At 59.7% G+C, this 52,746-nt stretch carries 65 protein-coding genes, 1 other RNA gene and 1 riboswitch (1 of these 67 only partly in view); of the genes, 23 read left to right on the plus strand and 43 right to left on the minus strand.

The features are described 5' to 3' along the window. From GQF02_RS06955 to GQF02_RS07135, 37 genes are all read right to left on the minus strand, one after another. Positions 1 to 680: the 5' end (the start) of a phage tail sheath subtilisin-like domain-containing protein gene (locus GQF02_RS06955; protein ID WP_160795875.1), read on the minus strand. The gene continues 739 nt to the left of window position 1, outside the view; 680 of the gene's 1,419 nt are visible here — the first part of the coding sequence; the start codon lies at positions 678 to 680; the stop codon falls past the left edge of the window. Beyond that, positions 680 to 862: a DUF2635 domain-containing protein gene (locus tag GQF02_RS06960; RefSeq protein WP_160795877.1), complete on the minus strand. Its 183-nt coding sequence runs from the start codon at positions 860 to 862 to the stop codon at positions 680 to 682. The genes GQF02_RS06955 and GQF02_RS06960 overlap by 1 nt, the downstream gene beginning before the upstream one ends. Then, on the minus strand, positions 859 to 1,524 hold the full coding sequence (locus GQF02_RS06965) for a DUF1834 family protein (protein WP_160795879.1): 666 nt from the start codon (positions 1,522 to 1,524) through the stop codon (positions 859 to 861). The genes GQF02_RS06960 and GQF02_RS06965 overlap by 4 nt, the downstream gene beginning before the upstream one ends. Continuing rightward, positions 1,524 to 1,943, minus strand: a complete 420-nt coding sequence (locus GQF02_RS06970) for a gp436 family protein (protein ID WP_160795881.1) — start codon at positions 1,941 to 1,943, stop codon at positions 1,524 to 1,526. Before GQF02_RS06970 ends, GQF02_RS06965 begins: the two co-directional genes overlap by 1 nt. Before the next feature lies 1 nt (position 1,944). Then, positions 1,945 to 2,190, minus strand: coding sequence for a hypothetical protein (locus GQF02_RS06975; RefSeq protein WP_160795883.1), 246 nt, complete (start codon positions 2,188 to 2,190; stop codon positions 1,945 to 1,947). A 16-nt stretch (positions 2,191 to 2,206) separates the two neighbouring features. Beyond that, complete coding sequence (locus GQF02_RS06980) at positions 2,207 to 3,115, minus strand: Mu-like prophage major head subunit gpT family protein (protein ID WP_160795885.1); 909 nt, start codon at positions 3,113 to 3,115, stop codon at positions 2,207 to 2,209. 12 nt (positions 3,116 to 3,127) lie between these two features. Further along, positions 3,128 to 3,532 (minus strand): hypothetical protein, encoded by a 405-nt coding sequence (locus tag GQF02_RS06985; protein ID WP_160795887.1) that lies wholly within the window; start codon positions 3,530 to 3,532, stop codon positions 3,128 to 3,130. Positions 3,533 to 3,535: 3 nt separating this feature from the next. Continuing rightward, positions 3,536 to 4,609 carry a phage protease gene (locus GQF02_RS06990; protein ID WP_160795889.1) on the minus strand — a complete coding sequence of 358 codons (1,074 nt, stop codon included), beginning with the start codon at positions 4,607 to 4,609 and terminating at the stop codon, positions 3,536 to 3,538. Positions 4,610 to 4,665: 56 nt separating this feature from the next. Next, complete coding sequence (locus tag GQF02_RS06995) at positions 4,666 to 5,283, minus strand: hypothetical protein (protein ID WP_160795891.1); 618 nt, start codon at positions 5,281 to 5,283, stop codon at positions 4,666 to 4,668. After that, a complete protein-coding gene (locus GQF02_RS07000) occupies positions 5,280 to 5,642 on the minus strand; it encodes a hypothetical protein (protein ID WP_160795893.1) in 363 nt (120 codons plus the stop codon). The genes GQF02_RS06995 and GQF02_RS07000 overlap by 4 nt, the downstream gene beginning before the upstream one ends. A 182-nt stretch (positions 5,643 to 5,824) precedes the next feature. After that, the gene (locus GQF02_RS07005) at positions 5,825 to 6,316 is read right to left on the minus strand and encodes a phage virion morphogenesis protein (protein ID WP_160795895.1); all 492 of its coding nucleotides are present in this window, start codon (positions 6,314 to 6,316) and stop codon (positions 5,825 to 5,827) included. A gap of 102 nt (positions 6,317 to 6,418) precedes the next feature. Then, a complete protein-coding gene (locus GQF02_RS07010) occupies positions 6,419 to 7,711 on the minus strand; it encodes a phage minor head protein (protein WP_160795897.1) in 1,293 nt (430 codons plus the stop codon). Next, entirely contained in the window at positions 7,698 to 9,293 is a 1,596-nt protein-coding gene (locus GQF02_RS07015; RefSeq protein ID WP_160795899.1) for a DUF935 domain-containing protein, read from the minus strand. Before GQF02_RS07015 ends, GQF02_RS07010 begins: the two co-directional genes overlap by 14 nt. Before the next feature lie 15 nt (positions 9,294 to 9,308). Next, entirely contained in the window at positions 9,309 to 10,865 is a 1,557-nt protein-coding gene (locus GQF02_RS07020; RefSeq protein WP_220789372.1) for a hypothetical protein, read from the minus strand. Then, positions 10,862 to 11,374 (minus strand): DUF3486 family protein, encoded by a 513-nt coding sequence (locus GQF02_RS07025; RefSeq protein ID WP_160795901.1) that lies wholly within the window; start codon positions 11,372 to 11,374, stop codon positions 10,862 to 10,864. The genes GQF02_RS07020 and GQF02_RS07025 overlap by 4 nt, the downstream gene beginning before the upstream one ends. A gap of 8 nt (positions 11,375 to 11,382) precedes the next feature. Next, positions 11,383 to 11,697, minus strand: coding sequence for a hypothetical protein (locus GQF02_RS07030; RefSeq protein ID WP_160795903.1), 315 nt, complete (start codon positions 11,695 to 11,697; stop codon positions 11,383 to 11,385). A gap of 1 nt (position 11,698) precedes the next feature. Beyond that, positions 11,699 to 12,037, minus strand: a complete 339-nt coding sequence (locus GQF02_RS07035) for a hypothetical protein (RefSeq protein ID WP_160795905.1) — start codon at positions 12,035 to 12,037, stop codon at positions 11,699 to 11,701. Then, the gene (locus tag GQF02_RS07040) at positions 12,034 to 12,243 is read right to left on the minus strand and encodes a TraR/DksA family transcriptional regulator (RefSeq protein WP_160795907.1); all 210 of its coding nucleotides are present in this window, start codon (positions 12,241 to 12,243) and stop codon (positions 12,034 to 12,036) included. Before GQF02_RS07040 ends, GQF02_RS07035 begins: the two co-directional genes overlap by 4 nt. Further along, positions 12,230 to 12,832, minus strand: a complete 603-nt coding sequence (locus tag GQF02_RS07045) for a hypothetical protein (protein WP_160795909.1) — start codon at positions 12,830 to 12,832, stop codon at positions 12,230 to 12,232. Before GQF02_RS07045 ends, GQF02_RS07040 begins: the two co-directional genes overlap by 14 nt. A gap of 140 nt (positions 12,833 to 12,972) precedes the next feature. After that, positions 12,973 to 13,209 carry a hypothetical protein gene (locus GQF02_RS07050; RefSeq protein ID WP_160795911.1) on the minus strand — a complete coding sequence of 79 codons (237 nt, stop codon included), beginning with the start codon at positions 13,207 to 13,209 and terminating at the stop codon, positions 12,973 to 12,975. 3 nt (positions 13,210 to 13,212) lie between these two features. After that, positions 13,213 to 13,734, minus strand: coding sequence for an N-acetylmuramoyl-L-alanine amidase (locus GQF02_RS07055; RefSeq protein WP_160795913.1), 522 nt, complete (start codon positions 13,732 to 13,734; stop codon positions 13,213 to 13,215). A gap of 106 nt (positions 13,735 to 13,840) precedes the next feature. Next, positions 13,841 to 14,272 carry a Mor transcription activator family protein gene (locus GQF02_RS07060; protein ID WP_160795915.1) on the minus strand — a complete coding sequence of 144 codons (432 nt, stop codon included), beginning with the start codon at positions 14,270 to 14,272 and terminating at the stop codon, positions 13,841 to 13,843. 91 nt (positions 14,273 to 14,363) lie between these two features. Then, the gene (locus tag GQF02_RS07065; RefSeq protein ID WP_220789373.1) at positions 14,364 to 14,765 is read right to left on the minus strand and encodes a gp16 family protein; all 402 of its coding nucleotides are present in this window, start codon (positions 14,763 to 14,765) and stop codon (positions 14,364 to 14,366) included. A 150-nt stretch (positions 14,766 to 14,915) separates the two neighbouring features. Continuing rightward, the gene (locus tag GQF02_RS07070) at positions 14,916 to 15,344 is read right to left on the minus strand and encodes a hypothetical protein (RefSeq protein ID WP_160795919.1); all 429 of its coding nucleotides are present in this window, start codon (positions 15,342 to 15,344) and stop codon (positions 14,916 to 14,918) included. A gap of 7 nt (positions 15,345 to 15,351) precedes the next feature. Next, an RNA gene (locus tag GQF02_RS07075) (hammerhead ribozyme type II) lies at positions 15,352 to 15,414 on the minus strand. Positions 15,415 to 15,420: 6 nt separating this feature from the next. After that, a complete protein-coding gene (locus GQF02_RS07080) occupies positions 15,421 to 15,804 on the minus strand; it encodes an HU family DNA-binding protein (protein WP_328698596.1) in 384 nt (127 codons plus the stop codon). Further along, on the minus strand, positions 15,801 to 16,055 hold the full coding sequence (locus tag GQF02_RS07085) for a hypothetical protein (RefSeq protein WP_160795921.1): 255 nt from the start codon (positions 16,053 to 16,055) through the stop codon (positions 15,801 to 15,803). Before GQF02_RS07085 ends, GQF02_RS07080 begins: the two co-directional genes overlap by 4 nt. A 1-nt stretch (position 16,056) precedes the next feature. Further along, positions 16,057 to 16,674, minus strand: coding sequence for a DUF3164 family protein (locus tag GQF02_RS07090; protein WP_160795923.1), 618 nt, complete (start codon positions 16,672 to 16,674; stop codon positions 16,057 to 16,059). A gap of 3 nt (positions 16,675 to 16,677) precedes the next feature. Next, positions 16,678 to 17,055 (minus strand): hypothetical protein, encoded by a 378-nt coding sequence (locus tag GQF02_RS07095; RefSeq protein WP_160795925.1) that lies wholly within the window; start codon positions 17,053 to 17,055, stop codon positions 16,678 to 16,680. After that, a complete protein-coding gene (locus tag GQF02_RS07100) occupies positions 17,048 to 17,530 on the minus strand; it encodes a hypothetical protein (protein ID WP_160795927.1) in 483 nt (160 codons plus the stop codon). The genes GQF02_RS07095 and GQF02_RS07100 overlap by 8 nt, the downstream gene beginning before the upstream one ends. Beyond that, positions 17,527 to 17,895: a hypothetical protein gene (locus tag GQF02_RS07105; protein WP_160795929.1), complete on the minus strand. Its 369-nt coding sequence runs from the start codon at positions 17,893 to 17,895 to the stop codon at positions 17,527 to 17,529. Before GQF02_RS07105 ends, GQF02_RS07100 begins: the two co-directional genes overlap by 4 nt. Next, positions 17,895 to 18,197 (minus strand): hypothetical protein, encoded by a 303-nt coding sequence (locus tag GQF02_RS07110; protein WP_160795931.1) that lies wholly within the window; start codon positions 18,195 to 18,197, stop codon positions 17,895 to 17,897. Before GQF02_RS07110 ends, GQF02_RS07105 begins: the two co-directional genes overlap by 1 nt. Next, entirely contained in the window at positions 18,194 to 18,523 is a 330-nt protein-coding gene (locus tag GQF02_RS07115) for a LacI family transcriptional regulator (RefSeq protein ID WP_160795933.1), read from the minus strand. Before GQF02_RS07115 ends, GQF02_RS07110 begins: the two co-directional genes overlap by 4 nt. After that, the gene (locus GQF02_RS07120) at positions 18,523 to 19,098 is read right to left on the minus strand and encodes a hypothetical protein (RefSeq protein WP_160795935.1); all 576 of its coding nucleotides are present in this window, start codon (positions 19,096 to 19,098) and stop codon (positions 18,523 to 18,525) included. The genes GQF02_RS07115 and GQF02_RS07120 overlap by 1 nt, the downstream gene beginning before the upstream one ends. Continuing rightward, on the minus strand, positions 19,098 to 19,874 hold the full coding sequence (locus GQF02_RS07125) for an AAA family ATPase (RefSeq protein WP_160795937.1): 777 nt from the start codon (positions 19,872 to 19,874) through the stop codon (positions 19,098 to 19,100). Before GQF02_RS07125 ends, GQF02_RS07120 begins: the two co-directional genes overlap by 1 nt. A gap of 193 nt (positions 19,875 to 20,067) precedes the next feature. Then, entirely contained in the window at positions 20,068 to 22,173 is a 2,106-nt protein-coding gene (locus GQF02_RS07130; protein WP_160795939.1) for a Mu transposase C-terminal domain-containing protein, read from the minus strand. A 248-nt stretch (positions 22,174 to 22,421) separates the two neighbouring features. After that, entirely contained in the window at positions 22,422 to 22,649 is a 228-nt protein-coding gene (locus tag GQF02_RS07135) for a helix-turn-helix domain-containing protein (protein ID WP_160795941.1), read from the minus strand. 113 nt (positions 22,650 to 22,762) lie between these two features. On the opposite strand from GQF02_RS07135, the gene GQF02_RS07140 reads away from it, so the two are divergent. The 4 genes from GQF02_RS07140 to GQF02_RS07155 all read left to right on the plus strand — a co-directional run bounded on the left by GQF02_RS07140 (position 22,763) and on the right by GQF02_RS07155 (position 26,748). Beyond that, on the plus strand, positions 22,763 to 23,503 hold the full coding sequence (locus GQF02_RS07140) for a helix-turn-helix domain-containing protein (RefSeq protein ID WP_160795943.1): 741 nt from the start codon (positions 22,763 to 22,765) through the stop codon (positions 23,501 to 23,503). A 286-nt stretch (positions 23,504 to 23,789) separates the two neighbouring features. Next, a complete protein-coding gene (locus GQF02_RS07145; RefSeq protein ID WP_160795945.1) occupies positions 23,790 to 24,701 on the plus strand; it encodes a LysR family transcriptional regulator in 912 nt (303 codons plus the stop codon). Positions 24,702 to 24,753: 52 nt separating this feature from the next. Next, the gene (locus GQF02_RS07150) at positions 24,754 to 26,223 is read left to right on the plus strand and encodes a protein adenylyltransferase SelO (RefSeq protein ID WP_160795947.1); all 1,470 of its coding nucleotides are present in this window, start codon (positions 24,754 to 24,756) and stop codon (positions 26,221 to 26,223) included. A 30-nt stretch (positions 26,224 to 26,253) separates the two neighbouring features. After that, positions 26,254 to 26,748 (plus strand): hypothetical protein, encoded by a 495-nt coding sequence (locus GQF02_RS07155; RefSeq protein ID WP_160795949.1) that lies wholly within the window; start codon positions 26,254 to 26,256, stop codon positions 26,746 to 26,748. 21 nt (positions 26,749 to 26,769) lie between these two features. On the opposite strand, the gene bluB is transcribed toward GQF02_RS07155, so the two are convergent. Beyond that, positions 26,770 to 27,426, minus strand: coding sequence for a 5,6-dimethylbenzimidazole synthase (gene bluB / locus GQF02_RS07160; protein ID WP_160795951.1), 657 nt, complete (start codon positions 27,424 to 27,426; stop codon positions 26,770 to 26,772). Between the two features lie 207 nt (positions 27,427 to 27,633). On the opposite strand from bluB, the gene GQF02_RS07165 reads away from it, so the two are divergent. The 4 genes from GQF02_RS07165 (at position 27,634) to GQF02_RS07180 (ending at position 32,614) form a co-directional block, all read left to right on the plus strand. Then, positions 27,634 to 29,244: a methyl-accepting chemotaxis protein gene (locus GQF02_RS07165; RefSeq protein ID WP_160795953.1), complete on the plus strand. Its 1,611-nt coding sequence runs from the start codon at positions 27,634 to 27,636 to the stop codon at positions 29,242 to 29,244. 405 nt (positions 29,245 to 29,649) lie between these two features. Then, positions 29,650 to 30,375: a dipeptidase PepE gene (gene pepE / locus GQF02_RS07170; RefSeq protein WP_124734420.1), complete on the plus strand. Its 726-nt coding sequence runs from the start codon at positions 29,650 to 29,652 to the stop codon at positions 30,373 to 30,375. Between the two features lie 102 nt (positions 30,376 to 30,477). Beyond that, the gene (locus GQF02_RS07175; RefSeq protein WP_124734419.1) at positions 30,478 to 31,152 is read left to right on the plus strand and encodes a DUF1345 domain-containing protein; all 675 of its coding nucleotides are present in this window, start codon (positions 30,478 to 30,480) and stop codon (positions 31,150 to 31,152) included. A gap of 76 nt (positions 31,153 to 31,228) precedes the next feature. After that, positions 31,229 to 32,614: an FAD-dependent oxidoreductase gene (locus GQF02_RS07180; protein WP_124734418.1), complete on the plus strand. Its 1,386-nt coding sequence runs from the start codon at positions 31,229 to 31,231 to the stop codon at positions 32,612 to 32,614. Between the two features lie 145 nt (positions 32,615 to 32,759). On the opposite strand, the gene GQF02_RS07185 is transcribed toward GQF02_RS07180, so the two are convergent. Then, entirely contained in the window at positions 32,760 to 33,560 is an 801-nt protein-coding gene (locus tag GQF02_RS07185; protein WP_160795955.1) for a hypothetical protein, read from the minus strand. A gap of 363 nt (positions 33,561 to 33,923) precedes the next feature. Here GQF02_RS07185 and GQF02_RS07190 point away from each other — a divergent pair, with 363 nt between their 5' ends. From GQF02_RS07190 to GQF02_RS07205, 4 genes are all read left to right on the plus strand, one after another. Then, complete coding sequence (locus GQF02_RS07190) at positions 33,924 to 34,451, plus strand: acyloxyacyl hydrolase (RefSeq protein WP_160795957.1); 528 nt, start codon at positions 33,924 to 33,926, stop codon at positions 34,449 to 34,451. Between the two features lie 80 nt (positions 34,452 to 34,531). Continuing rightward, positions 34,532 to 34,622, plus strand: a riboswitch (TPP riboswitch). 52 nt (positions 34,623 to 34,674) lie between these two features. After that, positions 34,675 to 35,688 (plus strand): thiamine ABC transporter substrate-binding protein, encoded by a 1,014-nt coding sequence (locus GQF02_RS07195; protein WP_160795959.1) that lies wholly within the window; start codon positions 34,675 to 34,677, stop codon positions 35,686 to 35,688. A 2-nt stretch (positions 35,689 to 35,690) separates the two neighbouring features. Next, the gene (locus tag GQF02_RS07200; protein ID WP_160795961.1) at positions 35,691 to 37,247 is read left to right on the plus strand and encodes an ABC transporter permease; all 1,557 of its coding nucleotides are present in this window, start codon (positions 35,691 to 35,693) and stop codon (positions 37,245 to 37,247) included. Then, positions 37,231 to 37,851, plus strand: a complete 621-nt coding sequence (locus GQF02_RS07205) for an ABC transporter ATP-binding protein (protein WP_160795963.1) — start codon at positions 37,231 to 37,233, stop codon at positions 37,849 to 37,851. Before GQF02_RS07200 ends, GQF02_RS07205 begins: the two co-directional genes overlap by 17 nt. Positions 37,852 to 37,990: 139 nt before the next feature. On the opposite strand, the gene GQF02_RS07210 is transcribed toward GQF02_RS07205, so the two are convergent. Beyond that, positions 37,991 to 38,479 (minus strand): YbaK/EbsC family protein, encoded by a 489-nt coding sequence (locus tag GQF02_RS07210; RefSeq protein WP_160795965.1) that lies wholly within the window; start codon positions 38,477 to 38,479, stop codon positions 37,991 to 37,993. A 130-nt stretch (positions 38,480 to 38,609) separates the two neighbouring features. Between GQF02_RS07210 and GQF02_RS07215 the strand changes: the two genes are divergently transcribed. The 6 genes from GQF02_RS07215 (at position 38,610) to GQF02_RS07240 (ending at position 46,059) form a co-directional block, all read left to right on the plus strand. Continuing rightward, positions 38,610 to 40,226, plus strand: coding sequence for a methyl-accepting chemotaxis protein (locus GQF02_RS07215; protein WP_160795967.1), 1,617 nt, complete (start codon positions 38,610 to 38,612; stop codon positions 40,224 to 40,226). Between the two features lie 299 nt (positions 40,227 to 40,525). Next, entirely contained in the window at positions 40,526 to 40,837 is a 312-nt protein-coding gene (locus tag GQF02_RS07220; protein WP_124734410.1) for a DUF485 domain-containing protein, read from the plus strand. Next, entirely contained in the window at positions 40,834 to 42,489 is a 1,656-nt protein-coding gene (locus GQF02_RS07225) for a cation acetate symporter (RefSeq protein WP_160795969.1), read from the plus strand. The genes GQF02_RS07220 and GQF02_RS07225 overlap by 4 nt, the downstream gene beginning before the upstream one ends. Before the next feature lie 108 nt (positions 42,490 to 42,597). Then, positions 42,598 to 44,265, plus strand: a complete 1,668-nt coding sequence (gene ettA, locus GQF02_RS07230) for an energy-dependent translational throttle protein EttA (RefSeq protein WP_124734408.1) — start codon at positions 42,598 to 42,600, stop codon at positions 44,263 to 44,265. Positions 44,266 to 44,374: 109 nt separating this feature from the next. After that, entirely contained in the window at positions 44,375 to 45,229 is an 855-nt protein-coding gene (pdxY, locus tag GQF02_RS07235) for a pyridoxal kinase PdxY (protein WP_160795971.1), read from the plus strand. Between the two features lie 11 nt (positions 45,230 to 45,240). Beyond that, the gene (locus GQF02_RS07240; protein ID WP_160795973.1) at positions 45,241 to 46,059 is read left to right on the plus strand and encodes a class I SAM-dependent methyltransferase; all 819 of its coding nucleotides are present in this window, start codon (positions 45,241 to 45,243) and stop codon (positions 46,057 to 46,059) included. 67 nt (positions 46,060 to 46,126) lie between these two features. On the opposite strand, the gene GQF02_RS07245 is transcribed toward GQF02_RS07240, so the two are convergent. Together GQF02_RS07245 and trxC are read right to left on the minus strand one after the other, a co-directional pair. Next, entirely contained in the window at positions 46,127 to 47,068 is a 942-nt protein-coding gene (locus GQF02_RS07245) for a PliI family lysozyme inhibitor of I-type lysozyme (RefSeq protein ID WP_160795975.1), read from the minus strand. 59 nt (positions 47,069 to 47,127) lie between these two features. Continuing rightward, positions 47,128 to 47,559: a thioredoxin TrxC gene (gene trxC, locus GQF02_RS07250; RefSeq protein ID WP_160795977.1), complete on the minus strand. Its 432-nt coding sequence runs from the start codon at positions 47,557 to 47,559 to the stop codon at positions 47,128 to 47,130. 94 nt (positions 47,560 to 47,653) lie between these two features. Here trxC and GQF02_RS07255 point away from each other — a divergent pair, with 94 nt between their 5' ends. Further along, entirely contained in the window at positions 47,654 to 48,772 is a 1,119-nt protein-coding gene (locus GQF02_RS07255; RefSeq protein WP_220789374.1) for a glycerate kinase, read from the plus strand. Here the strand turns inward: GQF02_RS07255 and GQF02_RS07260 are convergent. Beyond that, positions 48,769 to 49,635, minus strand: a complete 867-nt coding sequence (locus tag GQF02_RS07260) for an ion transporter (protein WP_124734402.1) — start codon at positions 49,633 to 49,635, stop codon at positions 48,769 to 48,771. The genes GQF02_RS07255 and GQF02_RS07260 overlap by 4 nt on opposite strands. Before the next feature lie 120 nt (positions 49,636 to 49,755). Here GQF02_RS07260 and cysK point away from each other — a divergent pair, with 120 nt between their 5' ends. From cysK to GQF02_RS07280, 4 genes are all read left to right on the plus strand, one after another. After that, positions 49,756 to 50,688, plus strand: coding sequence for a cysteine synthase A (gene cysK, locus GQF02_RS07265; RefSeq protein ID WP_160795981.1), 933 nt, complete (start codon positions 49,756 to 49,758; stop codon positions 50,686 to 50,688). 43 nt (positions 50,689 to 50,731) lie between these two features. Continuing rightward, positions 50,732 to 51,202 carry a hypothetical protein gene (locus tag GQF02_RS07270; RefSeq protein ID WP_124734400.1) on the plus strand — a complete coding sequence of 157 codons (471 nt, stop codon included), beginning with the start codon at positions 50,732 to 50,734 and terminating at the stop codon, positions 51,200 to 51,202. Further along, a complete protein-coding gene (locus tag GQF02_RS07275; RefSeq protein WP_160795983.1) occupies positions 51,199 to 51,594 on the plus strand; it encodes a YchJ family protein in 396 nt (131 codons plus the stop codon). Before GQF02_RS07270 ends, GQF02_RS07275 begins: the two co-directional genes overlap by 4 nt. A 97-nt stretch (positions 51,595 to 51,691) precedes the next feature. Next, positions 51,692 to 52,720, plus strand: a complete 1,029-nt coding sequence (locus tag GQF02_RS07280) for a histone deacetylase family protein (RefSeq protein WP_160795985.1) — start codon at positions 51,692 to 51,694, stop codon at positions 52,718 to 52,720. Positions 52,721 to 52,746: the final 26 nt, after the last annotated feature.

The raw sequence follows: 52,746 nt of genomic DNA on the forward strand, positions 1-52,746 counted from the left end.
GGCGCCACGATAATGTGGTGACCGGCACCGGCTACAGCAGCCAGCGTGGTGGTGTAATCCGGGTCTAGCGTACCGCTGGACATAGTCACCACGGTTGCCGTCATGCCCGGCGCGGTGCTGCTGGCTACCAGCTTGATATCGTTGCCCAGTGTGCCCTTGTGGGCGCAGGTATGGGTGATGACGCCCGCAGCCGCCACGCTGGTGACCGGAATGTCGGCACGGGCCGTAACGGCTGCGGCAAGAGCGGTTGCAACACTGGCGGCAGTGTCGCCGCTATTGACAGCAACATCGACGCGGTTTGCGCCGACCCACAGCGTCAATACGCCGCTACCGCTGGCGGTTCCTGCCAGCGTGGTGGTGCCGGTGGCCGCATTGCCGACCGGATCGGCAATGGCAATCGCTGTCAGCTGCAGGTAGGGATTGGCCTTGATCGCGGCGCGTACCATTAAGTGCAACTGCGAGCCCTTGCCAAACAAGGTGGCCGCCTGGTCATCGCTGAACACGTCAACCGGTGCCATTGCCGCCTGGCTGCCAGCTGCTAGTTTCTGACCCAGCACCAGCACTTTTTGCAGGTTGCCAGGCAGGGTGCGCACCGCCAGACGGGTGTTGAACTCGAAATACTTGCCCGGCTTGCGGATGCTGGACGGGATGTTGTCAAAGCTGATGTTCGGGCTAGCCATCATTCACCGCCTTTCTTTGCGTTGGTTTTGGCATTCGCGCTGGCGTCAATCAGGTCGCCGTCCGCCATGATGCGCAGGTAGTAGGTGCTGTCCGGCACCTCGATGGCTTCGGCATCGGTGATGTATTCATGCGGCTTGTTTTCCATCGGCACCTGGATGCCGGGGGCGGCTTTAACTTTCATGGATTACTCCTGGTAATGAGGTCCCGTGCGTCGGCTTTTCCGTCGTCCGGTGTCAGGTGGTAGTTGAGACCGGTGCGCAGCCAGTCCGGGTCAGGCTGGCCAAGCTTGCCCTGGTAACGGGTAAACACGGCATCAGGGCTACTCTCCGCCTCTGGTGTGCCGGCAGCAGGTGGGGTAGGCCAGTGATCGCGTGGCAGTGCCTCTTCGATCCAGGCGGTCTGGAACTCGCAGGCGAATACCGAAAACGCCTGCCGCTCCAGCCGGGTATTGAACAGGGTGCGCACTTTGCCCGGCAGCAGCGGGGCAATGGGCAGCCCCAGATCCTGTGCACTGAGCAGCCTTCTTACGGCGTAGATCAGCGGGTAGGTGCCGACTTCTCCTTGAGATGGACCGCCACGCCGGCCAGCCACTTCGCCGCGTACATTGCGCTCGCCCACCATTACTACGAACTGCCCGCTGGCCTTGAACTTCTGCTGGCTGGTACTGGTAGGCTCGGTCTTGGTGATGCCGCCAAAGGTGACCCAAGCCGCCGGAAAACGGCGGATGGCTTCATCCAGTCCGTCATCCAGCTCGCCGCCGTAGCTGCCGACCTCATTTACCATGCGCCCAAGCCCCAGACGCAGCCGGGCGATGATGGCGTCTTCGGTCCGAGTCAGGATCATCAGAAGGCCCCGCCATCACGCGCGAACACCCGGGAGCCAACTGCGAACTGGACCGTGTTATTGGTCGGAGCCGGGCCGCCGCCTGGCATGCCGCCCAGCGTCACCCGCCCCGAAGCCGCCAGCTCCAGAAATTTCACCGCGTCGCGATAGCGGTCGCGGATGTCCTCGGTCAACTGGGTACCGCTGCCGCACAGGCGATAGCGGGCAATGTCACAGGCGTAGCCGGTCAGGATCTTCGGGGGCTGGGCCATCGGCAGCGGGTAGCGGCCGCCGATATAACCGTCGATCTCTACCCCGGCCGTTGCCAGCGCTTCGTCGAGAATGGCATCGTTGATCAGCCCGCTGTAGTCGCGGTCGGTCAGCGCGACGACTTCCTTGTCGCCAAAGCGTTTCACCATGTCGTCACGGGTGGCGTACACGTTAGGCCTCCTCTAGGAAGGTCAGTTGCACCGCCAGCATCGGCTCGTGGTACAGCAGATTGAACTCGTCCTCGGTCAGCTCCGCGAGGCGGATGGTGGAGACGTCGCGGGTGAAATCGCGGCCGGCGCGGCGGAAGCGCTCGCACTTTGCCGTCACCTCGATGGCGTTGGGCTCGTCCCCTTGCGGGGTCTCTGCTTTGGCCTCGTCCGGCATCGCGACGGGCGCCTTGGTTTTACGTTCAGCCATGTTTCACCCCCCTCGTTTACGCCACGGAACCGTCAGAGCCGTAGGCCAGTTGCCAGAAGCCGTAGCCACCGGCGGCGCGCGCTTCAGCACCGAACTTGAACTTGCGACGGTTGAACACATCGTCGGCTTGCGGGTCGGTCTGCTGCACAAACACCGGCTTCTTGCGCTCCTGGTAGATGAATGGCTTGACCGGCTTGGTGGTATCCAGCAAGAACCAGGCATCGTCCGAGCTCAGGCGCGCATCAACCACCAGCTCGGCCGTGCCCTTGTACGGGTTGGCCTTGCCGTCTTCCAGCTTGTCCACCGTCAGCAGGGCGCGGGCGGTGTCTTCCAGTGCCGGCGGCACCAGCAGTACGTTGGGGTTGATGTTGAGCGGGCGGCCCTCGTCGTCCTTGAATTTCTTCATCGCCACACGGGCTGCGCCATAGCTGGCCTGAGCAGCGGCCAGCGAGATAGCAGACAGCTTTTTGGTGCCCTTGTTGGAAACCGACTGACCCGCCACCGGATGGTCTATGTCACAGAAATACTGGCCGTCGTAGCACAGGCTGGTGAAGGCCTTGTTGACCAGCTCGAACACGATTTCATCCGGCAGCTGCTTGGCCGAGAAGCCCGCCATCTGCGCTTGCGGGGCATAGATGCCCAAGTTGTCATCTTCGATGTCGTTGCGGTCGACCTCGACGGTGGCTTCCCAGTCATCGTTAGTGATGCTGTAGCTGGAGGCCGCCAGTGCCTTGACCGCCTTCTCGCCGATCCACTTTTGCATGCGCGGGAAGGTGGATAGCCACTTATAGTCGTTCAGCTTTCCGCTCGACGGCACCAGCATGGCAATGCTCTGCCAGTTGCTTGGCGTGGCATCGAAGGTGTTGTTGAAGCTCAGCTTCAGGTTGACGAAGATGGCCTTCAGGTTGTTGCCGTTGATGATCATGGGGCGGTCTCCTTAAATGACCCACACGCCGTCAGCATCGAGCGCGACAACAATGCCGGCCTGCGAACGGGTGTTGGTGCCGTTGGTTTTAGCCACGGTCTGGTTGTCGACGATAAAGCAGGGGCGCCCGAGGCTGGCTTGGGTGACCGGATCGCCGCCATCGTTGGCCCATTTCAAGGCCTTGCCACGGCGGATCGGTACGGTCAGCGCACCATCTGCGCCGGCGCTGTTGTCGATGTTGGCATCCGCCATGCCCAGATAGGCCAGCGTGGTCGAAGTGGCACCCGGCGTGGCAAAGCCCGCAGCATTGGCAGCTACCAGCGTGCCGGCCAGAATCTTCACGCTGGCAGCGACCGGCGCGACGATCAGCTCGCCGTCCTTGAACGGGGTATTACGGTCTTGGGTCGTGGCCGTCATGGCTTACTCCTTCATCAGTGCCGCAATGGCGGCGGGGTCGTGGCCCATTTGCACGCAGACGGCCAGGGTGCCGGAATCAAGGTGGGCCAGCGGGTCGCCGGCGGGCGGGTTGCCCTGGGTCTGGGTGCCGGACAAGGCGGCAATCTTCGGTGCGGTGGCCAGATAGCCCTGCAGCGCGTTCAGGTTGGATTTACCCAGCTCGCGTGCCCAGTCTTCCTGGACAGCCAGCAGGCGGCCATCGGACAACGCAGCGGTCACCAGTTGCTCCATCTCTCCGCCTTGCAGCTTGGCGGTGAGGGTAGCAACCTGGTCTTGCAGGGCGCGCATGGTGTCGACCGAGACAAAGCGTGCCGGGTCAGCCTGACTGGCCGACAGCGCGGCGATACGCTGCTGCTGGGTGCCGATCAGGTTGACCAGGTCAACGCTGGCAGCAGCCGTGCCATTGCCGCTGGAGAGCTGGTCGATCAGCTTTTGCAGCTGGGCCTTGATGTCGTCGGCGCTCGCGCCTACGGGCAGGTTGAGCAGCCAACGCAGCTGCTCGATCAGTTCGTCCATCGTGGAATCCTCCTGGGTGACGGGCGGGGTGGTTGAAACCAGACGCGACAAGGCAGCCACCTGCAGTTCAGGTAGTTCGTCCAGTGCCGGGTTGTTGGTCAGAGCGACATGCAGCAGGCCGGTGACACGGCCGTGCTTGTCGTAGGTAAAAACGGGGGAGAGGTAGCGGTATTCCTTGTCCGCGATCATGGCGGCCGCTTTGGCCGTCCACTCCACATCGGTGGCGTAGAGGCCGTCCTCGCGCCACTCAAGGGTGCGGAACCATGCCGAGGCGGGTGCCGGCTGACCGTTCTGCTCGCTGCGCAGGGTCTGGTGCTCATAGTCGATGACATAGGGCACGTCGCGGCTGCAGGCTTCACGGATCAGGGCAGCGGCCAGCGTTTCATCCAATTGCCAGGCGGCGCATTCGGCCGGACGGCCATCACGGGCGCGGAATGCCCCGGATGGCAGCAGCTTGATGGCTGGCTGGCCTTGGGTGATTTCAACCGTCAGAGCGGCGATGAGGGGTGCTAGATGTGCCATGCCCCGCAGTGTGCGGGGCATGGATGGGTGGGGTAGAGGTGAGGTGTTTCAGTACCTTATGATTGGTACATTCCCCACTCTTCAATCACGCTGCGTGATTGAGAGATATGTTGAGATCCAACAAGCCCAGTGATTCCAATGATCACAGTGGCCACGAGCGGGCCCATCTGCCACTGCCGTACCACAGGCACTTGAAAACCTTCGATCATGCTCTTCATTCGACCCACCATGAGAAATGCTGTGGCAAGAAAAATGAGGAAAATACCAATCAGCGAGGTTGCCAGTACATAGCTCAGAACGATGAACATCGCTCTATCCCTGAATCGTGAAACAATTTTATAGATGTGCGCATCGCAGCTTGCAAATCGCTCTTTTTCGATCTGTGTGATGGTTTCACGTAGCTCTGGATGTCGCTTGATCCATCTTAAAATCCTGAAGAATTTGAAAAGGCTCATTTTTTCCAAGCTATTGGACTGTGACTCAAAGATGAACCTAATCTCTTGGTATGCCGAATGAGACGTGCCCAGAGGATGGTCTTTAAAAGATTCCGTTATGTCATTGAACAGATACCTCAACTCGTCTTTTGCAAATCCCAGCACACTGGGTTTGTAGAGGAATTTCCACGCCAAGATGACAAGTCCCAATCCAAGAGCAAACATTGGCAGTTCTATCATGCGACTTCCTCCTCAGTTTGATTTTGTAGTACGGGTTCCCTAGATACTCTTTTTTCTAGCCGCTTACGGCGTGAGCGCTCCACAACTGCGCCGCCTGTTGCGATGGTTGCCAAAATGTACCCAACCGCCGTATTTAGATTGAAAGCCTTTACAACTTCCGCAAGGGCCTTGATTGCATCTGGCTTCGCACTAACCCAAGCTGACAGTCCACTGATGAGCATCCAGAAGATCAAGCCAATGAGGGTCAATGTTGTAATGTGTTTTCCAAAGTCAAACCATCGTTCTGTATTGGCATCTTTCAGTCGCGCAAGTTCAAGCTCTGCCTCTGCTTTTGTCAGTCTTCTCGTAGGGTGGCTCATCCAATAATTCGCATGTCATCGTATTGGCGGTGCACTTTATACCAATATCTGTCACGACTCAATCACAGATTGCCACTGGCGGCCGTTAGAACGCCGTTAAAAACTCACAGAATAACTATGGCATTACATTGCCTATCCGTCACTGCAAAACGCGCTACAGCGCGTTTCTGTCGATTTCTTGGTCACTCGCCCAAAGCTGCACGCAGGTAGTCGCTGACGGTATCTTCGATGTCCTGCAGGTCGGTCTCGCCCAGGGCGAGGAAGGGGCGGGCCGGGATGTCGCTGCCAGGGTGATTGACCTTCTTGGCAAAGCGCCCGCCGAACCTCAGCGCCTTGGCGTGGCGCGGGCGGATTTCATGAGCGGCGGTCTTGCCGCCGAACTGGTGGATAGCCGCGTATTTGACGTTGGTGCCGACCTGGGCACTGTCGGCATCGCTGGCCGGGGTGATGCTGGCGGCCAGTCTGCCGCTCTTTTGCAGGATCTGTCCGCCTGGGCGGCCGGGCGGTTTCAGGCCCTGCCATTTCGGCCGGCCTTGCTGGGCGAAGTTTTCTTCGACCGCATCGGCCATGATGCCGGCGATGGATCGCATCAGCGGGGCGCGCTTGAGGGTAGCCTGCTCAAGCCGCTTGAGCGCATTAATGACGTTGGTGCTGTCGATCTGGATATCGATCATGGCGTATACTCAATACAAGCGCCGGAAAGACGGAGAATCTCCCTGCCGCTGGACGTTGCAAGACGGATCGATGAGGGGATCGTTGGGAGTCCCTCGCGGCGCTTATTCATGTTTCTCATACATTACGCTGGCTCGCTGGCGAATGCGCTCTACTTCTTTTGCATTGGTCGGATAGAACGACTGCAACCACAGTTCATTTCCATCTCGGGTCACTTTGACTACTGCCACCCACCATTTGTCTTTTTTTCGTACAAACCGCAGGTGGTAGTCCCGTTCCTTCAGAACAAGACTGGGCCGCTCCAATACCTCCTGTACCAGCCCGTAGTCTTCCAGCCCAATACCCTGTCCTTGCCGGTTGGCCAGCTGCTTGGCGAGCGTGTCATCTGATAGCCAGACCGTCTGGCTGCTGGCACCAAGGCGCGCCATGTCTTCCTGGTACAAGATCGCCACTGGATAGCGCTGCCCAAATGCCAGCGTCTGGCGAATCTCGTTGACCGGCTTGCCTGCTGCCAGCATCCCGTCGACAGCGCTGCCCAGCTGCCGATACCAGTGGGCAAAGCCCGGCCCTGTCAGGGAGCCCCGTACATACTGGCGGGCAACATCGGCTGGATAATTGTCCAGCGCCGGCTGGTAGGCCGCATGACCGGCGTTGAAGCCGAAGCCTGCATCGGCGGTGAAGGGTTGGCCAGTTGGGTCGCGAAAGAGTGGCGCGGGGCGGGTATTGCCCTGGCGGTCAATCGGCTGGGCGACGGTTTCCATCAGGCCTTCGCTACTGGAGGTCACAATGCCGTTGCGCTCGATGTCGCGCTGGCGGCGGGCACGCACCCTGCAGCGGCAGCCCCAGCCATTGGGTGGGTAGAATGCTCGCCAGAACGGATCATCGTAGCGGAACACACGGCCATGCATGGTGCGATGCCGGGGACGGGTGCGCGTGTCCAGGACGGCCACGTATTCCCACCACGGGCGATCTTCGGCATTGGCCAGCTGTGTCTGGTAGCGCCCCGCCATATAGGATGACTGCAGATTGGTGCGAAAGATCGTCTCCAGTCGGCGCGGATTGAGGCGCTTGCCGTGGATCTCGCCGGTTACCTTGTCGACTACGCGGCCCTTTCCCCACCAGCCTTTGGCCTCCAGCAGTGGTTGCAGCTTGTTGCGGAAGTCGGCCAGTGTTTCCCCCTGCTTGATGGCCTCACTCAGCGCACCACGAATATCGGTCAGCACATCAAGCCGGGTGATGCCGGCCACGGTAAAGGCCTTGGCGTGAGCCTGAGCCCAGACATCCTGCCACTTGAAACCGATGGCGTAGCCCTTGTCTTCGAAGTAGCGGATGGCGGCTTCCGGCTGCAAACCGATGGCGTAAGCCAAATCGACCGCTTTGGCATCAGGCGTCGCCATTCACGCGCCCCCAGATGTCACTGACAAAAATCGCGCGCGCAAGCAGATCGGCCAGTTTGTCATCGTCCATGTCCGGGTAGGCGGCCACCACGGACTCCAGCGCGTCGTCCGGCGTTGCACCATTGCGGATAGCCTGAATAACGGGTGCCAATAGCGTGTCCATGCCGGCAGCCAGCGCATCGGCAGGCAGTGCGCCAGCGGCGGCATCCAGCGCGGCCTGATCCGGATAGACCACCTCGCCCTGGGCGTTGCTCAGGGCTGCGCGATACGAGAGCGTGGCTTTGCCCTGCGTCCTTTGCTGGCGCAGTTCAGGCGGCAGGGCCAGATCTGGGCGCGGGGCGGCCAGCACCTCGTCCTCGGCCTGTGGCTCGGGAATGGCCAGCTTTTCGCGTACCCACTTCACCGGCACCTTCAGACCCAGCCCTACCAGTTTGGGCAGCGAGTCCGAGTACAGTGCCATATCCTCTGCCTTGCGCGTGTCGAATACCAAGCGCGGCATGCGGGTGGGGTCCACCTGGCCAAAGTTGAGTACGGCTAGCGGATACAGCAGGTCGCGGGTCAGCGAGCCTTCCAGCTGGCGCGCATCACCCACCATCAGGTCATGGCGCACCTCGTTGTGTACATTGCCCAGGGCATTGGTGCTGCTCTTGCCATCGGCCTGGCTGGTCAGTGTGCCGCCCAGAATAGCCTTGGATACGGTGCGCTCGCACCAGTCGATCATGGCCTGGAACGGGTCATGGCTACCTTTGGCCGCTTCCTCGAACTCGATCATCATCCCGTCTGGAATGATGCCTGCCGCGTTGTGGCCAATGCTGGCCACCGCCTGCAGCAAGGTGGCTTTTTCAGCCTGCGTGGCGCCAGCCGGGTATTTGCCCAGACGCATGGGCAGACCATAGATTTCAAGGAACTCGGCCAGATCCCGCACCGAATAGTTCTTGAACAGGTAGGGCCAAGCCAGTACGCGGTGCAAGCCGGCGCGGGTCAGATAGCCGGACTTGGCACGATGCCGGTGGATGACCCAGCCGAACGGCCAGGGCTCAGCCCCTTCCGCCGTGCCGTCACGCAGCCTGAGCGTATTGCCATCATGTGGCAGGGTCTGGAACCAGCGTTGCGGCCTGTGGGTCAGGCTTTGCGGCATCCAGTTGCCGCCCACCCGTTTCCAGTCGATCTCCAGTGCCGAGAAACCATGCCCGATGCCGTCCAGGCAATCCAGCAGGACATCATCCAGGTCGGGCAGATCCGTCAGCAGCTCCTGCAGTTGCTCGGCCAGCTTTTTTTCGGCAGCACTGGCGTTACGCGGCGGGGCAATGCTCCAGTCCAGCGTCAGGATGGAGCGCTTGCGCTTGCTCATCTCGGCAAAAATGTGGCCGTCCTTTTCTTCCATATCGGTGAATAGGTCGGCCTGGGCGGCCAGCTGGCCTTGCTCGGCTTCTTCCAGAATGTGGTGCAGCTTTTGCGGCGTCAGGCCGCGCGATGGGTGTTCGGCGAATTCGCGCGTCACCCAGCCGACGCGGGCCGTCTGCGGTTCGGTCAGCACCTCACGCTGGATAGGCTGGCCATGCTGGTCAAGAATTTGCGGCATTTTTGTCATCTCTGTTTACCAGGCACCATGGCCGAACCCGGAGAAGGATTCGTTATCGGCATCGCGGTTGCCTGGGCGGCCGGTGACCGCCTCGAATTCAATGGGGGAAGCTTCGTTGCGGCTGGCATAGTCGGCCATTAGCAAGGCGATGGCGCTATCGCCATGGCGCTTGCCGCTGGCCTTGCCATCCTCGTCTTTCTCCTGGGTGCGGCTGTCCGGTACGCGGGGGATGCCACGGATCAGCTGCACCTGGCGATAGTCGGTCAGCACGTCTTCGTCGGCCGGCAGGTCACACAGCGTGCCGTCCTCAAGGGCGGTCTTCAGCTTGGGGAAGTTGTCCAGATAGAACGCTTCGGTGGCATGCACGCTGTGGATGCGGGTGGCGCCATACCTCTGGGTGGCTTTTTCCGCCAGATACTGGCCATTGCCCCGGGCATCCAGTGCAGCACTCAAGAAGTTCGGCAGCCCGTCCAGGATGTAAAACAGGATCTGGCGCTGCTGGTCGAACGGCATGTTGCGGATCTCGACCTGGAAAGGGATGCGCCGGCGCAGCCCCATCCGCACGAGGGGTTTCATAATGGTCAGGTCGCCCTTGCGGGCAAAGTCTTCGCCCAGGAAAGATTTGGCATTTTTTGGCAGTGCCTGCAGCAGGGGCTTGAGCTTGGTGTCGCACCATTCGCGGATATCGGCTTCGCGGATAGTGTCAGGCTGCAAGGTAAAGGCATCGTCGCGGGCGATGCGCAGCACCGGGGTGGACTCGCTGGCCCTGCTTTCCAGCAAAGCACGGCTGAAATAGGCACCGGCCGAGTTGGTCGGAATGCAGTCAAGCTCCTGCCCGGCTCCGCTGCCATAGAAGGAATAGACCCCTGCCATCCATGTGGCTTCGTCAGTTTGCGCATAGGGCTTGCCCAGGCGGAGGCAGACGCGGTGGTACAGGCCGTCAGCTACCGCTTCATGAAAGGTCAGCCGATGTACCGTGCCGGCACGCTTACCGCCCTGGATGTCCTTGATCAGCTGATTGAACGGGTTATCCGTTCCGTAGTGGGTCGAGATGACCCGCACCTTTCCGCCCCAGATCAGCATGGCCATGGCTGCATCCAGCAGGGCCTGCAGCTGTTCATGGAAGGCGGCCTCATCGATCACGATCACCCCCTGGCGTCCACGCAGGTTGGACGGGCGTGAGGACAGTGCCACGATGCGGTGGCCGGATGGGAAGCGGATGGTATAGGTCTTGATGTTCTTGTCACGGTCGGCCTCGTCATCCCAGATGCCTTCCTCGGTCTGGCCGGCCGCATAGTCGAATGCCTTGGCCCACATCGCGCAGGCCTCGATGTACTCGATGGTCATGTCCTGGTTGTACGCGATGTAATAGACGTTCTGGCCGCCGGCCGATTTCTCGGCGGCCGCCGTCAATACATCGTCCGCCGCCTCGCCCCAGGTAAGACCGGTGCGGCGGCTTTTTTCAATCACCTTGAGCGGGGATGTGTCGGCCACCCAGCGCCGCTGGTAGGGCAGCAGCACTGCCGGTACGGCGGCAGTTGCGGTGCTGGGTAGCAGAATGGGCAGACTCATTCTGCGATCCCCAGGATCATCTTGCGGATCTGCTGCACCGTGTCGCCGGACAGGCCACTCTTGCTGACCAGCGTCTCGGCCGCATCGGCTGCAGCACGCGCCTTGTCGCGTACCTCGGCCTGCCATTTCTTCTGCACCACGCTGGCCTTGCCAAGCTCGGCTACGGCCTTGGCTACCTTAGGGAGGTCGATCTGTCCTTCTTCAGCCATGAGTAGCTGGAACAGCTTTTCTTGCACTAGGCGCATCAGTGCTTCGTTGACTGCGCCTTCGTTATCCGGTGCTGCCTCGACCACAGCACGGGCTTGGCGAGTGGCGACATTAAGGGCCGCTAACCGGTCTTCGAATGTCTGGCCATAGCGCTGCAGGCTGGCACGGCTTATCGAGAAGCCTTTCTCGGCCAAGACGCCGGCCAGTGCCTCGTAGCCGGAGAACTCGCCCTCGACCAGTTCCCGGTCAAGCCAGTCGCGGATCTCGGGTGGCAGTTGCGACACTTTGGAGCGTGGCGGCATGATGATCCTTAGAAGTACTTGGCCGGGCGCGCGATGCCGGGCTGGCAGTCGACGGTGTATTCGACGATATCCACGCCCAAGCGTGTCAGGTCTGCAGCCCAAGGGCCGGCCGGGTCGCGTTTGATGTCGATCAGGGTGCGGTCGGCCAAATAGTCGAGCTCGCGGCGCAGCTCCAGCGCAGTCGCGTCGGGGTAGACGCCCTGCAAGGTCGACAGGATCAGCGCCTCGTGCGCGCCCACCGGGCGGGCATTGTTCAGGGTCAGCAAGATGGCCCAGCGCATCGATTCGCGGCGAGCCTTAAGTGGGTCCAGGGCAGTGTGCATATCAGGGTCTTCCTTTGATGGCCAGCTGTTGCAGGCTGTGGGCCACGCCATCGAGCTTGGCTTCGATCGTGGTCTGGTTACGGATAAAGTCTTCGCGGCGGACATACTCGAGCGGCAAGCTGGCCACCAGCTTGAGCACGTCCTTCTCCAGTTCGGATAACTTGGTGCGCTGGGTTTCCAGCGTTTCGGCCGTTGTCTTTTGCGACTCGGCCACGCTCAGGAACTTCTGGTCGATATTGCGGCTGACCTGGCCGGCCAGAATCCGGGCGACAGTCCAGAAGCCGCCCAAAATGGTCAGCAGCAGGCTGACGACCTGCCATAGCGATAAGGTCAGGATCATCGTGTCTTCCATTTTTCGTAATCGTTTTGGCAGTCAATGCAGCGGCGGCAGCTGGGCATCGCCTGGCGGCGTAGGGGCGGGATTTCATCGCCGCAGTCGATGCACTCCATCGTGCCAGGCTCACTTGTCTGGCTTGCTTGTCGTGCAGACAGTGCCGCTTCGCGCAGTTGTTCATCCATGGCCTGCGCCTGATCAAAGAGATCCATCTGGCCCTCCCATGGTCAGCGTGCGGTACTGGTCGACTAGGCTGTCCAGTTCACGGCACCAGCGGCCGTAGTCGGCGGCATGGGCAATGAGGTCTTCCGGTGGTAGCCCTGCACCGGCGTCGGCGGCGGAAGCGGCTTGTCCAGCAGCTCCGGCCCCGGGCGTGGGCAAAGCCGGATCGTTTTCGGGGTAGCCAAGGGCGGCTCGGTAGAGGCGCAGCCCATCAGGGCCAATGCCAGTAAAAGCGGCGCCATCCGATTTGGTCGCATCATCAATCCTTGTCTGCAATTGTTGCTGGGTGTGCGCCAGGCGGGCGCGGGTCTGGATCAGCGCCCAGCCGACCTGATGGGCCGCATCGTTCAGGCGTTGCTGTTCGGCCACTGCCGTAGCCAGTTCGGCGCTACGGTCTGTCTGAGCAGCGAGCAGGGCTTTGTCGTGCGTTTGGGTCAGCGCGAGGATCTGTGCCTGATGTGCACGATCTGACACAAGCACACCTGCTTCGAAGCCGAAATAGGCGGTAAAGGCCAGCGGGATGATCCAGCGTCCGATCTTCAGCGCATTGGCCAGCATCAGGCGGGTCGGGTTAAGCATGGCGACTCCTGTTTTGACGCTTGGCACGACGGGCTGCGGCAATGCCCGTGCGTCGGCCTGGGGTCGGGCTCTGGATGGTATGGGCGGGCAATAACCATTGACTCGGTAGTACCGGCCTTGGCAGCAGGGCAAGCAGAAGCCTAAGCATGGCTATTCTCCTTTTCCGGTTTGCCGCGCCAGGCTGCGATCAGGCGCAATGCCGCCGCATAGCCGCCGACCAGGCCGAGGTAGATCAGCCAGGTGTCGGTAGACAGCGTGTTGTGCATGCCCTGGTAAACAAACATGCCGGTTGCCGTGGCGCAGGCCACATTGGCCCAGAGCTTGGTGTGGCTCATACGGCCGGTATCCGGGTTGGAAATCAGATCAGACAGTCGCATGGTCTACTCCAGCGTGTGGCCACTGACCGGCTGCATGCCGCCAGCGATCCACGCGGCAACGTCAAAGCCCGGGCAGGTCTTGGTCCATTCGTTCGGGGTTATTTGTCCGTCACCGTTCAGATCCGGCGACAGGTCGCGATGGCCGGTAATACGGGCAGTCGGGTATTGCGCCTGCAGTGCCTTCACCAGACTGTGCAGGGCATCCCACTGGGCGCGGGTGTAGCGGTCGGTGCCGACCAGACAGATTCCGATCGAATTGGCATTGTGGCCTTGGGCGTGGGCGCCGACTTCGTCCAGCGCGCGTCCCAGTGACTTGCGCCCATCGGTATCCAGCACGAAGTGATAGCCAATCGACGTCAGGTTCGGGTTGAAGCGGGCAATCGCGTCGGCTTGGCGCTTGAAACCACGCCGGCTATGCCAGACATCGATGATGCCGGCCGCACTCTGGCGACCGTCATTCTTGGCAAGCTGCTTGCCGTTCGGGCTGGCAGCGCAGTGAATCACAATCAGTTTGATGGGGCGCATGACCTCTCCTTTCGAGAAGACATGCTCGGGCAAACGAGGGCGGGGCAGGGCTAGGTCAAATGTCAGAACACAGAAGTGAAAAGCCCCGCACAGGGCGGGGTGTGGGTCAGAACAGGCTGGGCTGGGTCGGGTCGGGGACGCGACTTGGGCGCTTGAGGATGCGCCAGATGGTGCGGTCTGCCAGTTTGAAGCGTCCCGCCAGTTCGCGTACGGAAATATTGGCGGATTGCCCTGTCGTCAGACTGTCAAAACGCGCGCGCAATTCGCGGTCTCTCAGTTCCAGCAGCGCATCGTAGCAGCGCGGAATGTAGATCACGCTACCGCCGTAATGGCGGGCGATGACCCCGGCTTCGCGCTGCCCGATGATCTCGCTGACCCACTGGAACAGGGCGATACCCTCCGGGGTGCGTCCTTTGGGTACTTTGAATGTGGTGCCGCCCATGGCCTGTACCAGTGCCAACGCGGCAGGGAAACCGATCAACTGGGCAATGTCGCGGATCGATTCGGGGAGTAGTTCGGTGACGTCATCCAGTTTCATGGTGTTGTGCCTGTATGGTGACGGGCCGGCTTGCGTGTTGGCAAGACGGCCCGTTGTTTTGACACACACCATTATTCACACGCGGATTTTTTTAACGGTCGCGATTTGTACGTTTTGCATCATAAATCAGCGCCTGCATGATTTTGCTGGCCTGCGCGTCGTCGCACCACTGCACACGCTCGATCTTGAACATGCGTTTGGCCATCGCATCAGCGTAAGACCAGGGGCGGCTTGCATCAGTCAGTAGCGCCTCCAGTTTGCGCATGATGGCTGCGCTGGCCTTGGGTGCATCTGGCTTGCGACCCTTGTTGCGTGGCGGTGTCGGCTTCCAGCCGCAACGCTTGCAGTGATCCAGCACCTTCTGGGCACCGGCAGCATCCAGATCCTTGCTGGAGCTCACGCCCGCCACGCTTTGCAGCATGGCACGGTAGGTGTCGTCGTCCAGGGCCAATGCTTTCTTGGCAATGTGGATCTTGGCGAGCCAGTTTTTCATCTTGATTCCTTGTGTCGGCATGGGCTGAGCGATCCGGCGTTTTCTGAGGACGGCACTCCGGTTAAGGTTTATCGGAGCGAATCGCTCACCGATGCAGGCGCTAAAGCACTTTGCGGAACCGGCGCACGGGCACCGGCTCGACATCGGGCTCTATGCTGTTTCTTCTTCGGTAACGATCTGGATGGAGTCGCAGACTTTGCACAGGTGGTTGATGGCCGATCTGCCGCTTGCCCACGAAATGTTGTAAACCGTGATGTTCTTGGTCAAGTAAGACTCTTCGGCGCACATTTTTTTGAAGTAGCGCTTGCCGACTGCCTTCTCCATATCAGCCTTGTATTTCTTGCTGACAACTGGCCGCACTTGCTTGTTCAAGAACTTCTGTTCTGGATGCTCCTCTCTTCCGGACATCCACTTGCCCTCCCAGCGACCATCAACGTAGGTGATTACGCGGTAGCGCATGCCCTTGGCTCGCTCAACGGCAAGGGAGACTTTGTGGCCATCACACAGGAGACTGACTCGGCCCCATGGGCTATCTAGCTTATTGATCAGTTCTTGTCTTTGTTCTTTGGTTAGCTTCATGCTTTTCCCTTGGCTGCTCATCAGTACCGGGCCACCATGCCCGGTAGACCGCCTCGCGGCGGTTTCGCTTTTGTGATTAAGCGACGGCGTCTTTCAGCGCCTTGGCCGGGGTGAAGTCCGGCACGTGCTTGGCCGGGATCTGGATGGTTTCTCCTGTCTTCGGATTACGGCCGGTGCGGGCTGCCTTGGCCTTGACCACCAGCTTGCCAATCCCCGGAAGCGGTACGTCTTCGCCAGCCTTGAGGCGGTCGGTGGTCACGTCGCCCAGCGCATCCAGCAGGGCGGAAACGTCTGCCTTGCTGACGGCACGGTCGTAGCGGATTTTCATGGTCTCGGTGATGCGTTCGATCAGGTCTTGCTTGGTCATATTGGCGTTCCTTATCAGATTAAAAATCGAGTATTTTGGGATGTTCCCAGTGCGCAGATTGCGGATCAGTAGCTTGTAGTTTGCGGTGCTCACTCCTCCTCCATGTATGCTTCAACCACACAAGGTGTCACGTTAAATGGAAGCTTCCCCAAGCGGCTCAGTGCAATAGAAACCCCAAGGCGAATGCCCTTGGCAATATCGCTATCTGCCGATATCAAAGCTTCACCCAGCTTCAGGTCAGCCGTTTTTTCTTCTACAACTAACTCCAGCTGGGTTACTTGGCCTCCGTGCCATTCCTGCAAATTTTTAATGAAGTCTATAAATTCTTGATTAGTTGTTTGCATCTCATACCCCCGCGATATCAAGTGAAATAGGGCGGTACTGGTCACTGTCGCCGACCCGCTCGTACACCCGGATATAGGATTTCGAACACTGCACCCGCACCGAGTCGTTCAGCGCATCCATCGCCCGCTGCCACTTCTCGTCCTGAATATCGAGGCGGCGCAAGCTAAGGATGCGGCCGGTGCTGATATTGCCGGCCTTGTCGACATTGAAGGCGTCGTTGATCAGCGCGCGGATCTCGCTGCGGGCGCCTTCGGTCCACTCGTGCACGCACTCATCAATTAGCGACTTGGCCGCCTGCAGCCCCTCGTCGAAGGTCAGCGTGTCCTGGATGGCGCGTTGCACCTTGTAGCGGCCATCAAAGCTCACCAGGCTGACATTGCCCTTGGTGCCGCCCAGTTGCGAGCCATAGCGCTCGGCCGATAGCTCGATAAAGGCACCGATGTCGGCAAACACGCCGGTCTTGAAGATGGCCAGCGTCTGGCTGACCTCGCGGGCTCGGGTCACAATTTCCCCGACCAGCTCGTCGCGGGCCAGATCAATCGGTTTGATGGTTTCCAGCGGGATCAGCCGGCCCTTTGCATCGGCCTTGTAGCCAGCCGGAATTACTTGTTGTTGCATGCGTTACTCCTGAGTGTTCGGTGTCATTTTTTTCCCAAGCTGCGCCATCATGGTGCGCAGCCGGGTCAGGTTTTTCTGTCGCTGTGCCTCGGTCATTTTGGGCGGCGGCAAGGCCATCAGCGGCGGCCTTGCCGGCAGGTGATCCATAAACACCCGAGGTGTCGGCCAGCGGTCGCAGTGGCTATAGAGCAGGCGAAACGCCTGCTGGATACGCCGCGCATCCAGCCGCTCGTCCCAGGCGATGGGCTGGCCGGACAATGCCTCCAGCCAGATATCCAGCGTCAGGGTGACGCTGTCTTCCGGTGGGGCACCGTTCAAACGTAGCGCCAGCATCCCTTGCAGGCCGCGTGCGACCTCGCGTTCCAGCCATTTTTCAGCCACGGGCACGTTCCTCCAGTGCGGCAATGGCCGACAAGGTGCGCGAGGCCGGCTTGCCCGGTGCAGGCCGCGCTTCGCCTCCTACCAGTACCGGCACACTTTGCGGACGCCAGTTGCTGATCACCTCATACAGCCAGCCGTGGCCCTTGAGTGGCAACGTCAGTCGGCCGGCATCGCGGGCGGCGAGGGTCTGCTCGATCGCCCAGATCCATGCCTCGGCCGGCGCCTCAAATACCTGGCCTCCACGGCTGATGCGCTGGTTCTGGATGTCGGGCAGCAGCTCACCCAGCAGGCGCGCCACCCGATCCATGGTCAGCTCCCGGGTTTCCGGCCGGAACAGCGCCAGATAGCGGATCACAGTAGAGCCAAACGCACCGCCCAGCTTGAAGACGGACATCAGTGCCTCGCGGCCGGCATCATGCTGGACGAGGGCATCCAGCGACACGGTGGTGCCGCAGGCAGGGCAACGTGTTCTCATGCCAGCCTCCCGTGCTGTTTCGTCTGCTCCATATTGGCACGCACCATCCGGGCGATGATCCGGTCCAGCTCGCTGCCACTCAGGTTGCTGATGCGTTGACCATCCGCCGGCGAGGGTCGCCCGGACTTGCTATAGGTGCGAGCAAACGCGGACGTTTTGGCATAGATAAGATGCTCGCCCTGGCTGGCGCGCGCGGATACCTTGCGGATCACCTTGATTTCACCCAGCTTGGCCAGATAGCTCAGCGAGCTGCTGATCTGGCGGTAGCACAGTTCGGGCAAGGCTTCGCTCAGTGCCCGGGTAGAAAACTCCGGCAGCGGGCGCGCCGCGATCCTGACCTTGTCGATCAATCGTGTGGCAGCCATCACGCCGCCTCCTGTTCGATCCAGACAACACGCAGGCCATTCGGGGTGTGGAACTGCCCCTCGCGAAAACGCCCCAGTAGCGGCTGGCTGCCCGCGCCGAAATAAGTTGCTTTGCCGCTTAGCACCAGACGCTTGAGGCGGCGTTCCGGCTGGATCACCAGCGTCGGTTTGGCCGGGCAGGCTTCGTTGTGGCGGATGGACAGCACGGCATAGCCTTCGCCATCCAGCCAGCGGATAGCCTCAACCAGCTTGTGCGTGCCGTGAATAAAGTGGCTATTGGATTTGACCTGGGTATTCGTCATGCCTGTTTCCCTTCCTGATCCATTTCCGGGCGGCGGCTGCAGCGCTGGCAGGCCATCCAGTGTTTGAGTGCCATCGGGCTGCTGGTCGGTGCCTCGCCGCATGCGCGCTCGGCGCACTGCATGATCGAGATTTCACCGCCGGTGAACGGGCATTCCACCCGGCTGTACACCTCATAGATCCGGCGCTCGACATGGCGTGTTTCGCCCGGGTAGCGGCCCGAGTGCACCAGGGAAATCGTGGTACGCGAATAGCCCAGCTCGCTTGCGACCGCGCTGATATTGCTGCGCTCGATCGCGGTATTCAGCAGTGTTTTCCACAGTTCCATCACGCAGCCTCCCTGACGATCTGGAATACCTCTTCGGTATTCGGGTCGTAGAGCTCGCGCGTTTTCGGTCGCCAGACCGGCGCTTCAAAACCGGTGTTACGCATCATCATCCAGCGCGCTTCCGCCTTGCCGTCCGCCCCAGTGCGGCGGGCCATCGGTACCACATAGCCGGCTGATTCCAGCTGGCGGATGACCGCCAGTACTGCACCGCGCATGGTGGAGGGGTTGTCGGTGCAGATGCGTCCCAGCACATCACCGACCGAGAACTTTTGCTGGTTGCGGATCGAGCGCCAGACCTTGGCGCGCAGACTGTGGCGGCGGGTTGGCCGGGGCTTGCAGCCTTGACTGGCCGTGCGCTGGCGACGGAACTTGCCCAGTCGGGCGGTGTAGTGGCCAGAATCGGTCAGGGCCAGCACGCCCGGCTCGGGGCGATAAACCAGCTTGGCTGCCAGCAGGCGGCGCACGGCTGCGTGTACCTGGCTTTCGGTCAAGCCGGTGTTGCGGCGGATCAGCGTGGTGTCACCGCTGCCGTCGTTTCCAGACAGGGTTTTCAGGATCAGGATGCCGGGTTTCATTAGAAGCCCCCCTGAATTTGACCTGCACGGGATGCAGCGGGTTTGGTTGCCGTTTTGCTACGGCAGCGCCAGTCATGCACCAGTGGCCGATTGCCTATCGCGTCCATGCCGATGCTGGCAATCTGGTTGCGCAGGGCAATGCCTTCGACCTGTGCAATCGCGTTCATGACTTCACGCATGCGTCCGCCGGTCTGGCGCAGGATCTCGGCGACCAGTGCCGGCTCCACCTTGACTTCACACAGGGTGTCGCAGGTCAGGGAAATATCCTGCAATGTCGCGGCGCCGAAACTCACTACGCGGGCAATGCGGGATGAAATCTGGGCATGTCGCGATACCTTGGCCTGAATCTGGTCCATGCCGACCAGGATGACCATCATTTCCAGACGATCCGAGAAGTCACGGATCTTCTCCAGTACGGCCGCGCTGTGGTGCAGGGTATGGTCAGCCTCGTCGATCACCAGCGGGGTCGGCTCGCCGCCCGGGTTGACCATGGCGGCCACCAGCCGGTTGAACAGCTTTTCGCCCGGGCCTCGGGTATCTACGCGCAATTCCTTGGCCAGCTCGGTCATGAAATAGTGCGGGGTCCAGTCCTGATTGGCGCGCAAGTAGATGGCGCCGGTCTGCTCGGCCCAAGAGCCCACGGTGTGGCTCTTGCCGTAGCCGGCTTCACCGGTAACCAGCAACATGCCGGCCTCGGCTGCGCCGCGAGATTCCACCGCCCGAATTGCATTCTGGAAGGCGATGAAGTTTGAAGTCTTTACAAATTGCTTCTTCATGAGTACATTCTTATTTTTAGTGTGTTCCGGGTCGCCTGGATTGCGTTGGAACACGCTATGCAAGACATGCAGAAGTCCTTGGGAGCCGCGTTGTCGCGCGATTCCTGCCAGATTTCTACCGGGCCGCTTTATGCGGCCCTTCCTATTGCATTGGCCTGCCGGCGTTGTGCTAAGTCATCGTCCGTCCTCCTGTTTAAGCCGTGCGCAAATTGTTTTTTTGCAACACAGCCAAAGCCTGATCTTCCAGTTCCTTGTTCCATGCCTGACCAAAGAATTTGTAGCGATCGGCAATGAATTCGTAATCGCCACCGGCCACATACTCCATCAGCCAGCGTGCATCCAGTTCCGTCCAGTCATCCGCGTGCTCGATCAGGTAGCAATACTGGTCGACATCGTTGTCGATCAGCTGATCCAGCGGCAGACACGTCTTGCGTGGCGCGGTCGGTAGCGGGATGGCGACCTGTTCTACCTGCTCCGGCATTTCCGACTCGTAGGCCAGAATCTCCCGCTCCCCGCTCACCGGCATTTCAAACGGGATTGGCTGCCCGGGTTGGTAACCCAATGCCCGTCCGGCTGCGAGCTCCAGCCCGACTTCATCCATCTGCTGCTGCAGTCGTTTCTCTCTAGCCTGGGCGCGGCCTCGTGCTGCCTTCTCGACAAATGTGGTCGGGAAGTAATCGCGGCTGTTGGCTTCAAACAGCGCTTCGCAGATGATCCGGCCTTCCATGGTCTTTACTATCACCCGCTCTGCATCGTAAGGGTCGAAGGCCACCCGCACCCGCTCACCGGTAAACTGCTCCAGATCCCTGGCGAAGTAGCGGTTGCTGAACAGGGAGATTTCCCCGCGCAGCGTGACGCGGACTTCTTCCGGCATGAACAGCAAAATGCCTTCTTCCCGCGACAGCGTGACCGTTTCAAAGCCCTCTGCCACCGACTTTTGCCAAGCCTCATTCGGCGTCATGTGCCGCGTCTTGCCAGTGGCCTGATCCTTGATCTTGCCCAGACTGCTATGCGGCCGGTTGTTGTAGCTTTTGACCTCATCCAGCGCCATCTGCCAAAACGTGCGCCAATCCGGCAGTAGCTTGGTGGTGGCCTCGCCCCGCGCCATGATCTCCTTGCGCGTCTGCTTAAACACCATCTGCTTGGCCTGGCGATCCATATCCGCCCCCATATAGGTCGGCAGCCGCTTGGCCAGCCCCTCTACCCACAAGGTCTTTTGTACCCGCTCGATCATGCCGCGTGCCTGTGAGTTGTAGGCAATCGAGTGCGTGGGTGTTGTACCCAGCCGCCCCAGAAAACCGACGACTTCATCTTTCAGCATCGCATTGCAGTAGCCCGACCCGTTATCAACATAAAGCAGGGAAGGGATGCCGTGAGCCATTACGCTATGACGCAGAGCCGAAGCCACCGACATCCAGTTTTCCTTCAGCCCCGCGCTGATGCCGACCACTACTCGGGTGGCCACATCGATCGTCGTGGTGATCTCCGGCCGGAACGGCTTGCCATGAAACGGATGCTCGACCTCGGCATCGAACGTATGACCGTCCATGCTATACACATCGGTGGGCCACAGTTTCGAGGTGTCGCGGCGTATGAATACCTTCATCGCCTTGATCTCGCGTGGCAGCATGCGGCCGGTTTGGCAGTCCACCTTGCCCAGCTTGCCGAGATAACGCCGCACCTGGTGCACGGTAGGGAGCGTGCCGATCGGGTATTGTGCAAGCCATGCCGCCTTGAATACTTCGTAGGCCGCGCCCACCGATGGCTTGGACGGAATCTGGTACACCGTCAGAAAAGCTTTGGCCCATGCGGGTATCTGTTTGTCAGGTTGAGGCACTTTGGGTGTCAGTGCAGAGCTGTCGCCTGTCAGTACCTCTTGCCTGGCTGCCGACATGAAACGCCATAGCGAACGGGCGGATGGCAGGTGGTAACCGTCTACCAGCAGACCACCCCGGCCACGCGGGTCACGGGCAGCAGACAGCAGCTTCATCGAGTGTTCGTCCAGCTGTCCCAGCGCTGCGCGCTCAAGCAAGGTAGCCGCAGCCGCCTGTTTTCCCAGTTGGGTGGTGGCCATGATGCGCTCCACCATCTTCACTACACCTAGCCGGGCATGGGCGGTGTTCTTCTGGCGGTCGGTAGCCCAAAGCTCGCCCTGATTGACCTGGCGCAGTGCAGGAAGCTGGCTGGCCACCTGGTAGCCGATGTCGGCCAGTTGTTGCTGACACCATTTCTTGTAGGCGGCTTCCGGCAGGCTGCTGGCCAGGATGCGGTATTGCTCGCCACCGTTGGATTTGATCATCTTTGTGGTGAGCTTTTTCTCTGCGCAGTTCTTCCTGACGGCCTGAATTGAAATCCCAAGCAAGGCCGCCGCCTCGCTAACCTTCAGCCATTGGCTGTCTGCAAGCTGGTTTCCACCTTGATCGTTATTTTCTTGACTGACTCCCTCCCGTAGGTTTCCACCTATCTTTGTGTCTGGATTGTTCATCTCGTCCTCTTTTTCCTGAAAACGCTATTTAATCAATGGCTTATTGGTGGTGGAAACCTCGATTACAGGTTTCCACCTTTGTTTCCACCTTGATCATGCTCGGTGGAAACCTCATCCATGATTCCGAGGGCGATAGAAATATCTTTCCCTACACCAAATTTTCCCTTGCGACGGCCATAAAGCACATCAAGTACTGCATGGGGTTCAAACCCGTGTTTGCGCGCCCATTCCGAGATGACGACCCCCTCTACACGAAATTCTTTACGTACTTCTTCCAATGTTTTTGCCATTTGTGTGCTCCTGTTAAGATAAGGCCCTAATTTTCCCGTTCTTGTACAAGTTTCTGTACATGACGGATGTCAGTATATGGATGTATTTCCATCTAAGCAAGGAGTTTTGCCAAGTGACTAGTGGAGATATGGCTAAGAGAGTGCGTGCATTGAGAGATGGTCTAGGCCTGACCGCTAAGGATTTTTCAGCGAGGCTTGGTGAAAAAGAATGGAAAATCAGGGACATAGAGCGAGGAAAGCAAAAAATTGATGGCAATTATTTAAGTTGCCTACAGGTTAACTTGGGTGTATCTCCAACGTGGGTGGTATCCGGTGTGGGGTCTATGTTCCTCGCTCGGGAGGGCGATCAGTTGGAAAATAGGCCTGATAAAGTTGAGAGCATATTGCACAAAGATGCTGTATTTGATGTATCCGGCCACGAGATAGACCTGGAAGAGTTCGTCTTTGTGCCACGCTACCGTGTCCAGGCAAGCGCGGGGGGCGGTCGACTGTTGTCAGAGGAAGACTATATGCACTCGATGGCCTTCCGGCGCTACTGGGTGACCAAGTACCTGGGCGCAGACCCCGCTAACCTGGCGATCATCAGTGTGGATGGGGATTCGATGGATCCTGTACTGAAGGATCGCGATGTAATCATGCTCGATACTTCGCGCCGCGATGCGAACCATGAGGGCATCTATGTGATACGCTTGGATGACATGCTCATGGTGAAGCAGCTGCAAAGGCTTCCAGGCTGGAAACTTAGGGTTTCTAGCGCTAATCCGGCCTATGCATCCTTCGATGTTGACCTTTCTAACGCTGAAGAGGGTGTTGCGGTCATCGGTAAGGTGGTCTGGTTTGGTCGTCAGACCTGATTTCGCAGTTGCTGCCATAAGCTGACAAATAACAAGTGAAAGCATGTCCGTGACACGTTTTTGCGGTGAAAATTTCGCGTATTGGCAGTAATTGCAAAGACTCGGCGCAAACCCGCGCCGCTGCTCGTTTCAGCTCAGATTAACTCGCTTCTGCTCGCTGATTTCCCTCTGCCAATACTCCCACCTCACCACACTGCGGCGACGAGTCTAAGACAATGCTTTTGTAATAAAAAATAAAGCGTGCCGAACCGAGCATGCCGTCAGACCGAAACAGGGGAAGAATTGCATGGAAATTTATCAGTTGCGTACCTTCGTGACCGTGGCCCAGCAGGGACATCTGACGCAGGCTGCCGAGTTGCTGCATCTGTCCCAGCCTGCGGTGACAGCGCAAATCAAGGCGCTGGAAGAGGAGGTGGGCATGCCCTTGTTTGAGCGCAGTGCCGGAGGCGTCAATCTGACCGTGGCAGGCGCCGAGTTGTTGCCACAGGCGCAGTCCATTCTGGCTGGCGCACGCGAACTGATTAATCGGGCCAGGAGTTTGAAAGGGCAATTGGCGGGCAAGGCCAATATCGGCATTACGCTGACGCCGGACACTTTGCGTGTCGGCCCTTGGGTTGCGCGTCTGGTCGAGCGCTATCCCTTGCTGGATTTGCGCCTGCACCATGGCGTGACCGGTGATGTATTGAATCTGGTGCGCAAAAAGGAGCTGGATGCGGGTTTTTATCTGGGTAAAAACCCGTATGTCAACGTGACGACCGTGCCGCTGGCGCAAGTTGCCTTTCGCATTATCATGCCGCTCGGGTGGGAAACGCGCCTGAACGGCATGAATAGCAAGGCCTTGGGCAAGTTGCCCTGGATCGGCATCTCGCAGTTTTCCAGCCTGTCCAAGATTACGGCCGAACTATGGCGCGAGCTGAATATCGCGCCGCGCAAAGTCACGGAGTGTGATCACTTGTCTGCCTTGCAGGAATTGGTGACATCGGGGGTGGGGCTGGCGCTGGTGCGTGAAGATGATGCGCTGGCTGCCGAGCGCGCCGGTCTGGTCAGCATGGTTCCCGATATCGTCAAGCTGGCTGAGTTGCAGTTTGTCTATCCGTCCGAGCGCGATGGCGATCCGGTGCTGACGGCCTTGCTGGGTGAATTGTTGCCGGTATGGGGCTTGCCCGCACCGCTGCTGCATGGGGCAATGGCACAATAACCGCGTCAGGCCTTGGGTGTTTGTTGTCTGCTTATCCGCCTAGAATGGCTGCATGACGATACCGACACCTTTGCTGCAACCGGCCCGTTTTGCCGCCTTGCCGGCTGTATTTTACCGCGCCACGGCACCGACTTCTTTGCACTCGCCACGCCTGGTGATCGCAAATGCAGCGCTGGCGCATGAGCTGGAACTCGATGAGGCGCAACTGGGCGCGCCGGATAATCTGGCTTTGTTTTGTGGCAATGCACTGCCTGCACATGGTCTGCCGCTCGCTACGCGCTATGGCGGCCACCAGTTCGGAGTCTGGGCCGGGCAGTTGGGCGATGGTCGGGCCTTATTGCTGGGCGACAGGGCATGCCCCAACGGGCAAAGTGTTGAAGTCCAGCTTAAAGGCGCCGGCGTGACGCCGTTTTCGCGCATGGGCGACGGGCGTGCCGTGTTACGCTCCAGCATCCGCGAATATCTGGCTTCCGAGGCGATGCAGGCGCTGGGCATCCCGACTACGCGCGCCTTGTTGCTGGCCACTTCGGATGATGCTGTCTACCGGGAGAGGCCGGAAACGGCGGCGGTGCTGACTAGGGTGGCGCCCAGCTTTATCCGCTTCGGTCATTTCGAGTTGCTCTACCATCAGGGGCAGCATGACGAAATCCGTCAGCTGGCTGATTTTGTTATCGACCAGTATTTGCCGGCCTGCCGCGAGGCGTCCCAGCCTTATCAGGCGCTGTTTGCCGAAGTCGTTGCCCGCACTGCCAGCCTGATGGCGCAATGGCAGGCGGTCGGCTTTTGCCATGGCGTGATGAATTCCGACAATATGTCGATACTGGGGCTGACGCTGGATTACGGCCCGTTCGGTTTTCTTGACGGCCTGAATCTCGCCCATATCTGCAATCACTCCGATCACAGCGGGCGCTATGCCTATAACCAGCAGCCGCAGATTGCCTTGTGGAATCTGTACTGTCTGGCCTCGTCATTTCTGCCCTTAGTCACCGAGCCCGAACTGCGTGCCGAGCTTGACCGTTATGATGGCCTGTATCAGGCGGCTTATCTGGCGCGTTTTCGCGCCAAGCTGGGGCTGGTCACCGAATGCAAGGAAGATGCGGCGCTGATTTCAAGCTTGCTGCACACCTTGCATGCTTACCACACCGATTTCACGCTTTTCTTTCGCGCCTTGGCGGAGTTTGATACGGCCGCCGGTTCAGATTCTGCATCTGTGCTGGATTTGCTGGTGGATCGCGAGGCAGGGTTGCACTGGCTGGCGCGCTACCGTACGCGTCTTATGCAGGAAACCCGTACACAGAAGGCGCGCCAGCAGGCGATGCATGCGGTGAATCCGGCTTATGTGCTACGCAATCATCTGGCTGAGCAGGCCATCAGGCTGGCGTGTGACGAAGGGGACTATGGCGAAATTGCGCGTCTGGCCCGCTGTCTGGCCAACCCTTTTAGCGAGCAGGCCGAGTTTGCGTCTTATGCCGCCTTGCCGCCGGAGTGGGCGGCGGCGCTTGCCGTGAGCTGTTCCAGCTAAACGTGTGCTGACCAGAGTGGAGCTTCACCCATGAAAATCCAGGCCATTGCTGCCAGCGCCAAGCTGCAGTCGCATGACCCGCCGCATCAGCATCTGCCTTCTTTTAGCCAGGGCAAAAGCAGACAGGCGGATGCTGGCGCCATCTTTGATGAGACGCTGGATAGCGAACAGCGCCGCCATGCCGATGGTGAAGGGGAGGGCGAGGGTAGCCAGCGGCGGCAAGCGGCGCGCTCCCGGCTGTTTTTGCTGGAGCAAAGCGTGGCGCTGCTGGGGGAACGTCTGCTGGGCGCCGCCTTGCCGGTGTTGCTGCACGCCGGTGCCGATCTGCTATGGATGGCGCAGGAGCTCACGTGCCTGGTTGAAGATCTGGCTGAACCTGCTTTGTCCGAGGCCGATCAGCACGCCTGTCTGGCGGTGCTGGTGCGCCTGAGAAGTGAAAGTGCGTTTATCGAGGCGCGTAGTGCCCGGACACTGGATGCGGCCTTGCGTGACCAGCTGGATGCGCTGGCGCTGCGGCTAGCCTGATTGCGCGGGGTGCCTGGGCGCTTAAAGCGTGTCCGGCGTGCCCCAGCTGTCGCGGTAAACCAGCTCGGCCAAGGGGCGGCGGCTATCCCAGCCTGCCGTTTCCAGCATGGGTGCCGGGTAAAACTCGGGTACCGGGCCTATGCACAGGATGGCCACCGGCTGGCTGTCGACCGGCATCTTGCACAGTGTGCGCAAATAATCCGGTTCGAAGATGGAAACCCAACCCAGTCCTATGCCTTCGGCGCGTGCAGCCAGCCACATATTCTGGATGGCGCAGGCGACCGAGGCCAGATCCATTTCCGGCATGGTGCGCCGCCCCAATACATAAGGTTCGCGCTTTTCTGCCAAAGCCACCACCAGCACTTCGGCGCAGTTTTCTATTCCTTCCAGCTTGAGTTGCCTGATTTGCGCGGCCCGCTCGGGCAGCGCCTGAGCCGTACGCTCGCATTCCTCGCTCACATGCTGGTGTATGCGCGCGCGTAAGGCCGGGTCTGCCACGCGCAAGAAGCGCCATGGCTGCATATAGCCGACGCTGGGGGCCAGATGCGCAGCTTCTATCAGTCGGGCCAGCTGGCCGTCTGCCAATGGCTCGGCACTGAAGTGGCGCATATCGCGCCGCTCGCGCATGGCGCGATAAACGGCCTCGATCTCGGCTATCGAGAAGGCGTGTGGGTTCATGGACAAGTGTGCCTGTACGGTTGGGGGAGGCGGGCGATTGTACTGTGGTTTTTAAATCTCTTTCAGCAAAAGGCGGGTTAAATCTTTGTTTTGTTTATTATGTTAAACGGCTAACTGTAATACTATTACTCTTATAAAAAAGTCGCGTGTCTATATAGCGACAAGAAATTTTAAGCTGTTGTGGCCTTATCCTTCTGAGGAGGTGTAATGAAAATCGCGCACAAGTTGTTGCTGTTGATCGTACTGGGGCTAGCCGGTTGTATTGTCATGGGGGGCGTTTCCTTGTGGCAGCTGTCCCGGATGAATACCGAGGTGGATGGTGCATACGACAGCACGGTACCCAGCATCATGGTGCTGGGAGATATTCGGTCCGGTTATCTGGCGCTGAATGGTCAGGTCAAGCTGCATCTGCTGACTAGGGACGCGACACAAAAAGCGGCTGTCGAGACCGAGATTGGCGCCTTGCGGCAAAGCCTGAACAAAGGTGTCGCCGATTATGCGCCGCTGTTATGGGATGACAAGGATCGCGAACTCTACGCGGCAGTCAAGCAGCAACTTGCTTTGGCCGAGCAGACTTTTACCCGCGTTGTCGCATTGTCGCGTCAGAATCAGGATGAGGAGGCCAGCGCTGTCCTGATACAGGCGCAAGCCCAGATGCAGCAGGTGCTGAGCGCGCTGGACGCACACATGAAATACAATGTGGACTGGGTTGCGATTGGCAAGAAAAGCGCCAACGAGATTGCGGCTAATGCGCAGATGATCATGCTGGCAGTTGCTTTGGCCATGTTGCTCTTGCTGGGTGCGAGTGGTTTGCTGATCTATCGCCAGATCGCCGGCGATCTTGGCCGTGCACAGCAGACTGTGGGCACGATACGCCAGACGCTGGACTTTACTACCCGCATTCCGCTGCGTGGTAGCGATGAAATTTCGGCCATGCTGGGTGAATTCAATGCGCTGATGGCGCAGATGCAGCAGAGCCTGAAAAACCTGCAAGGTGGTGCCAGCGAGGTGGCTCAACTGGCAGGAGAATTGTCCGGCGCGGCAGGGAATGTGTCGCATGGCTCGCAGGCGCAAAGTGCATCGGCGGCCACTATGGCCGCTGCGCTGGAGCAAATGACCGTCAGCATCAACCATGTTGCCGACCGCACGCGCGAGGCCGATGGCTTGTGCCGTCAGGCTGGCAGCGAGGCACAGGGTGGCGCGTTGGCGATAGGCCATACCGTCAGCAATATCGAGGCGATTTCCACCTCGGTGAGTGATGCATCGGGCGAACTGACCAAGCTGGATACGCAAAGCCGCGAGATCGAGACCATGATCAATGTGATCCGCGAGGTGGCCGAGCAGACCAATTTGCTGGCACTTAACGCTGCGATCGAGGCGGCACGCGCCGGCGAGAGTGGTCGCGGTTTTGCCGTCGTGGCGGATGAGGTCAGAAAGCTGGCTGAACGTACGGCCGGCTCGACCCGGGATATTGCCCAGATCGTAACCGGAATACGCAGCGTCTCGGCCGGCGCTGTCGCCAGCATGCAGCAGGCGGTAGGCAAGGTGGAAGAGGGACAAGGCGGGGTGAGCCAGGCGCAGCACCGCGTTGCCGGCATTGTGAGTGCCTCGGCCAATAGCAGCGAACTGGTTGGCGAGATTGCAGCGGCGATAGGCGAGCAAAGCATGGCCGCCAGCAGCATTGCCTTGCAGGTGGAAAGCGTGGCGCATATGGCGGAAGAAAATTCGGCCGCTGCCGCCCAAACCGCCGCCCAGGCCGAGCAACTGGGTCTGCTGGCGCAGCGTATGCGCGGTGAAGTGGCGCTGTATAGGCTCTGAGTCGCTTACCGTGCTGGATCCGTACCCGGTTTCCCCTGATGGGAGCCGGGTATTTTTTTGACTATGTTCCGTTTTGGTGTGGTGTGTGTTGTTTGCCTTGCAAGCCGTTCAGGTGTCTGCCACCCATCTTCGTTAGGCTCGCGCCGGGGATGCAAGGGGCCGGGCGCATCCGGTCCCTGCCCGTATGCTGCGCAGCGGACAAAATCCTAAACGCTCCTTTCCCGTGCTCTTCGGGATATGGCGTTTTTACCGGCGCATCGTTATGTGTTTTTAGGTAGTGACATCTTCTTGTTTTGCGGCGGCAGCTACGCTTGTGCGCTATCATGCGCGCGTAGCGCGTGTCCGGGGTCCTGCTCTGAAGTCTGGCGGATCTCGCGCACGCCTTTTCCCTACTAAGGAGCAAGCATGCGTCTGTTACTGTTGTCCAATGCCAAGACCGAGGGAATGGCTTACCTCGAATACGCTATTCCGCACTTTCAGTCTTTTTTCGCCGGCAAAATCGAGCGTGCACTGTTTATCCCGTTTGCCAACGCTGCCGGTGATTACCTCGGTTTTGAGGCCAAGGCGGCGGTGGCTCTGGCTCAGGCCGGCATCAAACTGGAGTCGATCACACGCTTTGCCGATCCGGTACAAGCGGTACGCGAGGCGCAGGCGGTGATTGTTGGTGGCGGCAGCACCTGGAAACTGTTGCGCGATGTGCGCGCTTTGGGCCTGCTGGATGCGATACGCGAACGCGTTGCCGACGGCATGCCTTATGCCGGCTGGAGCGCTGGCGCCAATCTGGCCTGCCCGACCATTATGACCACCAACGATATGCCGATCTGCGATCCCAAGGGTTTTGATGCGCTGGATTTCATTCCCTTCCAGATCAATCCGCACTATCTGCATGGCAATCCGCCAGGCTTCAAGGGCGAGACGCGTGAAGAGCGTATCGGCGAATTCGGCAAGCTTAACCCTGACACCTGGGTGGCAGGCATACGCGAAGGCACCGGTTTTGTGATCGAGGATGGCGCTATCCGCATGGTGGGCGAGCTTGATTGCCGTGTATTCAAGGCCGGTACCGAGCCGTGCGAAGTGCCGGCTCGCGGCGACTTCTCCTTCCTGATGAGCAGCCAGCGCCCTTGCGCCTGAGTTTCGCTTGACGCATGCGCCACGATGCCGGGCATGGTGGCGCATGCCATGTCCTGTCGCAGCAAGTACACTGGATGCTGATCTATACAGGGCTGGTGCTTTATGGTTAAACAGTGTGCTTCCCGCGGCGGCAGCTTGATACGCCAGTTTTTGCAGACCCGCCCGCGTTTGACGCTGGCTTTGCTGGTCGGGGTGTTGTCTTACTGGTTTTTGCCGGACAGCATGAGGGTGCTGACGCGTGTGCTGTTGGGCTGGAACGTGACGGCATGGGCCTATCTGCTGGCTCTGTGGAGCATGATGTTGCGTGCCCGGGTGCAGCATATCCGGCAGGAGGCGCAGCTTCAGGACGAGAGCGCTGCCAAGGTGCTGGCGCTGGTGTGCGTGGCGACGCTGATGAGTCTGGCTGCCATTGTGGTGGAAATGGTGCTGGTGCATGCCCATGCGGGCGTCTGGCATCTGGCGCTGACCGGCGTGACGCTTCTGGGCGCCTGGCTATTGCTGCCGACCTGTTTTGCCGTGCATTACGCCCATCTGTTTTACCTGTCCGGCGCACAGCTGCCTTTGCTTGGTTTTCCCGATGCTCCCCCCGAGCCCGATTACTGGGACTTCCTTTATTTTTCCTTCACGATTGCCGCGACCAACCAGACCGCCGATGTGGCGGTTGCCAGTTCGCGCGTGCGCCGCCTGGTGCTGCTGCAAAGCATGCTGTCTTTCGTGTTCAACCTGTTTATTCTGGGTTTGTCCATCAATCTTGGTGCCGGCTTAATCGGCGGCTAAGCGTCAGCAGCGGGGTCTGCCAGCTGCTAGTCTGCAGCGAGGCAGCACGGTGCTGCCCTTGGTCTGGAGATTAAAGATGGCACGTCTTCCTCCGCTGGAGTTTGTCGTGTTGGGCGGTGGTCTGGCCGGCCGGCGGCTGGCGCGGGATCTGGCGCGGCACGGCCATCGGGGCGCCCTGGTCGAATACCATGCGTTTGGCGGCGCATCGCTTAATGTGGCTTGTCTGCCCGACGCGGTCATGGTGCGCGCGGCGCGCATCGCCCACCAGATGCGTCAGGGAGCTGCTTGCGGGGTGGGGCGCGGCGCATGTGAGGTGGATCTGGCACGCCTGTTTGCCTGTATTGGGGAGACGGTGGCTGCCGCCCGCGCCCATGATCTGGCCTTGTGGCCGGCAGAAAAGGTAGAACTGGTGCTGGGCCACGGTCATCTGATTGCAGCGGATACGGTAGAAGTCGCCCTGCAGGACGGTACTTTGCGCCGTTTGCGCGCAGAGCGCATTTTCGTGTCCACCGGCTCGACCGTCAAAGTGCCGCCGGTGGCTGGTTTGGCTGATGCCTGTGCCATGACACAGCGCGAGCTGATGTGCATGACGCGCCTGCCGGCGCATTTGCTGATTCTGGGCTCCAGTTTTGGCGCGCTGGCCTATGCGCAGATTTTTGCCCGTCTGGGCTGCGATGTCACCCTGATAGATGAAGCGCCACGGCTCGCCCGCTTTGAAGATGCGGTGTTTTCCGATGCCATCGGCCAGCTATTACGCCGTGATGGTGTGCGCCTGTTGACCTCGACCATTATCGAGCGGGTACGCGGCATCAGTGGTGCCGGCGTCTCTGTGGAAGCAAGGCAGGGCCGGCAGTTGCTGGAGCTGGACGGCAGCGATATTTTGCTGGCCGGTGCGCGCCTGCCGCTGACGGCCAACCTGGGGCTGGAAGCGCTGGGCGTTGTGCTCGCTGCCGATGGCCGCATTGTGGTGGATCAGAGCCTGCAAAGTACGGTGCCCGGCATCTATGCGCTGGGAGAAGTGGCGGCGCATCCTGTACCCGGCCATGCGGTGAGTGATGATGCCCGTGTTGCCTTGTCGCTGTTTCATCCCCCTTTGCAGGGGATGCAGGGACGGGTGTTGCCACGACTGGCCTTTATCGATCCGGAGTATGCGCGTATCGGCCTGAGTGTGGCCGAGGCAGAGCAGGCCGGGCTGGAAGTGCGCGTGCTGAGTCTGGCCATGGATGCGGTGACGCGGGCCTGGGCCGAAGGCGAAACCAGTGGCCTGATGCAGGCGGTGATTGCTGCGGATAGCGATACGCTGCTGGGCTTTGCCATGCTGGGTGTTGGTGCGGGCGAGGTGGTGTCGGTGGTGCAAATGGCGATGCAGGCCGGTTTGCCTTATAGCGCGCTGGCCAATACGCCGCTGGCGCACCCAAGCGCATCCGAGGCGCTTAACATCCTGTTTGCCCAGGCAGGCTAAGAGCCTGTTTGCGATCTGCTGCGCGCAGGCGTACGGCGTTAAAAACGGCTTCGAAATGCTCATGTACCGTATGTACATTCTGCTTTCTGAGCCGTTTTCGCCTTGTCTCGCGCTGGCTCGCGAGATCGTGAATACGCTAGCCTGCTTATACCCGAAGTGCCGCCATCAGACCCATGACCAGTACAAAACAGGTCACGCCCACCAGAATCAGATTGAGCATGCGCTCGCGCTCCAGTTTGACGGTGGCGTGCTCTTTTTTAGAGTTGGCGCGGGACAGATGCTGTTCCAGTTCGCTGCAGTGTCTGGCCTGGCTGGCCAATGTATCCAGCAGGCGCTCGCAGTCCAGACGGCGAACAGTCTCGCTATCCCATACGCCCAATAATTGGCTGGCTTTGGCCTTGAAATAGCGGCCGCTGCGCTGCTCCACATCAAACCATTCAAAGTCAAAACCTTGGGTCGCGTAATAGCCGTTGCGCCGCAAACGGGCTTCTTCATTGGCGGCATCTTCTGTGCGCAGCAAACCGCCCCTGATGCTGTAGTCCGGGTAGCGGGTCTTGGCCCAGATAATGGTCTGGGCAAACAAATAGGCTGGCAGGCCTTTGCCGGCCAGGGTTTCCAGCACCTGCACGCCGTATTCCGGTCCGAAACTGATGCTGCTGCTGGCGTGATCCACCCAGACTTCGGCGCTGTGGTAGCCGTTGTGCCACTGGGCGGCTTCCCCTTCCAGCAACGTCCATTCGCTGCCGTGGGCACTGGCATGGGCGCGTATCTGCACCTTGAAATAATCGGCTTGCTCCGTGCGAGCCTGCAGCTTGCGTTCGACTGCATAAATCGGGTCGCCGCTGCCGGCCAGAATCAGGATGGATTCGGACTGGACTTCAGCCTGGCCGGCAAGCGCGCTGGCGCGCGTTGGCGCGGGGGTCGGGGTGCTGGCTGTGCTGTTCATCGCAGGGTCGGGTTTAAAAGTCGAGGTCCGTATTTTAAATTATCCCCACGGGGATAATCGATTAATTTAATGATTTATTTTGTCTAATGTAGCTAACAAGCCTAGGTGCGGACGGTGCTGTATTTATCATCTACGATGAGGGAATACTAGCAACAATAAGCATAAATATAATGGCTGAATTATCGTAAAAAACAGTCCATGTTGCACTATGGGGTGCGCTTGCGTGGCTATTGGGCGGGTGTGCCAGCCCCGTGCCGCCGGCTCCGCCTGTGCTTGAGTCTGGCACGCGGCCCGTTCGGCGGGAAGCCGGCGCGTGCAGGGGCGCCGGGTTAGTCCCTTGGCGGCCAATTAATGGGTGGTGTGATGAAAAAATCGACTGCGTTTGTTCTTGTCCTGCTGTTGCCTATGGGGGTGCAAGCCCGCACTGTAGACGCGGTGGGGTTCTCTGGCGGTGGTGGCGCTTATGGCCATAGCCGGCATACGGCTTCACTCTCTGTGCTGGCGCAAACCGCGCCATGGTGGCAGAGTCGTTTGCAAGGCGGCAGTGATTTGATGTTGCTGGGCGAGGGGCGACTTAGCTGGAATGCACGGGGGAGCGATACCTTATGGAGCTTCAGTGCCTCGCCTTTGTTGCGCTGGCAATTCCCACAAGCTATCGGGGTGCTGAGCCCTTATGTGCAAGCTGGTATCGGTGCCGCCTGGTTTAACGGCACGCACCTGCAAGACACGGACTTGGGCTCGCGCGGACAGTTTGTCGACCAGCTGGGTGTCGGGCTTGCCGGTAAGCGTTGGGATCTTGCCTTGCGCGCCCTGCATTACTCCAACGCCGATCTTAAAAAGCCGAATAATGGTCTGGACCTGCTTGAGCTGAGCGTGCTCTACCGCTATTAAGCATGGTTAGCCGTCGCCCATGCCATGTCGTTTGGGTAGGTGGCTTTGTCAGCGGCCGGCTTTACCGTTATCATGCGTGCGCTAATCACCGGGGGTGCCCAGTCGGGCTGAGAGAGTCCCCATTACCTGATCTGGGTCATGCCAGCGTAGGAAGCGTGATGCGGCACGTTCTCGCGCGCCGTTTCCCCGTCTTCGCTTTATGACCTTGTAAAGCGGAGAAACCATGAAGCCTGTTCGCATCCTGACCACTGTTTTGCTGGCCTTTGCCGCCTGTGCCGCGCACGCGGCCGAGTTGCGCGTATTGACCCATTCCTCCTTTTCCCTGCCCAAGGCGCGTCTGGCTGCATTCGAGCAGCAAAGCGGCGTCAAACTGTCGCTGATCAAGGGCGGCGACGCCGGCGAGATGCTCAATAAACTGATCCTGACCCGTGCCAACCCGATTGCCGATGTGGTCTATGGCGTAGACAACACCTTGCTAGCCAAGGCGTCCGCCGCCGGCGTGATCGCGCCGTATTCCGGTGCTGCACTCAAGCACAAGGCGCGCTATGCGCTGGGCGAGGGGGTGGTCAGTACCGATTACGGCTATGTCACGCTGAATTACGACAAGGCCTGGTTTGCCAAAAACAAGCTGGCCTTGCCGGCCTCGCTGCAGGACTTGACCAAGCCTGAGTACGCCAAGCTACTGGTGGTGCAAAATCCGTCTACTTCCAGTCCGGGTTACGCCTTTATGCTGGCAACTATCGCAGGTATGGGGGAAGCGCAGGCATTTGACTGGTGGGCGAAGTTGCGCGGCAATGGCGTAAAAGTGGCCAAGGGCTGGAGTGAAGCTTACTACACCGATTTTTCGCGCAATGGCGGCGAGCGCCCGCTGGTGGTGAGTTACGCCACCAGTCCGGCGGCCGAGGTGTTCTATAGCAAGGACAAGATCAGCACGGCACCGACCGGCAACCTGTTCCTCAAGGGCGGGGTGTTCCGTCAGGTTGAAGGCGTGGCGCTGGTCAAAGGCGGCAAGGAAGGCGAGGCCGCTGCCAAGTTTGTCGAATTCATGCGCTCGCCCGAGGTGCAGGCCGAGTTGCAGACCACGATGTGGATGTATCCGGTAGTCGAGGGGAGTACCACCGCGCCGGTGTTTGCCCATGCTGCCGAGCCTGGCTTTGCCGCCGAGATGGCACCTGCCACCATCGCAGCCAAAGGCGGGGCATGGCTTAAGCGCTGGAACAAGGTGGTGCTGCGTTAAGCATGACCATTGCCGTAGTGTCGCCCGGTGCGTATTCGCGCCGGGCTTTAGCCTTGCTGCCGCTGGGCTTTTTATTTTTGCTGGCCTTGCTTCCGCTGGGGCGACTGCTGCTTGAAGGCTGGGATGGCGTGCGCCTTGAGTTGTTTGCCGATGACTATCTGCAAGGCCGCCTGCTCTGGTCGCTGGCACAGGCGGCCATCACCTGTGTGCTGACTGCCGTGATCGGTGTGCCGCTGGCCTGGGTGCTGGCGCGGCTGGCCTTTCCCGGGCGCGCCTTGCTGTTGCGCCTGATGTTGCTGCCTTTCGTGATGCCGACCCTGGTGGCAGGGTTGGGGGTCTTGACCCTGTTCGGTCCGCGCGGCATCAGTGGCCTGAATCTGCAGGACACACCCTGGCTGTTGCTCTACGGTAATCTGTTTTACAACCTGCCGCTGGTGGTGCGCGCCTCGGTCGATGGCCTGCTGGCGCTGCCGGCCAGCCGTCTGCTGGCGGCGCGCAGCCTGGGTGCATCGCCCTGGCGTGCTTTCTGGCGCATCGAACTGCCGGCGCTGATGCCGTGGCTTTCGTCCAGCCTGTGTCTGGTATTCCTGTACTGTTTCTCCGGCTTTGGCCTGGCCCTGCTTTTGGGCGGGCAGCAATGGGCAACGATAGAAGTCGAGATTTACACCCTGGTCGCCTATGAGTTGAATCTCGCCGACGCCGGCGCCCTGGCGCTGGCTGCCATGCTGGTCAGTGCGACTGCGGCGCTGTTTTATGCCGCGCTGGAAGCGCGCATGGCGGTGCCGGCCAAAACCGAGCCGCTGGCGCTGTTGAAAGTCAATACACTGCGTCGCCGCGTCCTGCTGGCTAGTGCCTTGCTGGTGTTGCTGAGCATCACAGGCGCGCCGCTTTTGGCTTTGCTGGCACGCGCCGCAACAGTGGAAGCACAAACATGGCGCTTGCTGCTGAATGAAGACACGGCGCTGGCACTATTCAACACCCTGCGTTTTTCCCTGATGGCCTTGCTCCTGGCCAGCTTGCTCGGTGTTTTGCATGCGCTGGCGGCCAGACGCAGCACGCTGATGCGCGCGGCGGCATTTTTGCCGTTTGTCGTGTCGCCGGTATGCGTGGCTTTCGGTCTGTTGCTGTTATATCCGGGCTGGACCGCCAGCCTGTTGCTGCTGGTGTCTGCCTATGCCTTGCTGGCCTATCCCTTTATCGCCAAGAGTCTGGCTGCGGCACTGGATGCGCTGCCGCCGAATCTGCCGGCCGCCGCGCGCACCTTGGGTGCAACGCCCTGGCGCAGCTTCTGGCGCGTCAGCTGGCCATGGTTGCGACCGGCTTTTCGCCGGGGGCTTGCGTTTGCTGCCGCCACCACGGTGGGCGAGTTTGCGGTCACGCTGTTTTTGTCGCGTCCAGAATGGCTGACGCTGACCACCCTGATCTACCAGCATCTGGGGCGTCCGGGGCAGGCCAATCTTGATGCGGCGCTATTGCTGTCTGTCTTGTTGATGCTGTTTGCCCTGCTTGCGTTTGCCGCAATCGAGTGGCCGGAAAAAAACCATGCTCCAGATCGTTGACCTTGGCCTGTCTTATGCCGGCCGCCCGCTGTTTTCCCGCTTCAATCTGTGCGTAGAGGCGGGGGAGATCGTCGCCTTGCTTGGGCCTTCCGGCTGTGGCAAAAGCTCTTTGCTCAAAATTATCGCAGGCCTGGCGTCAGCTGACGCGGGCGAGGTGTTTTTTGCCGGCGAGCCGCTAACGGGGCTTGCGCCTGAGGCGCGCCGCTTCGCGCTGATGTTTCAGGATTTCGCCCTGTTTCCGCATCTGGATGTGCTGGGCAATGTGATGTTCGGCCTGATCGAACAGCGTGTGCCCAGACGCGAGGCTGCTGTGCGTGCCGAGCTTATGCTGGCCGATGTAGGCTTGGCCGGTTTCGGGCCGCGCCGGGTGTGGGACTTGTCCGGCGGCGAGCAGCAACGGGTGGCGCTGGCACGCGCGCTGATTACCGCGCCGCGTTTAATGCTGCTGGATGAGCCGTTTTCAGCGCTGGATGCGCTCTTGCGTACCGGTCTGGGCGACGAATTTCGCCGTCGTCTCAAGGTCGCCAATATTCCGGCCATTCTGGTCACGCATGATCCGGCCGAAGCGGCGCGCCTGGCCGACCGTGTTGTCAGCTTGTCTTAGAGCGTGTTCACGATCTTTCGAGCTAGCGCGAGACAAGGCAAAAACGGCTAAGAAAGCGGAGTGTACATACGGTACATGAGCATTTCGCAGCCGTTTTTAACGCCGTATTGCCGACGCGTAGCAGTTCGTGAGCAGCTTCTTAAGGGCTAAGGGTCGCTGCCGGCGCTATCTGGCCGCACACATCGACCCAGCACCCATTTACCAGTTGTGCCAGCGTCTGCGGTGATAGCCGTACAGCCGTGTGAATGCCGCCTGCTGCCGGTAGCACCTCGTCAAATGCCTGCAATGAAACATCCAGATAAACCGGCAAGGGCGTAGCCAGAGCGAATGGGCACACCCCGCCTACCGGGTGGCCGGTGATGGTCTCAACCTCGTCCGGCGGCAACATCTTACCCTTGCCGAATATCTCCTTGAATTTACGATTGTCTATGCGCGCATCGCCGCGCGTCACCAGAATCACGACTTCGTTGCTTGCTGTTCTGAACGCCAGCGTTTTGGCAATGCGGCCGGCTTCGACGCCATGCGCGGCAGCGGCCAGCGCGACCGTCGCCGTGCTGGTCGACAGCTCGATAATGGGAATGTCCAGTTGTTTGCTGGCAAAAAATGCACGCACGGAAGCGAGGCTCATGGCGGGGTGTCCTGTCTTTGAAGAGGGGGCGAATAGGCTTTTCCCTGATAGCCAAATGTGAAGTTTTGATGCATATTGTATGACAATTGGCAGTGTTTATAAATATTCCTAAAGCAGGCTTGGGGGAAGTATGTCCGTTAAAAAGCAGTTGATGACCCTGCTGGTTGCAATCGTGCTGGGGATGGTGCTGATGGCCGCCTGGGGTTTGCATAATTTGCGCAGTTCACTACAGGAGTCGTATCAGCAGGAAGTTATCCGTTTGTCCGAGTCGGCACTGACCATTATTCAGTCGTATGAAAAAGCTGCCGCTTCGGGCCAGATGCCCCTGGCCGAGGCACAAGCGCGCGCCAAGGCTGCGGTGATGAGCTCGCGTTATGGTAAAGACGGCTATTTCTTCATTCTTGATGGCAAGATGAATTTTGTTGCCCACCCGGTTAAGCCGCAGCTGGTCGGTAGCAGTATGTTTGCCCTCAAAACACCGGATGGCCGTAGCTTGGGTGATATTTTCTCGCAGGCTATGCGTGAAAATGCCGCAGTCTACTACCCATGGCCCAAACCGGGCTCGGATGAGCCGGTTGAAAAGGTGAGCGTGGTGCTGAAGTCAGCTGGCTGGGGCTGGATAGTGGGTACCGGTATTTATACCGATGAGATTAACGCCGATGTGCAGGGGCATGCGATCGAGCAGGGGATTGCCTTGCTGATCTTGATCTTGCTGTTATGCGGCTTGGTCTGGAAAATTTCGTCCAATATTATCAGCCAGCTGGGGGGCGAGCCGGCCTATGCGCGACAAGTCGTGCGGGAAATTGCGGCCGGCCGCTTGCAAACGCAGGTGAAGCTGAATGCGGGCGATCACGATAGCCTGCTGGCGGGTATTGCCAGTATGCAGAATGATCTGCGCGCGATGGTCGGGCAGGTTGTGAGTGCGAGCGAAGAGCTGACCGGGACAGTCGGCGCGCTGTCCAGTCATGTTGCACAGGTGGCCGGGCGTGCCAGCCAGCAAAGCGCGGCGGCCTCTGCCATGGCCGTTTCGGTGGAGCAGATGACCCAGAGCGTAGGCGTGCTGTCAGGCAATGCCGAGCAGGCGCGCCTGCTGGGTGCGCGTTCGGGCGAGTTTTCCCGCGAGGGGGGCGCCGTGGTGCGCGATGCGGCCGATGAAATGCGTCAAATCAACCAGAAGGTGGATGTGGCATCCGGAACCTTGTCCAGTCTGGCTGGCGATGTATCCGGCATTTCGTCCATTGTGGCGGTGATTCGCGATATTGCCGATCAGACCAATTTGTTGGCACTTAATGCGGCGATCGAGGCTGCGCGTGCGGGCGAGTCGGGGCGTGGTTTTGCCGTGGTGGCTGATGAAGTCAGGAAACTGGCAGAGCGTACCTCGACGGCGACAGGGGAGATTGTCACCAAGATCGGTCATATCCAGCAGCTATCGGAAAATACGCGTAGTGCGATGCAGGATGCAGTCGGCAAGGTGGTGCTGGGGGTCGGCTTGACCGATCAGGGGCAGGAGGCTATCAGCCGGATCGAGCAAAGCGCGGATGCCGTGCAACACGCGGTGCAGGATATTTCCAATGCTTTGCATGAACAGGTCGCTGCCAGTACTGATATTGCACAGCATGTAGAGCAGGTTGCCACCAGTGCCAGCGACAATGCGGCTATTGCCGCCGAAGCAGCGGGCAAGACAGAAGCCATGCTGGTTTTGGCGCGCCAACTGCAAGACTCGGTACAGCACTTCAAACTGCGCTAGCGTTTTTTGCCTCTTTAACAAGAAGGGGTGTGTCATTTTTTGCCAGGGTAAACCCCAGCGTATGCGGGGTTTACCCTTTTTTTATAAGGTCAATTAATACCTGCTTGTCATGTATGGTTGCTCATGGCATGATGCATCGCAATAATAGAGTAGGGACTCGGGTCGATGGCTCGGGGCATCTGCCGGTGGAAAACCCGTCGCGAGCCTGAAAAACAGGCCGCAGAACGAGGAAAGCTACCCCTAAAAGCCGGGAAACACTTATGTGTTACCTATGCTGTGTTGCAACCTCAGGAGAAAGTATGTCTAACAATATCAATGACCGTATACGGTCCAACCCCAAGTATCGCGAACTGGCAGGCAAGCGTTCGCGTACCGCATGGGGACTGACTGCATTAGTGCTGGCCGTTTACTACAGCTTTATGCTGCTGGTTGGTACAAGTCCGGAATTTTTGGCAACGCCGTTGTTTGAAGGTGGTGTGTTATCTATCGGCGTCCCTATTGGTGCTTTTATCATTTTCTTTGCCTGGGCCTGTACCGGCCTGTATGTGCGTCGTGCCAACAGCGAGTTTGACCGCCTGAATGCCGAAATCGTTGAGGAAGCGCGTAAATGAAAAAAATCCTGACTTCCTTGGCCATGATGCCGGCGCTGGCGCTGGCGGGCCCTGCTGTTGAAGCAGCAGAAAAACAGCCGTTGAACCTGACCGCGATCGCGATGTTCTTCATCTTCGTCGCCGGTACCTTGGTGATTACCTGGTGGGCGGCGCGCCGTACCAAGTCGGCATCCGATTTTTATACCGCCGGCGGTGGCATTACCGGCTTTCAGAATGGTCTGGCGATTGCCGGCGACTATATGTCGGCAGCGACCTTGCTTGGCTTGTCGTCCATGGTGTTTGCCAAGGGTTACGATGGCCTCGTCTATACCGTCGGCTTCTTTGTCGGCTGGCCGGTCGTGACCTTCCTGATCGCCGAGCGTCTGCGTAACCTGGGCAAATACACCTTTGCCGATATCGCATCCTATCGCCTGGATCAGAAAAAAATCCGTACTTTCGCCGCCTTTGGCTCGCTGACCGTGGTCTGCTTTTATCTGATCGTGCAGATGGTTGGTGCCGGTCAGCTGATCAAGTTGCTGTTCGGTCTGGACTATCCGGTTGCCGTGGTGATCGTTGGCGTGGTGATGATGCTGTACGTGACTTTCGGCGGCATGATTGCCACCACCTGGGTACAGATCATCAAGGCCGTGCTGCTGCTGGCCGGTGGTACCACCCTGGCGGTGATGGCGATGAGCCAGTTCGGTTTCAGCTACGAGACGCTGGCGCAGCGCGCAGTCGAAGTGCACAAAGGTGGCATGGGCATCATGGCGCCGGGCTCGATGCTGGCTGATCCTGTCAATGCTGCCTCCATGTCGCTGGGTCTGGTGTTCGGTATCGCTGGCCTGCCGCATATCCTGATGCGTTTCTTTACCGTGCCGAACGCCCGCGAGGCGCGCAAATCGGTATTCGTAGCTACCGGCTTTATCGGTTTCTTCTTTATCGTGGTGTGCACGCTGGGCTTTAGCGCCATGGTGATTGTCGGCACCAACCCGCAATACTTTGTCGATGGTGATCTGGCTGGCAAGATTGCCGGTGGCGGCAACATGGTCGCCATGCATCTGGCGCACGCTGTGGGCGGCAACCTGTTCCTGGGCTTCCTCTCGGCCGTTGCCTTCGCCACCATTCTGGCGGTGGTGTCGGGTCTGGCGCTGGCCGGTGCTTCGTCGATCTCGCACGATATCTACGCCAATGTGATCTGCGGCGGCAAGGCCGATGAGAAGACCGAGATCAAGGTGTCCAAGATTGCCGCGATCGTACTGGGTGTGCTGGCCATTATTCTCGGCATCATGTTCGAGAAGATGAACGTCGCCTTCCTCGTGGGTCTGACTTTCGGTATCGCCGCTTCGGCCAACTTCCCTATCCTGATCCTGTCCATGTACTGGAAGGGCCTGACCACCAGCGGCGCACTGCTGGGTGGTTTCACCGGCCTGATTTCGGCCGTGACCATGGTGGTGTTGTCGCCATCGGTGTGGGTGACGGTACTGGGTCACGAAACCGCGATCTTCCCGTATGACCATCCGGCGCTGTTCTCGATGCCGCTGGCCTTTATGGTGACGATTGTGGTGTCCATGCTGGACTCGAGCGCGCAGGCCAAGAAAGAGCGCGCCGCATTCGATGATCAGCTGGTTCGGGCGCAAACCGGTATTGGTGCTGCTGCGGCCAATAACCACTAAGCCTTTATTCTTCATCACTAAACCGCGTACCAATAGGTGCGCGGTTTTCTTTTGTCCGGCCGATTTTGGTAAACTGCATGTTTTCGCATTAGCCGGATACCGAACACCATGGCCCAATATGTAATGTCTATGCTGCGCGTGAGCAAAGTCGTACCGCCCAAGCGCAAGATCATCAAGGATATTTCGCTTTCCTTCTTCCCTGGTGCCAAGATCGGCCTGTTGGGTCTGAACGGCTCGGGTAAGTCCACCGTGCTGCGCATCATGGCCGGCGTAGACAAGGAATACGAAGGCGAAGTCCAGCATATGCCTGGCGTCAATATCGGCTACCTGCCGCAGGAACCGGAGCTGGACGCCGAAAAAACCGTGCGCGAAGAAGTCGAAAGCGGCATGGGTGAAGTGATGGGTGCACAAAAGCGTCTGGAAGAGGTGTATGCCGCTTACGCCGAAGCCGATGCCGATTTTGATGCGCTGGCCGAAGAGCAGGCCAAGCTGGAAGCCATCATCTCCGCTGGCGCTGGCGATAATATCGAACTGCAGCTGGAACTGGCCGCCGATGCGCTGCGCCTGCCGCCATGGGATGCCAAGATCGGCCCGCTGTCCGGTGGTGAAAAGCGCCGTGTGGCGCTGTGCAAGCTGTTGCTGTCCAAGCCGGACATGCTGCTGCTGGACGAACCGACCAACCACCTGGATGCCGAGTCGGTCGAGTGGCTGGAGCAGTTCCTGGTGCGCTTCCCTGGCACCGTAGTGGCCGTGACGCACGATCGTTACTTCCTCGACAATGCCGCCGAATGGATTCTGGAGCTGGATCGTGGCGAAGGCATTCCGTGGAAAGGTAACTATTCCAGCTGGCTGGAGCAGAAGGAAGAGCGTCTGGAGCAGGAATCCAAGAGCGAAGGCGCGCGCATGAAGGCGATGAAGCAGGAGCTGGAGTGGGTACGCCAGAACCCGAAAGGCCGTCAGGCCAAGAGCAAGGCGCGTATTGCCCGTTTCGAGGAAATGTCGTCGTTCGAACACCAGAAGCGCAATGAAACGCAGGAAATCTTTATTCCGGTAGCCGAGCGTCTGGGGAATGAGGTCATCGAGTTTGATGGCGTGTCCAAGGGCTTTGGCGACCGTCTGCTGATCGACAACCTGAGCTTCAAGGCACCGGCTGGCGCGATTGTCGGCATTATCGGCCCGAACGGTGCCGGTAAGTCGACACTGTTCAAGATGGTGGCCGGGCTGGAAAAGCCGGATTCGGGCGAGGTGAAAATCGGCCAGACCGTGCAGATGGCGTATGTCGAGCAGTCGCGTGAAAATCTGGATAGCGACAAGACCGTATTTCAGGATGTAGCCGACGGTAATGACCTGATTACGGTGGGCAAGTTCGAGATGTCCAGCCGTGCTTATCTGGGTCGCTTCAACTTCAAGGGCGCGGATCAGCAGAAAAAGGTCGGCATGCTCTCCGGTGGCGAGCGCGGCCGTCTGCATATGGCCAAAACCCTGCTCAAGGGCGGCAACGTGCTGCTGCTTGATGAACCGTCCAACGACCTTGATGTGGAAACCTTGCGCGCGCTGGAAGACGCGCTCTTGGAATACGCCGGCACCGTGTTCGTGATTTCGCACGACCGCTGGTTCCTTGACCGTATCGCCACCCATATTCTGGCGGCCGAAGGCGAGTCGCAGTGGACCTTCTTCGACGGCAACTATCAGGAATACGAAGCCGACAAGCGTAAGCGTCTGGGCGAAGAGGGCGCCAAGCCCAAGCGTATCCGCTACAAGCCGGTGACCCGCTAAGGCGTGTGGTGCGGGTGGCCTCCTGCTCGTACCATCCCTTGCTTCAGTCTGCCCGCCTGTGACGGCGGGCTTTTCCATTCAGAGCGGCCTGCAAGTGCCGGAGAAGAACATGAATATCCTGTCCATACAGTCGCATGTGGTATACGGCCATGCCGGCAACAGCGCTGCGGTGTTTCCCATGCAGCGCATGGGGGCCAATGTGTGGCCGCTGCATACGGTGCAGTTTTCCAACCATACCCAGTACGGGCGCTGGGCCGGCATGGTGATGCCGTCGACCGAGATCGCCTCGCTGGCAGGTGGCATTGCTGCCATCGATGCGCTGCATGAATGCAGTGCGGTGCTGTCCGGCTATATCGGCAGCGCCGAGCAGGGGGCGCAGATCCTGGACGCGGTGCGCCAGGTCAAGGCCGCCAACCCGGCTGCGCTGTATCACTGCGACCCGGTGATGGGCCATCCGGCCAAGGGCTGTATCGTCGCATCGGGTGTGGCGGAGTTCTTGGTGAACGAGGCGCTGCCGGTGGCCGACATCGTCTCGCCGAACCAGCTGGAGCTGGAAATCATCGCCGGGCGCGCGCTGCCCACGCTGGCCGACATCGTCGCGGCCGCACGAGAGGTACTGACAATGGGGCCGCGCGTGGTGCTGATCAAGCACCTGCACTACGCTGACAAACAGCCCGAACGCTTTGAGATGCTGGCAGTGTCAAACGACGAAGCCTGGCTGATCGCGCGCCCGATCTTCGATTTTGCGCGCGACCCGGTTGGCGTGGGCGATATGACTTCCGGCCTGTTCCTGGTTGGCCTATTGTCCGGCAAGTCCCTGCGTCAGGCGCTGGAACACTGCGCCTCCGCCGTATACGGCATGCTGCAGGAAACGCAGCGTCTGGGGCGCTACGAGCTGGCGGTGGTGGCCGCGCAGCGCGAGTATGAAAGCCCGACGCATATGTTTGCCGCGCAACCCATTTGAAAGAGCTATTCATGGCACAAAGTTACGAAATCAAGCCCGAACAGTCGCTTGAATTATTGAAAGAGCTGCATATCCTGACCCGCGATGGCAAGCTGAACCAGGACAGCCGCCGCAAGCTCAAGCAGGTCTACCATCTGGTGCAGTTTATCGAGCCCCTGATCCGCGAAGTGGTCGAACAGAAGGGCGACGTGACCATTGTTGACCATGGTGCCGGCAAGTCTTATCTGGGCTTTATTCTTTACGATCTGGTGCTCAAGGCCCTGAATGTGGGCGAGGTGATCGGTATCGAGACGCGCGAAGATCTGGTGAAAACCACGGCGGCACTGGCCGAGCGTCTGGGTTTTGCGCGCATGCGCTTTATCAACGAGACCGTGGCCGAATCGATTTCGGACTCGGCCATAGGCAAACAGGTCGATATCGTCACCGCCTTGCACGCCTGCAATACCGCCACCGACGACGCGATCCGCTTCGCGCTGGAAAAGGATGCCCAGTTCATCGTGCTGGTGCCGTGCTGCCAGGCCGAGGTGGCCGCCGAACTGCGCCAGGTGAAGGCCAAGCTGCTGGCTGGCACGCCATTGGCCGAGCTCGTGCGCCACGGCATCCATACCCGCGAGTTCGGCAGCCAGCTGACCAATGTGTTGCGCTGCCTGCTGCTGGAGTCGCACGGCTACCAGCTCACCGTCACCGAGCTGGTCGGCTGGGAACATTCGATGAAGAACGAACTGATCGTGGCCAGAAAAGGCCACAAGCGCGGTGGTGCGCGCGAACGTGCCGAGTCTATTGTCGACACCTTTATGCTGGGAAACCTGAAGGCGCGCTTTATTTATTGAAGCACGCTTGGAAGGGGCCGCCGGATGGCGGCCCCTTCTTGCTTTAAACCTGCCTCTCTTGACGCTTTCAGTACGTCACTACCTTGTCCATTTTCAATTGCCAACCCGCTTCGCCTGGCACCAGGCGGTACTGGATCTGGCGCATGCCGCCAGTTGGCTTGGCATTGATATCTCCGTCACGATAGACCGGGAAGCGGCGTAGCAAGCGCCCCTCGCCAACCGCAAATGCGTCATGCCCCTGATAGCCTTGTGACAGTTTCTTGTCGGCAGAGAGGTCGGGCAGGTGGATCTCGCTCAGCGATTTTTTGCGATTGGCGGCATAGCCGACCAGCGAACCGTAGCTGCCGCTGCCGGCCGAATTGACGTAAACATAAACTTCGGGCGAGCCGTCGGCATTGAGGTCGGCCACTTCGGCGCCGCTCACGCTGCCGTCTATTTCACGCTTGATGGGCGCATTGCTGCCTGAAAGTCCGGACGGGGTGATGGTGAGCTGGTTGAGCGAGCCCTCCTTGGTCGCCATCACATGAAAATTGACGCCTTGCAGGCTTAGTGTCTTGTCGAAAGTGGCCGGTGTGCTGTGCTGAGCCGATGCCGGTGTGTGTGTGCCTGGTGCGATGCCGACTTTGATGGTGTAGCGGGTGGTTTCATTGCGTCGCGCGGCATTGCGCATCAGGTAGACGCGTATCGTGTACACGCCGTCGGTGGGCAGCACGCCGCTGTAGTGGTTGCCCAGTGTCGAGCCGACAAACAGGGCTTCTTCCGTGCCGGGTGGCAGCAGGTTGAAGTAGGCTGAGCTGTTGCTCGGCGCGAAGTCGACGCGCACCTGTTGCCCGGCGTGCGCGCGCAGCTGGTAGTCGATCGTCTGGTCGCCCTTGAGCTGATCCTTGATGCTGGTGCTGGTCGCGCCCTTGTCGAACACGACGGTTTTTTGCTGGATGTCGCTGGCCGCCAGTGCCGGTAGTGGCGACAGCAGGGACAGGCCGAGCAGGCAGGCGTGCCATGTTTTCATGATGTGCGCTCCATATGACAGTAATCGCCAGTATGGGTGCGCCGATCGCACCTTGCCAGTCAGTCGTGGCGCGAGAGTTCGCTTCGTGCCCAGGCGAGGATCTGCGCTGCGGGCATTGCGCCGCTGTGGCGGGCAATTTCGCGGCCGTTCTTGAATAGCACCAGCGTCGGGATGCTGCGTATGGCGTAGCGGGCCGCTGCCTGTGGTGCGCCATCGCTGTCGACTTTGGCAAAGCGTATTTCCGGTGCCTGCCTCGCCGCTTCGGCAAATTGCGGTGCCATGGTTTTACACGGGCCGCACCAGGCGGCCCAGAAGTCGACCAGCACCGGTAACTCTGTGCCCGTCACGAATCCCGGCAGGCTTGTCTCGCCCAGTGGAGCCGGCTCGCCGGCCATGAGCGCTTGCGCACACTTACCGCATTTGGGCTGGTCCTGTAGACGCGCATCGGGTACGCGGTTTTTGGCGCCGCAGCCTGGGCAGACGAGTTGCATGATGGTTTCCTTGTGCTGTCTTATTAGGCTGAAGTTTTACTATAGAAGGCCGCCTCATGTCTTTAGAATGCTTTTTATTTGCCGTGGAGTTGTTATGCATTGGCTGATTGCGCCCGATAGTTTCAAGGGCTCCTTGCCTGCTGCCCGTGTGGCCGCGGCAATGGCTGCAGGGCTGCGCCGGGCCGATGCACAGGCCCGGCTGACGCTCAAACCCATGGCCGATGGCGGTGAAGGCACGCTGGATGTGCTCCATAGCGTGTCAGGCGGGTTCTGGCGCGAGTGCGTGGTGCACGATGCAGCAGGACAGGCGCGAACTGCCGCCTATCTTTGTTTGCCCGATGGCTGTTGCGTGATAGAAGTTGCGCAGGTTGTGCCCTTGGCGGATGTGCCGCCAGGCCCGGCGCTTGAGCGCAGCAGTTTCGGCGTGGGCGAGCTGATGCTGGACGCGCTGGATCAAGGCGCGACGCATCTGGCGCTGGCCTTGGGCGGCTCTTCGACCAACGATGGCGGGGCTGGCCTGTTGCTGGCGCTGGGAGCGCGCTTTGTGGATGCGCAGGGGGAATTGCTGCGGCCTAGCCCTGCGGGGTTGACGGACTTGGCACACGTGGACTTATCGGCGCTGGATCAGCGGCTGGCGAGCACCCGGATAGAATTGTGGAGCGATGTCGATCACCCCTTGTGCGGCGGGCAAGGCGCTTCGGCGGTTTTCGGTGCGCAAAAAGGGCTGACTGCGGCAGAGCAGTTAGCCGCTGACAAAGTGCTGCAGCGGCTCGCCGTACTGGCGGGGGGCGACGCGCTGGCGCAGCAGGCCGGTGCCGGTGCAGCTGGCGGCATGGGTTGGGCTTTGCTGTTGCTGGGAGGGCAGCGGATCAGTGGGGCGCAGGCGGTGGCAGATCACACCGGCTTGGCGGCGGCCTTGCGCGAGGCCGACTGGGTGCTGACCGGCGAGGGCGCTTCCGATGAGCAAACCCTGTCGGGCAAGGCGCCTTTTGTGGTGGCGCAACTGGCGCGAGCCGCCGGCGTGCCGGTATCGTTGCTGTCCGGTGCGATCCGGCCGGATCCGGCAGGGCGCCTGGCAGCCTCTTTCGATGGCTGCTTCTCTTTGTGCAGCGGGCCTATGCCTTTAAGTGCGGCCATGGGGCAGGCGCCGGCCTTGCTGGAACAAGCTTGCGAGCAGCTGGCACGGACGGTATTGCGGGCAAGGCGTGCTTAGCTGACCGTGCCTCTGGCCGGGCGCGGCAAGCGGCCGCCGCAATATTTGCAATAGCGTGCATCCCAGTCATGTCCCTCGCTGAAACAGTGCGGGCACAAGCGCGTGCCCGAGCGCACCTCCGGCTGTGGACTGGCTCCGCCTTTGGCTATCTCGGCGCTGACGATGCCGGTAGGCACGGCAATAATGCCGTAGCCCATAATCATGGCGACGCTGGCCAGCGCCTGACCCGGTGGAGTTTTGGGGGTGATGTCGCCAAAACCGACCGTGGTCAGGGTGACGATGGCCCAGTAAATGCTGTGCGGAATGCTGTTGAAACCGTTCTCCGGCCCTTCTATCAGATACATCAGCGTGCCCAGGATGATGACCAGCATGATGACTGTCGCCAGAAAGATGGTGATCTTGCGCTGGCTGGCAATCAGGGCACGCTTTAACTGCTGGGCTTCACCGATATAGTGGGTGAGCTTGAGGATGCGGAACAGGCGCAGCAGGCGCAGGATGCGGATGTCGGCGAGAAAATGGCTGCCGGGGATAAACAGCCCGATATAAAAGGGCAGCACGGCCAGCAAATCGATGACACCGAAAAAGCTTTTGGCGTAGCGCATGGGCTTGTGTACGCACACCAGACGCAGGATGTATTCGACGGTAAAGAACAGGGCGAATGCCACATCCAGCAGTTGCAACTGCGGGCCATAGTGCTCGCGTATGCTGGCCACGCTTTCCAGCATGACGCTCAGTACCGAGGCGACAATGATCAGCAGCAGCATAATGTCGAAGTTGCGCCCGGCGCGGGTGTCGGCTTCGAAAATGATGATGTATAGCTTGCGACGCCAGCCTTGCAGCGGGATAAGGGGTTCTTGTTCCATAGCGGGGCGCTTGGTTTCTTTCTTATAAAAAATAGATATTATGGCAGTGTTTGTTATTCTGTTTAATATAGTGGCTGAGATGAAACCCCAGCCCGCTATTCTATCTAGGAGAAGCAGTTCATGCGTATCGCCAATACGGTAACCGACCTGATCGGCAACACCCCTCTGGTTAAACTTAACCGCGTGACCACAGGCTGTGTCGCCGACGTGGTGGTCAAGCTGGAATTCTACAATCCGGCGCACTCGGTTAAAGACCGTATCGCCGCCGCGATGATAGACGCGGGTGAGAAAGCCGGCAAAATCGGGCCGGACACGGTGATTGTCGAGCCGACTTCGGGCAATACCGGCATCGGGCTGGCCATGGTGTGTGCCGCGCGCGGCTACAAGCTGGTGATTACCATGCCGGAAACCATGAGCCGCGAGCGGCGCATGCTGCTAAAGGCCTATGGTGCCGAGCTGATCCTGACGCCGGGGCCGGAAGGTATGGGCGGCGCGATCGCACGCGCGCGCGAACTGGTAGAGGCCAATCCTACTACGCATTTTATGCCGCAGCAGTTTGAAAACCCGGCCAATCCCGCCATCCACTACGGTACTACGGCCGAAGAGATCTGGCGCGATACCGATGGTCAGGTCGATATTTTCGTGGCGGGGGTCGGCACCGGCGGCACCATCACAGGCGTGGGCTCTTTCCTCAAGGCGCACAAGCCTGAGGTGCAGATTGTCGCGGTCGAGCCGGATGCCTCGCCGGTCCTGTCCGGTGGCGCCAAGGGACCGCATCCGCTGCAGGGTATAGGTGCCGGGTTTGTGCCTGCCATACTGGATACCTCCGTTTACGATGAGATTATCCGCGTCAAGAATGACGACGCATTTGCCACCGCGCGTGCGCTGGCAAAAGAAGAGGGGCTGCTAGTCGGCATCTCGTCCGGCGCCGCTGTCTGGTCGGCTTTGCAACTGGCGCGCAAGAGTGAGAACGCCGGCAAACTGATCGTGGTGGTGGTGCCTTCGTTTGGCGAGCGCTATCTGTCGACCCCGCTGTTTGAAGATCTGGCTTGAGGCTTTGGCGGCCGGCTGCGCCAACGTCGTATAGAATGCAAACATGAAACCAAAATTGCTGATTGTTTTTCTTGCGGCGTCTTTGCTAGCCGGCTGTGCCGGCTTCGACCCTTTCAAGGCAAGTGCTCCTGCCGGCATCAAGCCCATGCCCAAGCCTGAAGTGGTCAAGCCGGCTATACAAAGCCAGAGCGAGCGTTTGCTGTTCGAAGCCAACCGGCTGGCGGACGAAGTAAAGACCGGGCGGATGACGCGCACCCAGGCGGCCGATGCGCTGGGGCGTGCCCGTCTGGCTTGGGTCGGGCGCAATAGCGTGGATGATGAGGTATTTCGCGCCTACCGGCAGATGGCGGTGGCGCGGGACGCCGATATCATGACGCAGCCGATGGCGCATAACCGCATGTTCGAGCTGCTTAAAAACTGGCAGCGTCGCTGGCTGTATCTGAAACCCAAGCCAAGTGAGCCTGCCTTTACCAATTTCCTGATGAAGGTTTACAGCCTTCCCCCCTTGCAATGAAAAAAAAGCAGACTTTAGAGTGCTGCCCTTGTGGCAGCGCTCTGGATTTTGACGCCTGCTGCGCGCCCTATCTGGCGGGCCAGGCCGCACCCAGCGCCCAAGCCCTGATGCGTTCGCGCTACACAGCCTATGTCAAAAAAGACACGGCCTATCTCTTGCAAAGCTGGCATGTATCCACCCGTCCGGCAAGCCTGGATCTGGCCGAAGACCCGGTTAAATGGACGGCTCTGGAAATTCGCTCGCTGTCGCAAGGCCTGCCCGGTGATGCAAGCGGGACGGTTGAATTTGTCGCACGCTACAAAGCGGGTGGCCGGGCGCAGCGTTTGATGGAAAAAAGCCGCTTTGTGTTCGAAGGCGGACGCTGGTTTTATGTGGATGGCGACATTGCGTAAAGCCGGCATTGCGCTAACGCAAACAGCTTGAAGGTCTTGTTTGACCTGAGTCTTTAAAGCAGCGCAGCATGTGGTTTTCTTGTCCTGCGGGGAAACCATGCGCACTGTCTATACCGATGATCACCACCTGCATCAAGGCCGGGCCGAGCTCTACAACGGCACGCTGACTGCAAGCTTTGAGAAACCGTCGCGTGCCGATATGGTGCTGGAGCAGGTTCGCGCCCAGACGCTAGGCGAGGTGCTGGCACCTAAGCCGCATGGGCTGGAGCCCGTGCTCAAGGTGCACGATGAGGGCTATGTACGTTTCTGGGAGAGTGCCTGGCAGCGCTGGTCGGCTACCGGGCGCGATTGGGATGCCTTGCCCAAAATGTGGCAGGTACGGCGTTTGCGCGAGCGTATTCCCGAGCATGTCGAAGGCCAGCTTTGCTATTACTCTATGGATGCTGGTACCCCGCTGACCGCCGGTACCTGGCCTGCGATTACTGCGGCAGCTAATGTGGCCGTGACCGCAGCCGATTGTCTGCTGGCTGGCGAGAAATCGGTGTTCGCCCTGACGCGTCCACCCGGTCATCATGCCGCCTATGACTACTGTGGCGGCTACTGCTACTTCAATAATGCGGCGATTGCCGCGCAGCGCCTGCTGGATGGCGGCGTGCGCAAGCTTGCCGTGCTGGATGTCGACTACCACCATGGCAACGGGACGCAGGATATTTTCTATCGCCGCTCCGATGTGCTGTTTTTGTCCATACATGGTGACCCGCGCACCGAATATCCGTTCTTTCTCGGCTTTGCCGACGAGGAGGGCGAGGGTAACGGTCTGGGCTTTAACGCCAACTATCCTTTGGCTGCGGGCACGGATGTGGCTGGCTGGTTTGCGGCGCTGGAAGCTGCGTGCACCCGCATTCAGGCATATGGCGCCGAGGCGCTGGTGGTGTCGCTCGGCGTGGATACCTACGAGGGCGATCCAATTTCCCGTTTCGCACTCAAACACGAAGACTTTATCCGCTTGGGCGCCCGTCTGGCACGCCTGGGTCTGCCTACCCAGTTCTGTTTTGAGGGTGGCTATGCGGTGGAGGCTATCGGCATCAATGCGGTCAATGTCCTGACCGGATTTGAAGGCGCTTAATGAGGGGGCTGGCGGTCATTCGTGAT

The sequence above is a fragment of the Craterilacuibacter sinensis genome, assembly GCF_009831765.1.
GTDB lineage: Bacteria > Pseudomonadota > Gammaproteobacteria > Burkholderiales > Chromobacteriaceae > Craterilacuibacter > Craterilacuibacter sinensis.

Excerpts from the sequence above, each read along its gene's own strand:
- GQF02_RS07035 (WP_160795905.1), bottom strand. The coding sequence starts at position 12,037 with ATGATCCTGACCTTATCGCTATGGCAGGTCGTCAGCCTGCTGCTGACC.
- GQF02_RS07150 (WP_160795947.1), top strand. The coding sequence starts at position 24,754 with ATGACGATACCGACACCTTTGCTGCAACCGGCCCGTTTTGCCGCCTTG.
- GQF02_RS07105 (WP_160795929.1), bottom strand. The coding sequence starts at position 17,895 with ATGGCTGCCACACGATTGATCGACAAGGTCAGGATCGCGGCGCGCCCG.
- GQF02_RS06995 (WP_160795891.1), bottom strand. The coding sequence starts at position 5,283 with ATGATAGAACTGCCAATGTTTGCTCTTGGATTGGGACTTGTCATCTTG.
- GQF02_RS07145 (WP_160795945.1), top strand. The coding sequence starts at position 23,790 with ATGGAAATTTATCAGTTGCGTACCTTCGTGACCGTGGCCCAGCAGGGA.
- pdxY (WP_160795971.1), top strand. The coding sequence starts at position 44,375 with ATGAATATCCTGTCCATACAGTCGCATGTGGTATACGGCCATGCCGGC.
- cysK (WP_160795981.1), top strand. The coding sequence starts at position 49,756 with ATGCGTATCGCCAATACGGTAACCGACCTGATCGGCAACACCCCTCTG.
- GQF02_RS06960 (WP_160795877.1), bottom strand. The coding sequence starts at position 862 with ATGAAAGTTAAAGCCGCCCCCGGCATCCAGGTGCCGATGGAAAACAAG.
- GQF02_RS06965 (WP_160795879.1), bottom strand. The coding sequence starts at position 1,524 with ATGATCCTGACTCGGACCGAAGACGCCATCATCGCCCGGCTGCGTCTG.
- GQF02_RS07065 (WP_220789373.1), bottom strand. The coding sequence starts at position 14,765 with ATGAAAAACTGGCTCGCCAAGATCCACATTGCCAAGAAAGCATTGGCC.
- pepE (WP_124734420.1), top strand. The coding sequence starts at position 29,650 with ATGCGTCTGTTACTGTTGTCCAATGCCAAGACCGAGGGAATGGCTTAC.
- GQF02_RS07040 (WP_160795907.1), bottom strand. The coding sequence starts at position 12,243 with ATGGATCTCTTTGATCAGGCGCAGGCCATGGATGAACAACTGCGCGAA.
- GQF02_RS07120 (WP_160795935.1), bottom strand. The coding sequence starts at position 19,098 with ATGAAACCCGGCATCCTGATCCTGAAAACCCTGTCTGGAAACGACGGC.
- GQF02_RS07045 (WP_160795909.1), bottom strand. The coding sequence starts at position 12,832 with ATGCTTAACCCGACCCGCCTGATGCTGGCCAATGCGCTGAAGATCGGA.
- GQF02_RS07255 (WP_220789374.1), top strand. The coding sequence starts at position 47,654 with ATGCATTGGCTGATTGCGCCCGATAGTTTCAAGGGCTCCTTGCCTGCT.
- GQF02_RS07090 (WP_160795923.1), bottom strand. The coding sequence starts at position 16,674 with ATGCAACAACAAGTAATTCCGGCTGGCTACAAGGCCGATGCAAAGGGC.
- GQF02_RS07205 (WP_160795963.1), top strand. The coding sequence starts at position 37,231 with ATGCTCCAGATCGTTGACCTTGGCCTGTCTTATGCCGGCCGCCCGCTG.
- GQF02_RS06990 (WP_160795889.1), bottom strand. The coding sequence starts at position 4,609 with ATGGCACATCTAGCACCCCTCATCGCCGCTCTGACGGTTGAAATCACC.
- GQF02_RS07100 (WP_160795927.1), bottom strand. The coding sequence starts at position 17,530 with ATGAGAACACGTTGCCCTGCCTGCGGCACCACCGTGTCGCTGGATGCC.
- GQF02_RS07210 (WP_160795965.1), bottom strand. The coding sequence starts at position 38,479 with ATGAGCCTCGCTTCCGTGCGTGCATTTTTTGCCAGCAAACAACTGGAC.
- GQF02_RS07015 (WP_160795899.1), bottom strand. The coding sequence starts at position 9,293 with ATGCCGCAAATTCTTGACCAGCATGGCCAGCCTATCCAGCGTGAGGTG.
- GQF02_RS07220 (WP_124734410.1), top strand. The coding sequence starts at position 40,526 with ATGTCTAACAATATCAATGACCGTATACGGTCCAACCCCAAGTATCGC.
- GQF02_RS07270 (WP_124734400.1), top strand. The coding sequence starts at position 50,732 with ATGAAACCAAAATTGCTGATTGTTTTTCTTGCGGCGTCTTTGCTAGCC.
- GQF02_RS07115 (WP_160795933.1), bottom strand. The coding sequence starts at position 18,523 with ATGGAACTGTGGAAAACACTGCTGAATACCGCGATCGAGCGCAGCAAT.
- GQF02_RS07180 (WP_124734418.1), top strand. The coding sequence starts at position 31,229 with ATGGCACGTCTTCCTCCGCTGGAGTTTGTCGTGTTGGGCGGTGGTCTG.
- GQF02_RS06975 (WP_160795883.1), bottom strand. The coding sequence starts at position 2,190 with ATGGCTGAACGTAAAACCAAGGCGCCCGTCGCGATGCCGGACGAGGCC.
- GQF02_RS07005 (WP_160795895.1), bottom strand. The coding sequence starts at position 6,316 with ATGATCGATATCCAGATCGACAGCACCAACGTCATTAATGCGCTCAAG.
- GQF02_RS07000 (WP_160795893.1), bottom strand. The coding sequence starts at position 5,642 with ATGAGCCACCCTACGAGAAGACTGACAAAAGCAGAGGCAGAGCTTGAA.
- trxC (WP_160795977.1), bottom strand. The coding sequence starts at position 47,559 with ATGCAACTCGTCTGCCCAGGCTGCGGCGCCAAAAACCGCGTACCCGAT.
- GQF02_RS07190 (WP_160795957.1), top strand. The coding sequence starts at position 33,924 with ATGAAAAAATCGACTGCGTTTGTTCTTGTCCTGCTGTTGCCTATGGGG.
- GQF02_RS07185 (WP_160795955.1), bottom strand. The coding sequence starts at position 33,560 with ATGAACAGCACAGCCAGCACCCCGACCCCCGCGCCAACGCGCGCCAGC.
- GQF02_RS07050 (WP_160795911.1), bottom strand. The coding sequence starts at position 13,209 with ATGCGACTGTCTGATCTGATTTCCAACCCGGATACCGGCCGTATGAGC.
- GQF02_RS07030 (WP_160795903.1), bottom strand. The coding sequence starts at position 11,697 with ATGCACACTGCCCTGGACCCACTTAAGGCTCGCCGCGAATCGATGCGC.
- GQF02_RS07125 (WP_160795937.1), bottom strand. The coding sequence starts at position 19,874 with ATGAAGAAGCAATTTGTAAAGACTTCAAACTTCATCGCCTTCCAGAAT.
- GQF02_RS07110 (WP_160795931.1), bottom strand. The coding sequence starts at position 18,197 with ATGACGAATACCCAGGTCAAATCCAATAGCCACTTTATTCACGGCACG.
- GQF02_RS07155 (WP_160795949.1), top strand. The coding sequence starts at position 26,254 with ATGAAAATCCAGGCCATTGCTGCCAGCGCCAAGCTGCAGTCGCATGAC.
- GQF02_RS07240 (WP_160795973.1), top strand. The coding sequence starts at position 45,241 with ATGGCACAAAGTTACGAAATCAAGCCCGAACAGTCGCTTGAATTATTG.
- GQF02_RS07165 (WP_160795953.1), top strand. The coding sequence starts at position 27,634 with ATGAAAATCGCGCACAAGTTGTTGCTGTTGATCGTACTGGGGCTAGCC.
- GQF02_RS07175 (WP_124734419.1), top strand. The coding sequence starts at position 30,478 with ATGGTTAAACAGTGTGCTTCCCGCGGCGGCAGCTTGATACGCCAGTTT.
- GQF02_RS07280 (WP_160795985.1), top strand. The coding sequence starts at position 51,692 with ATGCGCACTGTCTATACCGATGATCACCACCTGCATCAAGGCCGGGCC.
- GQF02_RS07060 (WP_160795915.1), bottom strand. The coding sequence starts at position 14,272 with ATGAAACTGGATGACGTCACCGAACTACTCCCCGAATCGATCCGCGAC.
- GQF02_RS07025 (WP_160795901.1), bottom strand. The coding sequence starts at position 11,374 with ATGCCGCCACGCTCCAAAGTGTCGCAACTGCCACCCGAGATCCGCGAC.
- GQF02_RS06980 (WP_160795885.1), bottom strand. The coding sequence starts at position 3,115 with ATGATCATCAACGGCAACAACCTGAAGGCCATCTTCGTCAACCTGAAG.
- GQF02_RS07085 (WP_160795921.1), bottom strand. The coding sequence starts at position 16,055 with ATGCAAACAACTAATCAAGAATTTATAGACTTCATTAAAAATTTGCAG.
- GQF02_RS07275 (WP_160795983.1), top strand. The coding sequence starts at position 51,199 with ATGAAAAAAAAGCAGACTTTAGAGTGCTGCCCTTGTGGCAGCGCTCTG.
- GQF02_RS07225 (WP_160795969.1), top strand. The coding sequence starts at position 40,834 with ATGAAAAAAATCCTGACTTCCTTGGCCATGATGCCGGCGCTGGCGCTG.
- GQF02_RS07055 (WP_160795913.1), bottom strand. The coding sequence starts at position 13,734 with ATGCGCCCCATCAAACTGATTGTGATTCACTGCGCTGCCAGCCCGAAC.
- GQF02_RS07070 (WP_160795919.1), bottom strand. The coding sequence starts at position 15,344 with ATGAAGCTAACCAAAGAACAAAGACAAGAACTGATCAATAAGCTAGAT.
- bluB (WP_160795951.1), bottom strand. The coding sequence starts at position 27,426 with ATGAACCCACACGCCTTCTCGATAGCCGAGATCGAGGCCGTTTATCGC.
- GQF02_RS07245 (WP_160795975.1), bottom strand. The coding sequence starts at position 47,068 with ATGAAAACATGGCACGCCTGCCTGCTCGGCCTGTCCCTGCTGTCGCCA.
- GQF02_RS07010 (WP_160795897.1), bottom strand. The coding sequence starts at position 7,711 with ATGGCGACGCCTGATGCCAAAGCGGTCGATTTGGCTTACGCCATCGGT.
- GQF02_RS06985 (WP_160795887.1), bottom strand. The coding sequence starts at position 3,532 with ATGACGGCCACGACCCAAGACCGTAATACCCCGTTCAAGGACGGCGAG.
- GQF02_RS07020 (WP_220789372.1), bottom strand. The coding sequence starts at position 10,865 with ATGAGTCTGCCCATTCTGCTACCCAGCACCGCAACTGCCGCCGTACCG.
- GQF02_RS07135 (WP_160795941.1), bottom strand. The coding sequence starts at position 22,649 with ATGGCAAAAACATTGGAAGAAGTACGTAAAGAATTTCGTGTAGAGGGG.
- GQF02_RS07130 (WP_160795939.1), bottom strand. The coding sequence starts at position 22,173 with ATGATCAAATCCAACGGTGGCGAGCAATACCGCATCCTGGCCAGCAGC.
- GQF02_RS07200 (WP_160795961.1), top strand. The coding sequence starts at position 35,691 with ATGACCATTGCCGTAGTGTCGCCCGGTGCGTATTCGCGCCGGGCTTTA.
- GQF02_RS07195 (WP_160795959.1), top strand. The coding sequence starts at position 34,675 with ATGAAGCCTGTTCGCATCCTGACCACTGTTTTGCTGGCCTTTGCCGCC.
- GQF02_RS07215 (WP_160795967.1), top strand. The coding sequence starts at position 38,610 with ATGTCCGTTAAAAAGCAGTTGATGACCCTGCTGGTTGCAATCGTGCTG.
- ettA (WP_124734408.1), top strand. The coding sequence starts at position 42,598 with ATGGCCCAATATGTAATGTCTATGCTGCGCGTGAGCAAAGTCGTACCG.
- GQF02_RS07260 (WP_124734402.1), bottom strand. The coding sequence starts at position 49,635 with ATGGAACAAGAACCCCTTATCCCGCTGCAAGGCTGGCGTCGCAAGCTA.